This is a genomic window from Neorhizobium sp. T25_27, from assembly GCF_002968565.1.
Taxonomy (GTDB): domain Bacteria; phylum Pseudomonadota; class Alphaproteobacteria; order Rhizobiales; family Rhizobiaceae; genus Neorhizobium; species Neorhizobium tomejilense.
Genome location: NZ_PVBJ01000001.1, coordinates 442777 through 499985, shown reverse-complemented (window position 1 = coordinate 499985; position 57209 = coordinate 442777). Strand labels below are relative to the sequence as shown.

Below are 57209 nucleotides of genomic sequence, written 5' to 3'. Positions count from 1 at the left end.
GATCCGAAGCAGAACGAGATCGTCAAGGGCGTCAGCTTCAACCTCGACGCCGGCGAGACGCTGGCGATCGTCGGCGAAAGCGGCTCCGGCAAATCGGTCACGGCGCTCTCTATCAACCGGTTGGTCGATTTCGGCGGCGGCCGGATCATCGGCGGTTCGATCACGCTGAGACGGGCCGATGGCAGCGTGCTCGACATCACCAAGGCTGAAGAGCCGGTGCTCGAAAAAATCCGCGGTTCCGAGATCGGCATGATCTTCCAGGAACCGATGACTTCGCTGAACCCTGTGCTGACGATCGGCCGCCAGATCGAGGAATCGTTTCGCCTGCATCGCGGGTTGACCGGACGTCAGGCGACGGCCGCGGCCAAGGACGCGCTCGACCGGGTGCGCATCCCGGACGCCGCGCGGCGCCTTAAATACACGCCGAACCAGCTTTCCGGCGGCATGCTCCAGCGCGTCATGATCGCCATGGCGCTCGCCTGCAATCCGCGCCTGCTGATCGCCGACGAGCCGACGACGGCGCTCGACGTGACGGTGCAGGCGCAGATCATGGCGCTGCTCGGCGAATTGAAACGCGAGACCGACATGGGGATGATCTTCATCACCCACGACATCGGCCTCGTCGCCGGCATTGCCGACAAGGTCATGGTCATGCAGGCCGGCGAAGCGGTCGAGCAGGGCCCGCTCGGCGACGTCCTCGACCAGCCGAAACATCCCTATACCCAACACCTGCTCAGCGCCGTGCCGCATTTCGAATCCGGCGGCGCCGCCCGTTCCGATTTCAGCCGCACGCAGTCCGAGGTGATCGCGCCCGCGCTGACGGTCGATGGCCTGACGGTGCGCTTCAAGGTGGCAGGCAGCATTCTCAGCCGTTCGCCGGGCTCTGTCCATGCCGTCGAGAATGTCGGCTTCGACCTGATGCCGGGCGAAACGCTGGCGATCGTCGGCGAAAGCGGCTCCGGCAAGTCGACGACCGCCCGCGCCATCCTGGGGCTCGTGAAGCCGACGCGCGGCAGCTTCTCCGCCAACAACGGAACGATCGTCGACGGCAGCGACCCCTCCGTGCAGATGGTCTTCCAGAACCCCTACGCCTCGCTCAATCCGCGCCTGCGGATCGACAGCATCCTTGCCGAACCGGTGATCGCCGCCGGTGGCCGGATCGATACCGGAACGCAGGAAAAGATGGTGGCGCTGCTGAAGCGCGTCGGCCTGCCCGAAAACAGTCTGCTGCGCTACCCGCACGAGTTCTCCGGTGGCCAGCGCCAGCGCCTCTGCATCGCCCGCGCGCTGATGCTCAATCCGTCGATCGTCGTGCTCGACGAGGCGGTTTCGGCGCTGGACGTCTCCGTCCAGGCCAAGGTGCTGGAACTGCTGGTCGACCTGCAGCACGAATATGGCCTCGCTTATCTTTTCGTATCGCACGACATGGCGGTCGTCGAACGTATCGCCCACCGCATCGCCGTGCTTTATGCTGGCCAGATCGTCGAGATCGGCAATGCCGCGTCGGTCCTGTCCAGCCCGCAGCATTCCTATACCAAGCGGCTGATCTCCGCCGTACCGAGCATCGAGCGCCGCAACCAGCATTTCGAACTCGATACCCGCCTGGTCCCGTCTCTGGTTCGGCCACCGGGTTTTGAGCCGCCGCCCGCCGAGTGGCAGGCCTATGGACCGGATCACCGGGCGCGGGCGGAAGCCTGAGGATGTAACGATATGAAAGACAAAGCTTCCGCCAGTCCCGAACTTGCCGCCGTCTTCGAGCGCGCCTTCGCCCCGCTCGAACAATCCGTCGCCGCCAGGCGCATTCCGGGCGGAGTGCTCGGCATCGTCGACCTGAAACATGGGCGCATGACCCGAGCCGTCGGCTCGGCGCAGGTTATTCCGGTTGAACGTCCGATGACCGTGGATACCTGGTTCGATCTCGCCTCGCTCACCAAGGTGATCTTCACCACGACGCGTATCCTGAAGCTCGCCGACGACGGCACGATCGATCTCGACGCGCCGCTCACCACCCTGCTGCCGGACCTGCGCCAATACAATGCAGAGGCCTGGGAGCGGAAGATCACCTTCCGCCAGTGCCTCGGCCATCAGACGCCGTTCCCGGGTGTCGAGCCGATCTACACCTACGGCCGCGATCCGGACCTGCTCCGCGCCTTTATCCTGCAGCGGGAATGGAAGGCCGGTCCGCCGGTCTATTCCGACATCAACTTCATCCTGCTCGGTTTCGCGCTCGAACGGCTGGCGAAGAAGCCGATCCGCGACCTCGATCCCGGCCGGGGCTTCGCCTGGTCTGCCGATCCGGAAAATTCCGCCGCCACCGAAGACTGCGCCTGGCGGCAGCGGATCCTGTCGGGCGAAGCGCACGACGAAAATTGCGCGGCGCTGCAGGGTTCCGGCCACGCGGGCCTGTTCGGCACGGTGATGTCGGTTCTGGATTTCGCCGAAAGCCTGCTCGACGGCACCGGGGCATCCAGGAATGCGATCGCGCTGATGCGCGCACCACTTTCGAACCGGCGGACCCATGGCTGGGAGCAGCCCTATGTCGACTGGTGGGGTGGCAATCTATGCAGTCCCGGAACGATCGGCCATACGGGCTTTACCGGCACAAGCCTGCTGATCGATTTCGACAGGGACCGTGCCGTGATCCTTCTCACCAACCGCATCCACCCAACCCGCCATTTCGACAGCGGAATCCTGCCGCTCAGGCAGGCGGTCTGCAATCTCGTGAACCAAACCTGAGGAGCTGATCATGGAGCCAATCTGGGCTGTCGGCCTGATGACCGGAACCGTTCTCGACGGCAATATCGACGTGGCGCTCCTGAAGACGGACGGCGAGACGATCGACACGTTTGGCGCCTATACGCTCGCCCCCTACCCGCCGGAAATCCGCACCCTCCTGGAGGAGACGCTCGCTCAGGCCCGCGTCTGGAATTTCGAAGGACCGGATCCGGCGATATTCCGTGAAGCCGAACAGGCGCTCACAAAGGCGCAGTCCTACGCCGTCAGGGAGCTGGTCGAAAGCACGGGGCTGACCATGGCCGATATCGGCATCGTCGGTTTCCATGGCCAGAGCGTGCTGCACCGAGCACCCACCAAAGACAGGCTCGGCGACACCCGCCAGCTCGGCGATGGCGAGCTGATGGCCTCAATCCTCGGCACCAAAGTCGCCTACGACTTTCGCTCGGCGGATGTACGCGCTGGCGGACAGGGCGCACCGCTTGCCGCCGCCTATCATTCGGCTCTGCTGCGCGGCGTCGATACCAGCGGCGATACGGCGGTGCTCAATCTCGGCGGTGTCGCCAACGTCACCTGGTGGGACGGCAAGGATCTGATGATCGCCTTCGACACCGGCCCGGCCAATGCACCGCTCAACGATTTTATCAAGGCACGGGGCCTCGGCGAGATGGACCGCAACGGCGCGCTCGGCGCCTCCGGCAAGGTCGACGAGGACCGCCTCGCAAAGCTCCTCGAGCATCCCTATCTCACGGCGCCCTATCCGAAATCGCTCGATCGTTTCGATTTCACCGCCGCCATGGCGGACGGTCTCGACGATGCCACCGGCGCAGCAACCCTTTCGGCCTTCACGGCGTCCGCGGTCGGTAAGGCACTTGATCTTTTGCCCCACCGGCCGAAACGCTTGATTGTCAGCGGCGGCGGCCGCCACAACCCGACGATCATGTCGATGCTCGAAAGCCGTGCCGGCGTGAAGGCCGTTTCCGCGGATACGCTCGGCTGGCGCGGCGATGCTGTCGAGGCCGAATGTTTCGCGTTCCTCGCGGTGCGCGTATTGCGCGGCCTGCCGATCAGTTTTCGCACAACCACCGGTGCACCAAAGCCCTTGCAAGGTGGTCGGCTCGCCGGGTAAGTCCCGGCTTTCGAAATTGCAGGATCAGAGTCGGGGGGACTCTAAAGCATCATGGACAAAAGAGCCTCTTCCGCTTTCGGCAGCAACGCCGTGCTGGCCGGCGTCCTGCTGTTTCTGCTCGGCGCCTTCATGTTTTCGCTCAACGACGCCATGGGCAAATGGCTGGTCGCCAGCTTCTCGGTCGGCCAGATCCTGGTGATCCGCTCGTTCGGCGCCTTCTTCATCCTTGGTCCGATGATCGCCCGCCAGCCGGTATCGGCCCTGTACAAAGTCGAGCGGATGCCGCTCCAAGTGCTGCGCGTGCTGTTCGCCACCGGAGATCTGGCCCTCTTCTACGCCGCCGTCGCCTATCTGCCACTCGCCGACGTGATGACCTTCTACATGGCAGGGCCGATCTATGTGGCGGCCCTTTCGCATTTCCTGCTCGGCGAGCGGATCGGCTGGCGACGCTGGCTTGCCGTCCTCATTGGGTTCGTCGGGGTGGTGATTGCGCTGCGGCCTTCTTCCGAAATGCTGGCATGGCCCTCTGTCTTTGGCCTTATTGGCAGCCTGTCCTTCGCGCTCACCCTCGTCCTGAACCGCTGGCTGCGCGCCACGACCGATGCGACGCTCGTCACCTGGCAGACGATTGCGGGCCTGATCGCCGGGATATTTCTCAGCATCGGCCACTGGAGCCCGTTCAATACCGGCGAGTTGCTGGCGCTGTTGCTGCTCGGCGTGGTCGCCTGCATCGCCCATCTCCTGATCACCCGCTCATTGAAACTCGCCCCGGCCTCGGTACTGGCGCCGCTCCAATATACGCTGCTGGTCTGGGCGGTCATTCTCGGCTGGTTGTTCTTCGGTGACCTGCCGGATGCGCAGACCTGGATCGGCGCCGGCATCATCGTCATCGCCGGCCTGTTCATCTTCCATCGCGGCAACCTGAAACAGGATGTCGAACCGGTCGTGCCGACCGATTCCAGCCACGGCTAGGCCGCACCCGTCCGGCGGGCGATCATGGCCTCGATCGCCGAGAGCCCATCATAGATCAGCACGGCCAGCGCGCCGACGATCAGTCCGCCCTGCAGCACGAAGGCGAGGTTGTTGGATTGCAGTCCGGCGATGATCACTTCGCCGAGAGTCTTTGCCGCAACCGTCGAACCGATCGTCGCCGTGGCGAGACTGATCACCACCGAAAGCCGGATGCCGGCGACGACCACCGGCAAGGACAGCGGCAACTCGACCTGAATGAGCCGCTGGAGAGGTGTCATGCCGGAACCACGCGCCGCCTCCATCACCGATCGCGGCAGATTGGTGAGCGCGGTCAGCGTGTTTTCAAAGATTGGCAGAAGCCCGTAGAGAAACAGCGCGATCAGCGTCGGCTTTTCGCCGAAACCGACAGCCGGCACGGCAAGCGCCAGAACCGCGACAGGCGGAAACGTCTGGCCGATGTTGACGAGGCTGCGGGACAGCGCCAGGAACTCCGCCCCGAACGGCCGGGTAACGAGGATCGCCAGCAGCACGGCGATGATCGTCGCCGCCAATGTCGCGATCAAGACCGTCCGCAGATGCAGTAGCGTCAGGCTGAGCAGGCTACCCTGATTGTAGATCGCCGGCGCGTTCGGCTGCACGAGGGGTTTTAACAGCGGCTCGAAACTGCCCGGTGATACCAGGAAGGTGATCAGCACGAAAAGCAGAAGGCTGCGCAGGATGGTCGGCACCCAAGCCCTCATCGCGGCCTCGCGGCGCGCCTGAGGATCGCATCGAGCGTCACCCGCCCCATCGGAGCGCCGCTCCTGGAGATGACCGGAAGCGCATCCCGGCCGCTCCAGATGAGATCGGCAAGCGCTTCCTGCTGGCTCCTGTCCTCCCTGATCGGCTCGCCCTCCGCCTCGCCCGGCTCTGCCGCAGCGCCGGTCTTTGCGATCGAAAGCAGCCGGAACGGCCGTTCCGCATCGCCGATCAGCGTCTCGACGAAGGGTGTGGCCGGTGCACGGACGAGTTCGGCCGGCGGCCCGTATTGCACCACCCTGCCCTTGTCCATCACGGCAATCTTATCAGCGAGATGGAAAGCCTCGTTCATGTCATGGGTGACGAGCACGATCGTCGTGCCGAAATGTTTCTGGATCGCCAGCAGATCTTCCTGTGCCTTGGACCGGATGATCGGATCGAGCGCCCCGAAGGGCTCGTCCATCAACAGCACGTTCGGTTCGGCGGCTAGCGCCCGCGCCACCCCGACGCGCTGCTGCTGGCCGCCGGAGAGTTCGTGCGGATAACGCGGCCCGAACGTCTTCGGCTCGAGCTGGAAGAGCGTCAGCAATTCCTCGACCTTGGCCTCGGTGCGGGCCTTCGTCCAGCCGAGCAGGCCGGGCACCGTCGCAATGTTCTGCGCCACCGTCCGGTGCGGGAAAAGCCCATGGCCCTGGATTGCGTAGCCGATCCGGCGCCGCAACTCGTAGCCCGGGATGGACCGGTTGTCCTCCCCGTCGAGCCGGATGGCTCCTTCGGTCGCCTCCACCAGCCGGTTGATCATCCGGACCAGTGTCGTCTTGCCGGAGCCGGATGTGCCGACGACGACCGTGACGGTGCGCGGCTCGATCACCATCGAGACATTGTCGACGACGGTGCTGCCGTCATAGCGCTTGGTGATGGCGTCGATCTCGATCATGCGGATCTGGCTCCGTTGGGAACGCGGGAGTTCATTTCGATCAGCGCGTCGAGGACGACGGCCGAAGCAAAGGCGAGCGCCACCGTCGGCACGGCACCGAGTAGCACCAGGTCCATCGCTGTCTGGCCGATGCCCTGGAAGACGAAGACGCCGAAACCGCCGCCGCCGATCAGCGCAGCAATTGTCGCCATGCCGATATTCTGGACGAGCACGATGCGGATCGCGGTCAGGATCACCGGCAGCGCCAACGGGAACTCGATCTTGAACAGCCGCTGCCGGCCGGTCATGCCGATGCCACGGGCAGCGTCGTTTGCCGCGCGCGGCACGCCCGCAAGCCCGACGACGGTGTTGGCGACGACAGGCAGCAGCGAATAGAGAAACAGCGCGACAAAGGCAGGCGCTCCCCCGATGCCGCGGATGCCGATCGCCGCAGCCCCCGGCACATTGGCGGCGATCCAGCCGAGCGGCGCGATCAACAGGCCGAAAAGCGCGATCGAGGGGATGGTCTGGACGAGGTTCAGCGTGTTGAGCACGCCGTCCCTCAGCGGTGCCACCCGATGACAGAGGATGCCGAGCGGCAGCCCGACCAGGACTGCGGCAAACAGCGAGCCAAGCGCCAATTCGACATGCTTGCCCGCTTCGACCCAGAAGACATCGGCGCGGCCGGAATATTCCTTCATGATCGACAGCCCGTTCCAGCTTCCCGACATCAGCAGCCCGCCGATCGCAGCCGCTGCCAGGACCAGAAACAGGACCCGCATCCCCGGCGGAGGATCAAGTCGCGTGATCGCATCGGCAGCCAGAAGCGCAAAGGCGAACAGAAGGATCCAGAAGCCCGAGGCGGGGGAGACGCGGGCATAGGTATTGCCGGCCGGCGTCAGGAATGTCGCGGCGTAACCGATCGAAAGCGTCAGCGCCGCAAGTGCTGCGACGGCGGCGACCAGCTTTATCCAGGGTGACGTGCGAAAAAGTGCTGCTGCGGTCGCAAGAACTAGCACGCCGATCAGGCCCCAGCCCGCCCAAGCCGGCAGCGACTGAAGCATCGCCTCCGCCTGGCCCTGTACGATCCGATTGGGCTTGAGCGTCGCAAACGACGCCCAGAGCGAGCCGTAAGCGGCTAGAAGGGCGATGACGATGCCGAGCTTATCGAACTGAACTCTCAAACCGTCCCTGCCTATAAGCAACCTGCGACCGATGAAAAAGCCGGACGCTGGAGCGCCCGGCCCATGTTGACACGAAACCGGTCCGAAAAGGAATTACTTCAGGAAGCCGTTCTTCTTGAGAAAATCCTCGGCAACCGCCTTAGCCGGTTCGCCACCCACCTGCACGCGACCATTGAGGTCCTGCAGCGTGACGAGATCGAGCTTGGCGAAGACAGGCTTCAGCACCGCCTCGATGTTCGGGTTCTTCTTGAGCACCTCTTCGCGGATGATCGGGGTCGGCTGGTAGACCGGCTGGACGCCCTTGTCGTCTTCGAGAACAACGAGCCCGGAAGGCGCGATTCCGCCGTCAGTACCGTAAACCATGGCGGCATTGGCATTGTTGGTCTTATTGGCGGCGGCACCGATAGTTGCAGCCGTATCGCCGCCCGAGAGCGTGATCAGCTGGTCGGGCTTCAGCTTGAAGCCGTAGGTGGTCTGGAATGCCGGCAAGGCTGCGGCCGAATTGACGAATTCGGAGGAGGCCGCCAGCACGATCTTGCCGCCGCCGGTCACATATTTGCCGAAGTCGGTCAGCGTCTTCAGCTTGTTGGCGTCGGCAACATCCTTGCGCACCGCGATCGCCCAGGTGTTGTTGGCCGAAGACGGCGCCAGCCAGACGATCTTGTTGGCGTCGTAATCGAGCTTCTTGACCGCCTCATAGGCCTTTTGCGGGTTCTTCCAGGCCGGATCGTCGCCCTTCTCGAAGAAGAAGGCGCCATTGCCGGTATATTCCGGATAGATGTCGATCTCGCCAGCGGTGATCGCCTTGCGCACGACCGGCGTCGCACCCAGTTGGATGCGGTCGGTGGCCTGGATGTTGTTCGCCTTCAGCATGGCAAGGATGATATTGCCCAGCACGCCGCCTTCCGTATCGATCTTGGACGAGACGACGACCTGGGCATTCGCCATGGTGGCCGAAACGCCAAGCGCGAAAGCAATGCCTAAAAGCTTCTTTTTCAAAGACATGACGGAATTTCCCTCCGGATCGCCAGTCACCACCTCGTTTGACTTGGCCTGGAACACATAAAAGCCAACCTTATGTAGGGCGACTTATGGAATGTGCGAGCTCTGGAAGGGCGCGCCGGGCAATATTTTGTGCGGTGCATTTTTACACGCCGATCGACCTAGCTCATAAGATTGGCCGCCGCTGACTTCACGCTTGAGACACGCGGATCAGATGTTTCTCGCCCGAGCGAATGACGTGATCTCGCATCAGGCGCTCGGCGAGATCGGGATCGCGGTCGGCGATCGCATTGGCAATGGCCTCATGCTCCTCCACCGCCAGAAAGCGCTCCCGCTCCTCCGACAGCACGCTCAGACGGGCGGTATGGGTGTAGATGCTCTGGCCGCCCTGCAGGCGACGCAGATAGCCGCAGCCGGATGCTTCATGGATGACGTTGTGGAAGCGCTCGTTGAGGGCGATGAGCTGCAGCACGTCCACCGTCTTGAGGCCGGCCCGCATCTCGACGATGAGCTCGCGCATCAGGGCCACGTCCTCATCCTTCACCCGCTTGGCGGCCTGGCGAGCAATCATGCTCTCGAGTGCTGCACGCGCCAGCATCATCTCTTCCGCTTGGCCGGCATTGAAGGTGACATAAATCCCGCGGCGAGGCTCCGACCGTACCAGCCCTTCGGCCTCAAGCACGCGCAAAGCCTCCTTCAGCGGTGTCGTGCTTATGCCGAGTTGGCCGGCCAGATGGCGCTCGTTCAGCTTCTCGCCGCTCTTCAGCCGCCCGGAAAGTATGGCATCGCGTACCAGCCCGTAAACGTGGTCGCGCAGGCTTTTCAGAAAAACCGGCGCCACTGGCAGAAGCGCGTTGTCGCTTCCCATCCGCGTCCTCCACCTTAATTCCTTTCGCCGATCTAGCAGCTGAAATTTGATATATCAATTTAAAACGAGCGTGTTTAAGTTGGCGTCGGGCGGGAGGAGCTCCGTCCCTGGGATCGCAACAGAATCGATCCCGGAACGATGGCAGGATTTCTGGAAGAGCAAGCATGACTAAGGAAGCAGCCGATCTCCGTAGCGCCCGTTGGTTCGCGCCGGATGATCTCCGTTCGTCGGGACACCGCTCCCGCATGATGCAGATGGGTTATGACGAGAAGGATTGGGGCAAGAAGCCGATCATCGCCATCCTCAATACCTGGTCCGACCTCAACGCCTGCCACGCCCATTTCAGGGATCGCGTCGAACACGTGAAGCGCGGCGTGCTACAGGCGGGCGGCTTCCCGGTCGAACTGCCGGTCCAGTCGCTGTCCGAAAGCGCGCTGAAGCCGACATCGATGCTCTATCGCAACTTCCTCGCCATGGAGGCCGAGGAACTTTTGCGCGCCCATCCAGTCGACGGGGCAGTGCTGATGGGCGGCTGCGACAAGACCACGCCAGCGCTGGTCATGGGCGCCATCAGCGCCGGTTTCCCGATGATCTTCCTGCCCGCCGGCCCGATGCTGCGCGGCAACTACAAGGGCGAATGGCTGGGCTCCGGCTCGGATGCCTGGAAATACTGGGATGAACGCCGCGCCGGCACGATTTCCGAAGAACAATGGACCGGCGTCGAAGAGGGCATTGCCCGCTCCTACGGCCATTGCATGACCTTCGGCACCGCAAGCACCATGACCGCCATCGCCGAAACGCTCGGCCTTACCCTCCCCGGTGCCAGTTCCATTCCTGCGGCCGACGTCAACCACATAAGGATGAGCACCCGCTGCGGCCGCAGGATCGTCGAAATGGTCTGGGACGAGTTGACGCCTGACAAGATCATCACGGCGGATGCAGTCCACAATGCGACGACGGTCGCCATGGCGACAGGCTGTTCCACCAACGCGGTCGTGCATCTGCTGTCGATGGCCCGCCGCGCCGGTGTGCCGCTGACGCTGGACGACCTCGACAAGGCGGGACGCACGACGCCTGTTGTCGCCAACATCCGTCCATCCGGCGACAAATATCTGATGGAAGACTTCTATTACGCCGGAGGCCTGCGCGCCCTGATGTCGGAGATCAAGGATCTCCTGAAACTCGACGCCATGACCGTCAGCGGTTTCCCGCTCGGCGAGACGCTGAAAGGTGCCGAAGTCTACAACAGCGACGTCATCCGCCCCTTGTCGAATCCCATCTATCATGAAGGTTCGCTGGCGGTCCTCAAGGGCAACCTCGCGCCGGACGGCTGCGTCATGAAGCCTTCCGCCTGCGAACCGCGGCTGCGGGTCCACGAAGGCCCCGCCCTCGTCTTCGACAGTTATCCGGAAATGAAGGCGATGATCGACCGCGAGGACCTCGACGTCACCGCCGATCACGTGCTGATTCTGCGCAACGCCGGACCCAAAGGCGGTCCCGGCATGCCGGAATGGGGCATGCTGCCGATCCCGAAGAAGATCCTGAAACAGGGTTTTCGCGACATGCTGCGCATTTCCGATGCCCGCATGTCCGGCACGAGCTACGGCGCCTGTATCCTGCACGTGGCGCCTGAAGCCCATATCGGCGGTCCGCTATCGCTGGTGCGCACCGGTGACATCATCCGCGTCGACCTGCCGAACCGCTCGATCGATATGCTGGTGGACGAAGCCACGCTCGCCAGGCGCCGCGCCGAATGGGTGGCGCCTGCCGACAAATACGGACGCGGCTACGGCTGGATGTTTACCAAGCACATCAAGCAGGCCAACGAAGGCTGCGACTTCGACTTCCTCGAACGGGAATTCGGCGCCACCGCCGGCGAGCCCGAGATCTTCTGACCCGACATTTCTTTGAGTGGAACCCCATGACCGATTACATTCTTTCCGACGCCACACGCCAGAAATACGAGGGCGTCAGCTGCGCGACGATCTGCACCGCGCTCTTCAAGCGCGGCCTGCGCAACCAGTTCATCCAGGATGTCCGGCCGCTTTCCCAGAAACCTAAGAACATGGTCGGCCAGGCCTTCACGCTGCGCTACATCCCGGCACGCGAAGACCTGAACCCGCTCTCGGCGTTTCAGAACCCGGAGCATCCGCAGCGCGCCGCCGTCGAGCGGTGCCCACCCGGCCATGTCATGGTCATGGACAGCCGCAAGGATCCCCGCGCGGCCTCCGCCGGCTCTATCCTCGTATCGCGCCTGATGATGCGCGGTGTCGCCGGCGTCGTCACCGACGGCGGTTTTCGCGATAGCCCCGAGATCGCCGAACTCGGCATCCGTGCCTACCACAACCGCCCCTCCGCCCCGACCAACCTCACCCTGCACCAGGCACTCGACATCAACGTGCCCATCGGCTGCGGCGACGTCGCGGTCTGGCCGGGCGACGTGGTGGTCGGCGACAACGAGGGAGTGGTCATCATCCCGGCGCAGATCGCCGACGAAATTGCCGATGAGGTGATCGAAATGACTGCGTTTGAGGATTTCGTGACCGAGGAAGTCCTGAACGGCCGCTCGATCATCGGCCTCTACCCGGCGACGAAGGAAGAGAGCAAAGCCGACTTCGCCCGCTGGCGTCAGGCCAAGGGCCGCTGAGGCGACGACTGGCCGATATCCAACCGCTATGAACCTGCCGCCGTTTCGCGCAGGTCCTTGAAAAGCACGTTCTGGTCGGAGAGGTACTTGGCAAAGATCGGCAGGCTGGCCCCGCCGATCGCCCGCGCCTGAGAGCCGACCATTCCCTCGATGATATCGGGGATGATGACGCCCTGAAGGTCGAGCCGCGTCACGGCTTCGATAGTCGAGGCGACAATCCGTTGCCTGACCCAGGCCGGAAAACCGCCGTCGATCACGGCCGCGCCGAAATCGATGATCGAGGCTGCCGCGACGATCGCCTGGGCAAGCGCATCCGCGGTTTGCCGAATCCACAGATCGAGCGGCTCTCCGAAATCGATCCAGTCGTCGGCGGAATACCAGAGCGGCTGCGGATCGACGTTCCGCTCCTTCAGGAGATTCTCGAGAACGAAGATCGAGGCAATGTCGAGCAACTGGCGTGTCTCGCCATCACCGCTTCGCACGGGAAGTGGCCCGACAGCGCCCGCGGTCCCGGTCCGTCCGGAGAAGATCGCCGAATTCAGAACGATCCCGCCGCCGATGAACGATCCGATGAAGAAATACACGAAATCCGGATAGGAGGGGCCAACGCCGAACACCAGTTCAGCACCGCAGGCGCTTGTCGCGTCGTTCTGCAGGTAGACCGCGTGCTGGACCTTGGCTGCGATTTCCGCCTGTAGATCGAACCCGCGCCAGACCTCCATCGCTCCTTGCGGCGCACCCACCTCCTCGGCCCAGTTCCAGAGCTCGAATGGCGCGGCGATGCCGATCCCGGCGATGCGGCCGCGCTGCACCTCGGTCAGCTGGCCTTCGAGCCGCGCAATGCCGGACGTGATGATCTCGATGATCTTTCCGGGTAGCGGATAGGCGTAGGATTCGTGATATTGCAGCCGGATGCGCCCGACAAAATCCATCAGGACCAGGTCGGCGCTACGCCGGCCGATCTTCACGCCGAACGAATAGACCGCATCTGGATTGAGGCGCATCGGCACCGAAGGCTGCCCAACCCGGCCACGCACCGGTTCACCGCGCAACAGAAGGCCGTCCTTTTCGAGCGCCCGCATGATGACCGAAACGGTCTGGGCCGAAAGCCCGCTGCGCCGGGTGATGTCCGCCTTCGACATGGAGCCGTTTAGCCGCACCAGCGAAAGCACGAGCCTCTCGTTATAAGCCCTCACCCGCACCTGATTTGAACCGCCGGTGAAATTGCCCAGCAGCGCATGGCCTTGCGCCACGCTATCTGAAACTGACATGGCTCTTCCTCCCAGAAGCGTGGAATCGACGGAAGCACCTCATTCGGGAATGAAGGGTATCCCTCTGATATCCCGAGTTAAACCCCAAGGCACACCGCACACAGATCGCCAGATTCTGAACCTCCACTTCGGCAAACTATGGCATGAGAAATAAATAATTCAATCGGAATTAATTATTGACAGGCTATTTCAACTCGTTCTTAATTAGGGTGTAAGGGCACAGGACGGCTTGGAGGAGACGCCTGTCGAACTCGGTGGCACCGGTGTCCGAACGTTGGTCCGCATGGCGGACAAGTCTTAACTCTGGGAGGAGACCATGAAGAAATCCGTATTGTCCGCCGCATTCGGCGCCCTTGTCTTGGGCGTTGCGTTTTCCGCTCCCGCGGAGGCCGCAGGCGTATCCGCCTGCCTGATCACCAAGACCGACACCAACCCCTTCTTCGTCAAGATGAAGGAAGGTGCAACGGCCAAGGCCAAGGAACTCGGCGTGACGCTGAAATCCTATGCGGGCAAGATCGACGGTGACAGCGAAAGCCAGGTTGCAGCCATCGAAAGCTGCGTCGCCGACGGCGCCAAGGGCATTCTGATCACCGCATCCGACACCAAGGGCATCGTGCCGACCGTCAAGAAGGCCCGCGACGCCGGCGTTCTGGTCATCGCGCTCGACACCCCGCTCGATCCGATCAGTGCCGCCGACGCCACGTTCGCGACCGACAACCTTCTCGCCGGCAAGCTGATCGGCCAGTGGGCAAAGGAAACCATGGGCGACAAGGCCAAGGATGCCAAGGTCGGCTTCCTTGACCTGACCCCGGATCAGCCGACGGTCGACGTGCTGCGCGACCAGGGCTTCATGATCGGCTTTGGCATCGATCCCAAGAACCCGGACAAGATCGGTGACGAAACCGACAAGCGCATCGTCGGCCACGACGTGACCAACGGCAACGAGGAAGGCGGCCGCAAGGCCATGGAAAACCTTCTCCAGAAGAATTCCGGCATCAACGTCATCCACACGATCAACGAGCCCTCCGCCGTCGGCGCCTACCAGGCCCTGAAGGCCGTCGGCATGGAAAAGAACGTGTTGATCGTCTCGGTGGACGGCGGTTGCCCGGGCGTCAAGTCGGTCAAGGAAGGCGTGATCGGCGCCACCTCGCAGCAATATCCGCTGCTGATGGCATCGCTCGGCATCGAGGCGATCAAGAAGTTCGCCGACACCAAGGAAAAGCCGAAGCCGACCGAAGGCAAGTCCTTCTTCGACACCGGCGTTGCGCTCGTCACCGACAAGCCGGTCCCCGGCGTCAAGTCGATCGACGTCAAGGAAGGTACGGCCAAGTGCTGGGGTTGATCCTCACCATTTAGCCCATCCCGGCCGGGGCGAAATCCCCGGCCATTTTCGACCAGTGATACGCCGCTGGGAAGCAACCGGCGAAGACCGGTCATACTCAACGGACGGTTCCTGCGCATCGGCGCGCGGAGGAGGAAACATGAGCGAAACCCAGGAATTCGAGCGTGTTCTCGACGGCAGCGACAAGAGCGTTGCCTCGTTCGAGAGCCAGGACGTCTCTCTCTTAAAACGCGCGCAGCATTTTCTGCACTCGACACCCGCTGCCGTGCCGCTGATCGTGCTGATCCTGTCCATCATCATCTTCGGCGTCGCCATCGGCGGGCGGTTCTTCTCGTCCTACACGCTGACGCTGATCCTCCAGCAGATCGCGGTGGTCGGCATTCTCGGCGCTGCCCAGACGCTGATCATCCTCACCGCCGGCATCGATCTCTCGATCGGGGTGGTGATGGTGATATCGGCCGTCATCATGGGCAATTTCGCCGTGACCTATGGCATGCCCACCGGCATCGCGATCCTCGTCGGCCTGATCACCGGCGGCGCCTGCGGCTTTTTCAACGGGTTCCTCGTCGCGGTCATGCGGTTGCCGCCGTTCATCGTGACGCTCGGCTCCTGGAACATCATCATGGCGACGAATTTCATCTATTCCGCCAACGAGACGATCCGCGACACCGACGTGGACGAAAAGGCCCCGCTCCTCCATCTCTTCGCGCTCAATTTCAGGATCGGCAGCGCCATCCTGACGCTTGGCGTCATCGCCATGGTCCTGCTCGTGGCGGTGCTCTGGTACATCCTCAACCATACGGCCTGGGGAAGGCATGTCTACGCCGTCGGTGACGACCCGGAAGCTGCAAAACTCTCCGGCATCCAGACCCGCAAGGTTCTGCTCAGCGTCTACACGATCGCGGGGGTCATCGCCGCCTTCGCCGCCTGGGTGTCGATCGGCCGCAACGGCTCGATCTCGCCTTCCTCGGCAGTGACCGACTTCAACCTCCAAGCGATCACCGCGACGGTGATCGGCGGCATCTCGCTCTTCGGCGGCCGCGGTTCCATCCTCGGCACGCTGTTCGGCGCCATGCTCGTCGGCGTCATGTCGATGGGGCTCAACATGCTCGGCGCCGATCCCCAATGGAAAGTCATGCTGACCGGCTGGCTCATCATCGCCGCCGTCGCAATCGATCAGTGGATCAGAAAGGTCTCGGTGTAATCATGAGCGTCGAACCCATTCTCACAGCCCGCGGCCTGGTCAAGCGTTACGGACGCGTCACTGCTCTCGACAACGCCGACTTCGATCTCTACCCCGGCGAGATCCTCGCCGTCATCGGCGACAACGGCGCCGGCAAGTCCTCGCTGATCAAGGCGATCTCCGGCGCGGTACGGCCCGACGAGGGCGAGATCACGCTCGAAGGCCGGCCGGTGCATTTCAAGTCACCGCTGGAAGCCCGCGACGCCGGCATCGAAACCGTCTACCAGAACCTCGCGCTCTCCCCCGCCCTCTCGATCGCCGACAACATGTTTCTCGGTCGCGAAATCCGCAAGCGGGGCGTGCTCGGACAGTGGTTCCGCATGCTCGACCGGCCGACGATGGAAAAGCAGGCGCGAGACAAGCTCACAGAACTCGGGCTGATGACGATCCAGAACATCAACCAGGCCGTCGAGACCCTTTCGGGCGGCCAGCGCCAGGGCGTCGCCGTGGCACGTGCCGCAGCGTTCGGCTCCAAGGTTATCATTCTCGACGAACCAACCGCCGCACTCGGCGTCAAGGAAAGCCGGAAGGTTCTGGAGCTCATCCTCGACGTGCGCTCGCGCGGCATCCCGATCGTGCTCATTTCGCACAACATGCCGCATGTGTTCGAGGTGGCCGACCGAATTCATATTCATCGGCTTGGACGACGGCTGACCGTGATCGATCCGAAGGAATACACGATGTCCGACGCGGTCGCCTTCATGACCGGCGCCAAGGCCCCCGCCCAGCCCGTCGCGGCGTAACGGTCGCCCTGATCAAGCTCCTGTCGGAGCCGTCCTCCGATCGCCTGTTCCAAGAGATACAGGCGATCGGGTAACTCACGATAATAATCCCGTCGCCCTCTCCCACCGCGGCCCGCTCGCGGGAGAGGACGGCGGCATTGTGCTGCGGACCTTGAGGAGCAGCCGTTCCCCCGGCCGGCTAGACTGCACTGGTCCGGGCACGGCTATAGGCATTCTCAACCACGACATCTGCCACGAACACCAGGCGACCTTCCTGCCGGTAATATCCGCGCAGCGCGCGTCCTCAACACAATCAACCTCCTGCCATTCTTGAATGCATCGAAGGATGACGCCGATCACTCGGACGATATCGGTCTTCCCGCCGATCGTTCGATCGGCGGTACTTGTGACCAAAATGGTTACGATAGAAAATTCCTATCAGGAAAAACATAAAGAATTTTATATTCCATTCCGCTGCGCGACATTGCTGCCGCCGGATAACCGGCCCACCCGCAAATCAGGCGTATTTCTAAGGCCTTATCGCCTGTAACTCATTACATCCCGCACCAATCCCCATAGTAGATCCGCCATCGAAATGAAGCGAAGGCGGCACCAGCCTGTTGAAAACATTCGATACGAATAAAAAATTCCATACTTAATTGACAGGACGGAATTATCTAATAGGTTGTTAACACTTAAGGGGTGGGGAGTGGTGCTGGAACCGGCTCATGAAGAAACGCGAAAAACTCTTCATTTTTGATATTGGCGGAGTATTCGTGAAGCTCGATCCGGCTTCCCGCGACCGCGCGGTATCGAAACCCGGCGGTGCAGGCCCGTCCATGCGGTACGGCGACGTTCCGGAAGCGATCTTCCGCGATTTCCGCCTTGGGCGGTCCACGGAAGTCGACTACGTGCAGGCGCTGACCAGGGTATTCGATGTGCCGCACGAAAGAATCTACGAAGCCGAGCATGCCTATGTTGCCGAAGGTTTTCATGAGTTCATCGCGTTTGTTCGCAGGCTCCGGGAAAACCATCGCGTCGTTTGCCTCAGCAACAATCAGGCGATCCATTGGCGCCATATCAGCGAGAACCTTCTGGGCGCCGGTTATTTCGATCGCGAATACCTTTCCCATGAAATGGGCCTTGAGAAACCGGACCCCGTGATTTTCCAGGCAGTATCGCAGGCGGAGGGATGTTCGGAAAAGGACGTCTTCTTCATCGACGACATCGAGGAAAATGTTCTGTCGGCTCGCGAAGTCGGATGGCAGCATTGCATCGTCCATCGCGATTCGGTTGAAACGGCTAAATTGCTCGCGGCGCTTGCCGTCGAGCAGACTTTGAATTGACGAGTACGGAGTTTCGGCATGGCTCGAATGACCCTCAGCGGCATCAAGAAAAGCTTCAAATCCGTCGACGTGCTGCACGGGATCGACCTCGAGATTTCCGACAGGGAGTTCGTCGTTTTCGTCGGCCCGTCGGGATGCGGAAAATCCACGCTGCTGCGATTGATCGCCGGCCTCGACACGATTAGCTCGGGTGAGTTTCACGTCGACGACCGTCGGATGAACGATGTCGCCCCGTCGCGCCGCGGCATCGCTATGGTCTTCCAGTCCTATGCGCTCTATCCGCATATGGATGTCTACGAGAACATGGCCTTTGGCGCACGGCTGATGGGCCTCGAAAAGGGCGAGGTCGAAAAGCGCATCGACGAAGCCTCCAAGATGCTGCGGCTGGACCCGCTGTTAAAGCGCAAGCCGCGAGAGCTCTCCGGCGGCCAGCGCCAGCGCGTCGCGATCGGCCGCGCGCTGGTCAGGAAGCCTAAAGTCCTGCTCCTCGACGAGCCGCTTTCCAACTTGGATGCGGCGCTTCGCTCCGACGTGCGCCTGGAAATCGCAAGGCTTCACCGGGAAATCGGCGGCACCACCATCTACGTTACCCATGACCAGGTCGAAGCCATGACGCTTGCCGACCGGATCGTCGTCATGAACAATGGCAACGTGGAGCAGTTCGGCAGCCCCCGAGAACTCTACGAGAGGCCGGCGAACACATTCGTCGCAACCTTTATCGGCTCGCCACGCATGTCGCTTCTCGATGTCGAGCGAAACGGCAACCATCTGGCGCTTGCCGGATCAGGCGCGGTCAGCGCCTCCCGCCTCCCTCATTCCGACGAACGGGATCTGGTCATCGGGGTCCGGCCGGATGCGATGACGATCTCCACGGACGAGAGCACCGAGGGCTTCAAGGGCAGCGTCGTCTACACGGAATATCTGGGCGAGAACACGTATGTATATGTGCGCCTCGGCGACGGTACGCTGGTCGGCATCCGGTCCTCGGCCTCGGTCGACCTGCCTCCGGACACGCCGGTCGTCATCACGGTCGCTTCCGAGCAAATCCACTATTTCAGCCGCGCAACGAGGGAGAGGTTGGCGGCCTGAGAGCACTTTTCGTCTCCTATAAATACCAAGAGGATGGAACCAGATGAAAAAGCTAGTTAGCAGCACGATAATAGCGCTCGGAGCCCTGGCGACGGCTTTGCCGGCAATGGCGCAGGAATTGACCTTCTGGAGCTGGCGCCAGGAAGATAAGGCCCAGTACCAGAAATTTATCTCCGCTTTCGAGACGAAGAACCCGGGCATCACCGTCAAGTTCGAGACGTTCGAAGCGACGAACTACAACACCATCCTGTCGACCGCCCTTGCCGGCGGTTCGGGACCGGATCTGATGTTTGCCCGTGCCTATGGCGGCCTGGAAAACGTCGCGAACGCCGGCTATCTGCTGCCGCTCGACAAGACCAACGTTCCCGCGCTTGAGAAATTCGCACCGGCCGCCGTCGCCGCTGAAACCGCCCGCTCGAGCAAGATCACCTACGCGGTGCCCTTCGCCAGCCAGACGATGCTGGTCATCTATAACAAGGACATCTTCGACAAGAACGGTCTGAAGGAGCCGGAAACCTTTGACGAACTCGTCAAGGCTTCCGAAAAGCTGAAGGCGGCCGGCATTATGCCGTTCGGCAACGGCACGGCGACGGCCTGGCAGAACGAGGTCATGGTCGGCGGCATCGCCTCCACCGTGATGGGCCGGGGCTTCTATGATGATCTGATGGCCGGCAAAGCCGATTTCACAGACAAGCGTTACATCGAGGCGCTCACCAAGCTCAAGGAAATCACCAAATATTTCCCTGACGGCTTTATCGGTCTCGACTACGCTTCATCGCAGCAGCTCTTCGCATCCGGCATGGCCGGCATGTTCGTCGGTGGTTCCTACGAGCTTTCGAACTTCAAGAAGCAGAACCCCGCGATCAAAATGGGCATCTTTGCGATGCCGGGCCTGAAGGCCGGTGACGAAAAGCTGGTCGCCCAATATTTCGATGGTGGTTATGCGGTCAACGCCAAGACCACCAAGAAGGAAGCGGCGCTGAAGTTCGTCAACTTCCTCGCCAGCCAGGAATTCGGCCAGATGTTCGCCGACGACCTGAACAATATCTCAGCTGTGCCGGGCGTAAACTTCAAGGAACCGCTGCTGGGTGAAGTCGCCGAACTCAACAAGCACTCCATCCCCTACATCATGCTGGTGCATTTCCGGTACGGTGAACCGTCCGGTTCCGTCCTGCTGCAGGGCGAAATCCAGAAGCTGTTCGGCGGCAGGGCAACCCCGGAAGAGGTCGGCAAGAACCTGACGACCGGCCTCGCCGCCTGGTACGCACCGTTCAAGAAATAATCGAAAGGGGAGCGGCCGGACAGCGGCCGTTCCCCATATTTTCCAACCAAAGAGAATTGTGATGCCCGGATCGCCTCTCGTGGCGCGACGTCTATGGATCACGGCGCTGATCGTGCCGCCGCTCGCCTTCGTCGCCCTGTTCGTCGTCTATCCCATCATCTCCGCATTTGCTTATGCCTTCTTCCAATGGCACGGGTTGGCGCGGGGCGAGTTCGTCGGCTTCGCAAATTTCTACAGGGTCCTGTTCACCCAGCCCTATGCGGACTGGACGTTGAATGCATTCACGCACAACGTGCTGGTTTTCTTCGCGCTGATGGTGTTGCAGAACGGCGTCGGTTTCGTGCTCGCCTACTGCCTGTGGCGCGAACTCCCGGGCGCCGCCTTCCATCGGATCGCAGTTTTCCTTCCGGTCGTACTGTCGACCATCATCGTCGGCTTCCTCTGGAAACTCTTTCTGCACCCGCTTTTCGGGGTCGTGAACATCTCGCTGCGCGGCACTGGCCTCGGTGGACTTGCCCAGCCCTGGCTCGGCCAGGGTGCGACGGCGCTCTGGGCACTGATCATCGCCAATGCCTGGCACATGGTCGGCTTCCCGACCCTAGTTTTCCTCGCCGGGATGCAGCGAATCCCGAGCGAAATCCTGGATGCAGTGCGCATGGAGACCGAAAGCGAATGGGTGAAGATCCGCAAGGTCGTCTGGCCGCTGGTGGCGCCCAGCGCAACCGTCGTCTTCACGCTGCTTTTCGTCGGCTCGTTCAACTGGTTCGAACTGCCTTATATCATGGTCGGTGTCGACGGCTCGCCACATAAGGCGACGGACGTCCTCGGCCTCTATTTCTATCGCACCGCCTTCGGTGACCAATCCGGCTCGGGCCAGGATTTCGGCGCCGGCAGCGCGCTTGCCGTACTGATCTTCGTCTTCATCGCCCTTGTCGCCGGCGTCATCACCTTCAAGCTGCGGGCCAGGGAAATTCAGTTATGAGCACCGCTTCGCAAAGCTATTACGATCGGCGCGGCATGCTCGCCACGCTCGGCAAGGATGGGCTGATCCAGATCATCCTGATCCTGAACACGGTGGTGATGCTCGCTCCCATCGTCATCATGCTGTTTGCCGCGTTCAAGACGAATGCGCAGATCTTCCAGTCGCCGTTCTCAATCCCGGATTTTTCCAACTTCGCCAACATCACCAAGATCTGGAGCCAGACCAACTTCCTGCGCTATCTCCTGAATTCGGTGATCGTCACCGGTGCGTCGATGGTCGTAATCCTGACGCTCGGGACGATGGCGGCCTATGCCGTCGGTCGCTACAAGTTCCGGGGCTCGAGCTTCGTGCTGATGTTCTTCCTGGCCGGGCTGACGCTTCCCCTGAAGCTCGCGATCATCCCGCTCTTCATCCTGATGCGCGATCTCGGCATCCTCAACACCCAGCTGTCGCTGATCGTCATCTATGTGGCGATGGGCCTGCCGACCACCGTCTTTATCATGACCGGCTTCATCGCCACGCTCCCGAACGAACTCGAGGACGCGGCCCGCATGGACGGTGCCAGCGAACCCCGGATCATGTGGTCTATCATGCTGCCGCTGGTCAGGCCCGCCATGGTGATCGCCGGCATCCAGAACGTCGTGCCGATCTGGAACGATTTCTTCTTCCCGCTGATCTTCATCCAGAAGGACAACCTGAAGACCCTGCCGCAGGGCCTGACGACCTTCATGGGCGAATACACGACCGACTGGGGCGTGCTGTTTGCGGGACTTCTGCTCTCCTCAGCTCCGATCATCATCGTCTACATCATCCTGTCGCGCCAGTTCATCAACGGCATGACGGCGGGCGCGGTGAAGTAGGCCGGAAAGGAGACCGCGCCGGAATGGCCTGTGAACGAGGGGATTGCCGAGAGTATGGTAAGTTGATGCGGATCGACGTGCTGTTATGCCCGTCTCGGACGCTGATCGCACCCGCAACACCACAAAACAATCGCAACCCCATAGCGGTTCAAGACGTTCAGCGGTAAAAGCAGATCCATGAACGACAACATCATCAAATTCCGACGGCCGGAACCGCCGCCGCGAGAGCCGAACCCGCTGCTGCGCAAGTTGGCGGTCGTTGCAGCCGTGATCGTGTGCCTTGTTCTTGCCTGGGCGTATTTCCAATTCCTTGGAAACCCGACGTAATACCGGTTTCCTGGCTGAACCGGCGCCTGCATCCTGGACACCCTGTTTGCGGTATTGCTTTCGGCGCGCCACCTTCAACCGGAAGAGGGAAAACAGGAACGCGATTCGACCATGGCGATAAAAGCCGCTTTGACGAAGCTCGCGATAGCTGTATCCTACTGGTCCAACAGTCTCAAGAAATGCATGTACATATAGTTCCCTTAACGATACACATTTCTGACAACAACTCGTAGTTCCGAACAACAACATAATGCTCGAAAATACGACGCTCAAAATCCGGTTGCTCGGTCGCCCCTCGCTTGAGTTGGACGGCGCGAGCATCGCGTTGCCGGAAAAAGCGTATTTTCTCTTTGCCGTCGTTGCGATGGCACCCAGATTGACGGTCGACCGCGAAACGATACGGCGGCTTCTCTGGCCTTCCCACGACGCGGAGAAGCGTGCAAACAGCCTGCGTCAGCTTTTGGCACGCATCGCCAAGGCTCTCGGTCCTGATGCCCCGGCCATTCTTGTCACCGACGAAGAAGTGCTGAGGCTTGATTGCGATCGGTCCAACATCGATCTCCTCGCCTTGATGGAGCCCAGGCCCCTAAGGGAAGAGGACTGGGACCTTGTTAGAGCCGAACTGCTCGAAGCCGTGGAGGCTCCGACCGGCGGCGCGGAAGACTGGTTGTTGGACGCACGGCGCAAGGTCGGTGACTGGCGATCGAGCCACATCGAAAGCCTGCTGGCGATATCGTCCCATCAGCAGTCCCCGTCATTGCCCCTGCTTGCCAACCGCCTGATCGAACTGGATGCCTCCCATGAGGGCGCCGCGCGAGCGTTGATGAAGTATCATGTCGGCCATGGTGACTTCGCCGCCGCACGCCAGGCCTATAGCCGATGCCGGGACCAGCTCAGGGCCGATTACGGTACGCCCCCCACACCCGAGACGGTTGGACTTGCCCACGAGCTTGGCATCCTCAGCCGGCCCGGCTCGGACCGCACGCCCGAACCGGAGGAACGCCCAAAGGGTGTCATGCCGGCACAGCCGCGCGTGGTGATCCTTCCGCCCGAGACGATCGTCCAGGATGCGCTGGTCCAGCGCCTCGGCAGGGCTCTTTTGGAAGACGTCACGATCGGCCTCAGCCACCAGCGTGTCTTCAAGATCATCGCCGCCCATACGAGCTTTGAACTGCTCAATCGATCCGCCAATCCAAATCAGGGCCAATCGGTCCTCAGTGATCTTCAGTTCGACTATTCCGTGTTCGTGACGATCCAGGGCGAAGGCGACGAGATTTTTGCGACCTGCAGGCTGACGAGGGTCGGCACCGGCGAGGTGCTCTGGGCCATCAACCTGCCGCTCGACGTCCAGCAGATGAGAGCGTCTTTCAGCCAGCTGGCGCGGCGTATTTCGATGTCGCTGACCGATGTCATCGAACGGCATGAAATCGCCAGGTCGCTCGATGACGTCGATCCCTCCGCCTACCGCCTCTATCTCGAAGGAAAGCGCTATCTGTCCGGCACGGACCTGCAGCATCTGCGCCAGGCGCGCAAATGGTTCAAATCGGCGGTCAAGCGGTGTGACAGTTTTTCGCCGGCGCATGCCGGAATTTCACGGTCGCTCGGCATGGAATGGCTGGTTCGCGGCATGAAGGACAATGAACTGCTGGATGTGGCCAATCAATCCGCGCGCGCATCCCGCGATCTCGATCCAGGCAGCGGCCGCGCCTTCCGCGAGCTGGGCTTCATCTCGCTTTATCGTCGGCGTTTCGATGAAAGCCTGGATCTTTTTCAGGAGGCTCAGAACCTCAATCCGAGCGATGCTGACGTATTGGTCGATTATTCGGACGCGCTGTCGCATGCGGGCGACCTGGACAAGGCTCTCGATCTCGGGCTCGCGGCCTTCAAGCTGAACCCACTACCGCCGGATCATTACTACTGGATCCTCGGCTCCACCTATTACGTGCGCCAGGAATATTCGAAAGCGATCGATACTATCGACCCGGTCCGCACCAAGCACGCCACCGCGCGGTTGCTTGCCGCCAGTCACGCGATGGCTGGCGACATGCCCGCCGCGCGTAAATATGCCGCGATCGTCAGGGAAAATTTTCCGGACTTCCGCAGCGAGGACATCCGTTACTTCGTGCCGGACCGCAACCCGGCCCATGCCGAGCTTCTCATTCATGGCCTCCGGCTCGCCGGGCTGCCGTAAACAGGCGTGAAAATGCCTGTCACGCTGGAATAACACCCGATGTGGTCCTTTCTCGATGCACGCAGCACACGCTGCCTATTAGCGGAGAGAAAGCATGGAAACGAAGTTCAAGAACTCCAAGCCGGTTGAAACCACTGCCTCTGCCCCGACGCTGCGGTTTTCCGCCGCTGCCGAAGCCGTACTTGGCGGCCGGACCGAAATTGCGCCGAACGCGCTCTCTCAGGTCACGCATGCCATGAGATATCAGTAATGAGCCTGGAAGCCCAAGGGGCCGACGGCTGCCTTGGGCTTGACCACCAGCCGGCAAGCAAAAGATCGTTCAAGTAGCCACACAAGCCCCCTAAACAAGCCTGTCACGCCCAAGTCACGGTGCCTTTGGTTTCTTCTGCACTAGAGACCCTTGGAGAGGACGATTCGACGGCATGAGTTCGGCACCGCAACCGCTTTTGCAGACCTGGCAGTCGCCCGCCCAATCTCGTTCGAGGTCAGGGTCCTTCGAAATTCGGCCGCCGGAAATGATGATGCAGATCCAGTCATCGACGCAGACGATCCAGACATTCGCAGCCTCCCTGACGCAGCGGGAGCAGGGTTTCAGCACGTATCATGACCGGCGCGTTTCGCCGGCGGAAACCTTCGACGCGATCAGCCCGTTTTTCCGGGATCTCGGCATCACCCGGGTCGGCTTCCTGACCGGCCTCGACCGGGTCGGCATTCCCGTCGCCTTTGCGACGCGGCCGAACAGCCACACTCTTTCCGTCTTCCAGGGCAAAGGCGTCGATGCCGATGCGGCGCGCACCTCGGCCGCCATGGAGGCCTTGGAGACGCGGGTCGCGGAAATCGAACCGGCATCGCTCACCTGGGCGACCGTCAACGACGTTGCGGGCTCCGCAAGCGGGATGATCGATCTTCATTCGACCGCACGATGCGTGCCCTCCGAAATCGGCGATGGCCAGATACCCTGGGTCACCGGTCTCGACATCCTCTCCGGCAATCAGGTCATGGTGCCCTGGTGGCTTGCCGGGATGGACCACCGGGGCGAGCGGCCGGCCGGGTTCGAGCAGTCCAGCGATGGCCTTGCTTCCGGAAACACCCATGCCGAGGCGCTCCTGCACGGGCTGTGCGAACTCGTCGAGCGAGACGCCTGGACCCTTGTCCAGCTCAAATCCGAACAGGAATTGAATGCCTGCCTCGTCGATCCGGCCAGCGTCGAGGATGCCGTGCTCGACCTCATGGTCAGCCGCCTTCGCCATGCGGGCATACAGCTCCTCCTCCTCGACATGACGACGGATCTCCAGGTTCCGGCATTCCTGGCCGTGCTGATCCCGGATGCCACGGCCAAGCGGTCAGACCCGCGCTGGAGCCAGATTTGCGGCGGCTGCGGCTGCCATCCCGATCCGGTACGCGCAATGCTGCGTGCCATCACCGAGGCCGCGCAGAGCCGCCTGACTGCGATTGCCGGCAGCCGCGACGACTTTTCGCCACGGATCTATCAGCATATGCGGGGGGACAACGCTCTCAGCCGACTGGTCGCCCTGTCGTCGCTGGACAGGCGCCCGGTCCAGTATCGCGAGCTTGATGCAACCCGCCACTCCATCAACGGCACGATCGATCACATACTCGCCCGCCTCAGGCTGGCGGGCATCAGGCAGGTCGTTGCGGTTCCCATGCAGGATGCCGGGCTCCCCGTTTCGGTCGTGCGCGTCGTCGTTCCCGGCTTGGAAGTTGAACTTTCAGGCCAATATTTGCAGCTCGGTATCCGCGCTGCGAACGCCATAAGGAGGTCACGGCATTGAAAGTCGTTTTTGTCGGACCAAGCCTCGGGTCTTCGACCCGCCAGATGAAGCAACGATTTCCCTCCCTGACCTTCCGCGGGCCTGCGGCGCGCGGCGACATTCTGAAGGCGGTCGAGGACGGCGCCAAGGCGATCGCGCTGATCGACGGCTATTTCGGCGAGTCCGCCTCCGTATGGCACAAGGAGATTCTTTATGCGCTGAGCTGCGATGTCTCCGTCGGCGGCGGCGCGAGCATGGGAGCATTGCGCGCTGCCGAATGCGAGGCATTCGGAATGGTCGGCATCGGCAGGGTATATTCCGATTATGCCGCCGGCCGGTTGATCGATGACGAAGCCGTCGCACTGATCCACGGCCCCGAGGAGCTCGGCTGGATGCCTCTCTCGGTGCCGCGTGTCGACTACGAGGCGACGATCCGCAAGCTTGGGCGGATGGGGCTCATCTCGGCCGCCGAGCGGGAGAGATTTTTCCTCGCCGCCAATTTCATGCACTACACCGAGCGGACCTATCAGGCCATTCTAGAACGATGCGATTTCAGCGATCCCCAGCGTAGTGCAGTGATCCTTCACGATATCAAACGCCACCAGGTGGAATTGAAGCGTGAGGATGCGAGAGCCGTCCTCGTCTGGCTAAACGGCATCAGCAGTACCAACAAACACTCCAAATGGACGTTCGCACAGACCGCCCATTGGGAAAAACTGCGCGACGAGGTCGACTCGGCGCAAGGATCCATGAAATGATTGATCTCGCAAATGACGTCGCCAGCGACGAATACGCCCGCCTGTTCCGCATGCTTTCTGCGGTCAACAAGGAAGCGGAATCCCTTCAGCTCTCCACGGTCGTCCACCTGACGAACATGGCACTCCTTCAACTCTCGCTCGATTGGGAGGGCGTCAGTCCCGAAAACGAGCGGAGCGTGAAACTGAATGCGATATTCCGCCACAAGACCAAGCTGGCCCTCGACGACGATGGTCCCAGGCCTTAAACCGTCAGGGACGGATCACTGGGCCGGTTGTCTTTCGATCTCGGCGAAAAGCGCTTCCGCCTCGAATTCCTTTGCGGCAACCGCCTGAACCAGTTCCAGGATGCGTTTGCGCAGAACCGGCTTCGTAATGCTCATGAATGCCGTGCTCATCAGCAGCGCTTCATGCGTGAAATCGAATTGCGGGTCTTCGAGCTGATTGTCGTTCGACGGCTCGACTGTCGGGATGCGGTCGAAGAACGCCACCATCTCGACCTTCAGCGCAGTTGCGATCTCCACCAGCTTGCCAACTGCGATCCGGTTGATGCCGTTTTCATATTTCTGAAGCTGCTGAGACGTGATGCCCACGTGGTGGGCGAGTTGCGGCTGGGTAAGCTTTTTCTCTCGCCTGTAGAGGCGGATCCGCTTTCCAACCTCTCTGTCGGCGGCATTCGGTGCTTTGCTCACTGCAGGACCATCTCTCCGGCGCTAGGATACATAGGTGTTATTTGTATCCTATCATCGATAGGTTGCCGAGTACCTTTCAAGAATTTTCTATCTTGAGTGGATAATTAAGTAAACGTCCGCCAGGAATCAGGCCTTCGCGAAGTCTTCGGCCCTATATCAAGGCTTCGGCTCGGGCGATATGCTTGACGATTGCCAATTCCATGGAATCGCCGCGAATCTGGCGTTGCCTTTTCGGCAACCAAATATGCGAATTATTGTTCTTTATTAGAACGCGACATTGCGCCATCCTCTCCTCAATCCGGCAGCTGAGACCGGCGAAGTCAAGCGAAAATGTATCAGGCCAAAAGGCCAACAGGGGAACGCTATGTCTCATTTCACACTGAATCGCCGCCGCTTTATCTCCAATGCCGCGGCCTTGGGCGGCCTTGCCGCCACCTCCAGCTTCCTCGGCATCCGGGCCGGCAACGCCAAGGACGTGGCGAAAGTGCGCATGCAGCTCGGCTGGCTCGCCTCGAACGGCGTGCTCGGCGAAGTCGCCGCCATGAAGAAGGGTTTTTTCCAGGAACAGGGCATAGAGCTTGAGATCGTCCCCGGCGGACCGAGCGTCGATGGCGTCGCGGGCGTGGCATCGGGCCAGTCTGCAACCGGCCAGATTTCCTCCAGCCCATCGGTGATGCTGGCGCGTTCTGCAGGCCTGCCGGTCAAGGCCTTCCTGTCCGGCTACCAGAAGCATCCGTTCACCTATTTCTCGCTGAAGAACAAGGCGATCAAGACCCCGAAGGACATGATCGGCAAGACGATCGCCACCCAGCCGACCGCCTTCATCCTGCTGCGCGCGCTTCTCGCCCAGAACGGCATCGCCGAGGACCAGGTGAAGATGGTCAACATGGGTTCGGACATGAACCAGTTGATCACCGGCCAGGCCGATGCGGTCACCGGGTGGCTCACCAATGTCAACGCTCTCGATGTGCTCGGCGACAACCGCGTCGACATGATGCTCTGGGACAGCGGCCTGCAGCTTTATGCCAACGTCTACTACACGACCGACGACCAGATCGCCAAACATTCCGATGTTCTCGAACGTTTCACCCGCGCCGCCGCCAAGGGCTGGGGTTATGTTCGCAACAACCAGAAGGAAGCGGTCGAGATGCTCTGCGAGGCCTATCCCATCCTCGACAAGGCAAGCGAAATGAAGGCCGTGGTCCCGTGCGTCGACTTCTCCTTCGGCGCCACCACCAAGGCATCGGGCTGGGGTACCATGTCGCGTGAAAATTGGGCGGCGCAGATCAAGGCCTATGCCGATCTCAAGCAGTTCAAGGGCACCGTTCCGACGGTCGACGACGTCGCGAACTTCTCCATCCTCGAAGCCACCAGCGACATCCGCAAACAGGTGGGGTGATAGTCATGTTAGGAACGGCGAAGTTGATGCCGAACGTTCCCCAGACCGAACCGGCAGCCACGGCGGTTTCGATCCGAAACCTCTCCGTCCGGTTCGGCGACAGGAACAACGAATTCACGGCCCTTTCCGATGTTTCCGTGGACATACCGGAAGGTGCCTTCGTCACCATGCTTGGGCCCTCGGGCTGCGGAAAATCGACCCTGCTCAGATGTGTGGCGGATCTCGTCCACATCAGCGACGGTTCGATTTCCGTTTTCGGCCGCAGCCCTCAGGAAGCTCGTCAGAGCCGCGACTTCGCCTTCGTCTTCCAGGATGCGACGCTGCTTCCCTGGCGGAACGTAATCGACAATGTCCGCCTGCCGCTGGAAGTCGGAAAACACGCCCAAACCGGCGACCATGCGGACCCGCATGAGCTGCTGGCCATGGTTGGACTGAAGGGGCGCGAAAATTCACTCCCTCACGAGCTCTCGGGCGGCATGCGCCAGCGCGTGGCAATCGCTCGGGCGCTGATCACGCGGCCGCGCATCCTTCTGATGGACGAGCCATTTGGGGCACTCGACGAGATCACCCGCGACCGGCTGAACGAGGAACTGCTGCGCGTCTGGCAGGAAACGGGAACGACGATCCTGTTCGTTACCCATTCGATCCCGGAAGCAGCCTTCCTCGGCCAGAACGTGCTGATGCTTCAGGCCCATCCGGGCCGCGTCAAGGAGTTCATGAAGGTCGACCTGCCCTTCCCGCGTTCGCTTGCCGTGCGTGACACCGTCGAGTTCATCGGCGTCACCGCGCATCTGCGCCGCCTTCTGGAGGAATGCCTGTGAGCCACGTCGTTTCCTCCACCACCAAGACGGCCGCCGCCCCCGATCGCAAGATCGCGCTTCTCGATGCGACAGCCGGCGTGCTCGTCAAACATATGCCGGCGATCGCAGCCGCCGTCGGGCTCGTGGTCCTCTGGCAGTTCGTCGTCTGGTTCTTCAAGATACCGACCTTCATGGCCCCGAGCCCGGTCGACGTCGCCTATGCCTTCCGCGACAACGCCGGGATCCTCTGGACCAACATGCTGCCGACGATCCTCGAAGCCTTCCTCGGCTTCGTCTTCGGCAATCTCGTCGCCATCCTTCTGGCGATCTGGTTCGTCCACAGCGCGACGGCGGAAAAGGCCTTCTATCCGATCGCGGTGTTCATCAAGGCGATCCCGATCATTGCGCTCGCTCCGATCCTCGTGCTGATCTTTGGCAACGGGCTCGCGCCAAAAATCATCATCGCCGGGCTGATCTGCTTCTTTCCGACTTTGGTCAACATGGTCCAGGGCCTGAAATCCGCGAGCCCCGCCATGCTCGACCTGATGCGGGTGCTGTCTGCCAGCAACACGGAAATCCTCTGGAAGGTGCGGCTGCCGAGTTCGATGCCGTTCCTGTTTGCAGCACTGAAGATTGCCGCGACCAGCAGCGTCATGGGCGCCATCGTCGCCGAATGGATCGGCTCGAGCTTCGGCCTCGGCGCTCTGATTATCGAGGCGACCTACAATTTCCGCTCGCCCCTGCTCTACGCAACCGTCGTGATCGCCGCGGTGCTTGCCGTCGTCCTCTTCTTCATCGTTTCGGTGATCGAAGCCCGGATGATCCGCTGGAGGCCGGCCGGATCGCACTGAGCCCAACACACTGAGCCAACTGTCCTCGGGCCCAACTCTTTGGGAGTTTGAACCAATGCAACAGACAATTCTTCAGGCGGCGCGCAACGTCGCAGTGGTCGACCGTTCCGATGTGGTCGTCGTCGGCGGGGGGCCGGCGGGCATTTCCGCCGCCGTGTCCGCGGCCCGCAACGGCGCCAAGGTGACGCTTCTCGAACGTTACCCCTATGTCGGCGGGCTTGCCGCCGGTGGCATGGTGCTGGTGCTGGACGACATGATCAACAACCTCGAAATCACCGTCCAGGGCATCTGCATGGAGATGATCGAGCGCATGAAGAAGTGGGACCTCTGCGTCACGCCCACCGGCCGCGACCGCGAACTCGACATCCGCGAGACGCCGGACGCCTGGCGGCGCTGGGCGCGATGGGGCCTGTTCGATTTCCACACCCAGTCCATGCCGCACCCGATCTGCTTTTCCGCCGCTTTCGATCCGGACGGCTTCAAGCGCGCCTCCTACGACGTGCTGACCGAAGCCGGCGTGAAGCTCAGGACCCATAGCTGGTTCTCCTCCGCGATCATGGAAGGCAAGACCATCAAGGGCGTCATCTGCCAGACCAAGTCCGGCATGGAAGCGATCCTCGGCGATATCGTCATCGACACCACCGGCGACCTTGATGTCGCGGCCTCCGCCGGCGCCTCGCATGTGGAATCCAATTTCATCCTGACCACCGTCTCCCGCTGGGGCGGCGTCGATACGGATGCGGCCGAGCGCTTCGAATTCGAGGAGCCGGAAGCCTTCAAGAAGATCGACCATGAGGCAAAACGCCTGATCGGCGGTTGCTGGTCCTTCTGGTGGCTGAAGACCCCGCTGCCGGGCGTCGTCTGGCTCAACTGCCCGCATATGCCGAACCTTTCCGGTCTCAAGACCGAGGATCTGACTAAGGCAGAACTCGAAGGCCGCAACCGTATCGCCCGCCTGCTCGATTTCACCCGTGAAAAGATGCCGGGCTTCGAAAAGGCCTATGTGGTCGATTTCGCGCCCCAGACCGGTGTGCGCCAGACGCGACTTCTCGAAGGCGAATACGTGGTCACCAAGGACGATGTGATGAACCGTATCCACTTCTCCGACACCGTCTGCCGCGGCCGCGACTATTACACGCCCTACCGCTCGATGCTGCCGCGTGAAGTCGACCAGCTGATCGTCGCCGGACGTCACTACTCGGCGACACCGCAGGCGCAGAAGTCGAGCCGCGAAATCCCGCCCTGCATGGCGATGGGCGAGGCTGCGGGCGTTGCCGCCGTCGTGGCGCTCAACGCCGGAACCACCGTCCGGAAAGCCGATATTCGGGCTATCCAGAAACAGATGCGGGCCCAGGGTGCCGATCCCGGCGACGTGCCCTCCGACAATGCAACATTCCTGGAGGCTGCGGAATGAATTCTCTACCCCTCGATGGCGTCCGCGTGATCGATTTTACGCAGGTCATGCTCGGCCCCTGCTGCACCCAGACGCTCGCCGACTACGGTGCCGAAGTCATCAAGATCGAGAAGGCCAAGATCGGCGACCTGTCGCGCTGGTCGCTCGGCTCCGATCCGGACGGCCTCAACAATCCGGTCTTCTGCTCGCTCAACCGCAACAAGAAGAGCCTGGCGCTCGACCTGAAGCTCACCGAAGCCCGGGACGCGGTGCTGGCGCTGATCGCCGGCGCCGACGTGGTGGTCAACAACTTCCGCCCCGGCGTGATGGAACGCATGGGCTTCGGTTACGAGGACCTGAAGAAGATCAACAAGCGGCTGATCTACGCCGTCGGCACCGGCTTCGGCCTCACCGGCCCCTACCAGCACAAGGGGGGGCAGGATATTCTCGCCCAGGCGCTTTCCGGCGTCATGCGCCGCAAGTCCGACAGCGCCCATCCGACCTCGATCTACGCCACTCCGCTTGCCGACTATTCCGCCGGCATGCACCTCGTCCAGGGCATCCTGCTGGCGCTCCTGCATCGGGAAAAGACCGGCGAAGGCCAGCAGGTCGCCGTCAGCCTCTACAATTCCATGCTCGCCATGCAGATGCAGGAAGGTGCCGCGCACATGATGCGCGAGAAGGATTTGAACTGGGGCGCCTTCCCACTGACCGGTGTTTTCGACACGACCGACGGCGCGATCGTCATGGTCGGCGCCTTCAAGCAGAACCCGCTGCAGGACATCTGCAACGCGCTCGACATCGAGGACCTTTCGGCACAACCGCGCTACAAGGATTTCGATTCCCAGATGGCTCACCGGCCGGAACTGCAGGAAATCTTCCGCGCGAACTTTGCCAGGAACAGCAATGCCCATTGGCTGAAGCGCCTGGAGGAGGTCGATATCCTCTGCGCGCCGGTGCGCAACCTCGCCGAAGCGCTTCAGGATCCGCAGACGGTCATCAACAAGATGATCCTCGAAGCAGGTGAAACGGCCGCCGGTCCGATCCGCCTCATCGGGTCTCCCATCGACATGTCGGCAGCCCCGGTGTCGGTGCGCATCTCCCCGCCGCGTCTCGGCCAGCATAATGAGGAGATCCTCGCCTCCTTAGAGGCCCAGTCTTTGCAAGCGGCACGCGGAGACGCGGCATGACCGTCGGATTTTCCGTCGAGAACCGCGTCGCACGGGTCACGCTCGACCGCCCGGACCGCATGAACGCCGTCGATGCCGCGACCGAAAAGGAACTGGAGGCGATCTGGAGCGAGATCGAGGCCCGCGACGACATTTCCTGCGTGGTCCTGACCGGCAGCGGCCAAAAGGCCTTCTGCACCGGTGCCGACCTCAAGGGCGGCGCCACCAAGTCAGGCCTCGAATACTGGGCGGAAAGCCGCACCAACGGGTTCGGTGGCCTCGCCTTCCGCAAATCGCTGGACGTGCCGGTGATCGCCCGCGTCAACGGTTACGCGCTCGGCGGCGGCTTCGAGATGGTGCTCGGCTGCGACATCGTGATCGCCGCCGACACCGCGAAATTCGGCCTGCCGGAAGCCCGCGTCGGCCGCATGCCGCTCGACGGCGGCATGGTGCTCCTCCAGCGCAAAATCCCGCACAACCTTGCCATGGCCGTGATGCTGACCGGCCGGCAGTTCACCGCCGCCGAAATGCAGGGCTTCGGCATCGTCAACGAGACCGTGCCCTTTGACGCGCTGGATGCCGCCGTCGACAGATGGGTGAGCGACATCGTCGCCTGCGCCCCGCTGTCGCTGAAGGCGATCAAGCAGACGGTCAACCGCACCGGCCATCTCAGCCCCGCGGAAGCCCAAGGATTGCGCACCCCCGCGCTCATCCGTGCACTGCAGAGCGAAGACGCCGTCGAAGGTGTGACAGCCTTCCGCGAAAAGCGCGCTCCGGTTTGGCAGGGCCGGTAGGTATGCTATGAATTTCAGGATCTTGGGGGGTGAATATGCACGCCAGTATCCTGAAATATTTCGTCGAAGTCGCGCGCGCCGGCTCGATCCGTAAGGCGTCCGAAGAGCTGCATGTGGCGACCTCCGCCGTCAGCCGCCAAATCCGCAAACTTGAGGACGAGCTCGGCACGCCGCTGTTCGAACGGTTCTCCGACGGCCTGCGCCTCACCTCCGCCGGCAAGGTGGTGCTGAAGCACGCCAAGGAGACTATTCATCACTACGAGATCATGAAATCGGATCTCGGCGACCTACAGGGCAAGCGCACCGGCCGCGTCCACATCGCCTGCCTCGACAGTCTCGCGGTCCAGTTCATGCCGGAATTCGTGATGGGATTTCACCACAAGAACCCGGCCGTCGACTTCCGCATCCGCGCCGACAATTTTAACAACATCTTCCATTTCGTCGCCGATGGCGATTGCGATATCGGCATTACCTTCGACCTCGCCCGGCCGCACGACATCAAGCTGGTCCACGGCGTGCGCATGCCGCTGATGGTGATGGTCGCCAAACACCATCCGCTGGCCCGCCAGAAAAGCGCCACCCTGCAGGAATGCGCCCAGTTCAAGCTGCTGCTGCAGCTCGACAACGAGGTGATGAGTTCGATGATTGCGGTCGAACTCGCCTCGCTCGATCGCGTGGGCCGCACGCTTGTTGCCACCAACAACCAGATGATGCTGAAGCCGCTGATCCTGTCCGGCGAAGGTGTCGCCTTCTTCACTCCGCTCGGTCTCCTGAAGGAGCTGAAGGCCGGCGACGTGGTTGCCCTGCCGATCGCCGGCTCCCGCCTGCAGAACATGGAGGTCGGCATCGTCGCGCCCCACAACCGTCAGCTCACCCACGCCACGGAAGCCGTGATCGAGGCGCTCAGCGTCGATCTCGAAAAGTTCAGCAACCAGATCGCGGAGGTCATCAAGCGGTGACATCGAACGAAGACAAGCGCTTCCTGCAGCACCCCGGCCATCAAAAGGCCGTGCGCGGCGAGGCGATGCAGACCGCCCTTCCCATTCTGGCCTCCGCCATCCCGCTTGTCCCCGGCGATCTTCTCATGCCAATGCCGGTCAATGCCCATGACCATGGCTACGGCATCCGAACGCTGGATTTCGGCAGCCTCGACGATGCGCTGGAAACCTGGATTCCAACCATGCGACTGCGCCCTCGTACCGATGCCTATCTCGAAGCCCTCGTCGCCTTCGGCCGCCTCGCAAAGACGGGCGTCGCCGCGACCATCCATTGCCACAATTCTTTGAATGCGGCTCGCATGGTCGACGAGGCCCTGGAGGTGATCCGCGCCGCGGGGGACGTCGGTATCCGACTCGGCCTCTCCTGCCCGCTGCTCGACCACGACGCCTGGGCCTATGACGGCGGCCCTGAGCGCTTGAAGCCCTTCCTCAGCCCAGCGGACTGGGAGGCTCTTTCCCCGCTTGCGCCTCGATATACCCCGTTCCGCGATCAACTCGCCGCAGCCGATGCGGTGGCAGCCGAGAATACCAATCCGCTGGTCGATGTCCAATACGGTCCGATCGGCCCGCAATGGTGCTCGAATGCCCTGCTCGAAGCGATAGTCGAGGCGTCGGCCACCAATAACCGCCGCATCCACATGCATCTGCTCGAAAGCCCGCGGCAACGGGCATGGCTGGACCGTCGCTTCCCGCAGGGCATCGTCCGCTATCTCGACGACATCGGCTTCCTGTCGCCACGCCTTGCCGTCGCCCATGGCGTTCAGCTCCGGCCGGACGAATACGAATTGCTGGCCGAACGCGGCGTCCAGCTCGTCTCCAATCCCTCTGCCAACCTGCGCCTGCGTTCCGGCATCGCGCCGCTGGCGGAAGCCGTCAAACGCGGCCTGCGCTTCGGCATAGGTCTCGACGGCAGCGCCTTCGACGACGACCAGGATCTCTGGCGCGAAATGCGGCTTCTCTATTTCCTGCATGGCGGGCGAGAGCTCGAACGAAGCTTTGCGGCTACCGATATATTCGACGCGGCAATCAAAACCGGTGCGACCGTCGTCAACGCCCCGCTCGGAGAGGATTTTACGGTCGTCGACTACGAAGCCCTGATCGCCGACAGCGTCTTCGACGATCTCGACGAGGCAGAGGTGCTCCTCAACCGAATGTCAGCCGCGCATGCCAAGGCAGTCTATGTCGCCGGCCGGCCGATCATGCGGGACGGCAGGCTTGTGAACGTCAATTTCGATGCGGCCCGAAAGGAACTGCTGGCCCAGGCCAAGGCCGACCTGCCGCGCCTGACCATCGAGCGGGAAAGATGCGGCAAGCTGATTGCGGCCACCCGCGCCTATTACGGAAGCTGGACCAACGCTTAGTGAGCCGCCTCGCGCACAGCCGCCAATGTCACCACCGGGTGATCGATGTTCCGCGTCCGGCTTTTGTCCCAGCCGCCGGGTGATCCCAGCCCGGTGACCTCGGCTCCGAAATAATCCCGGTTGACCGGAATGAACGCCATCTGCGCCTCGGTCGCCTCCTCGTCGTAGGCGATGGCATCGACCGGACAGATGGAGAGACAGAGGCCGCAATTGATGCATTCGTCGGGATGGATATAGAACATCCGCCCGCCCTCGTAGATGCAGTCGACGGGACAGGCTGCGGTGCATGCACCGTCCTTCACGTCGATACAGGGTTCGGTGATGATATAGGCCATCGGATCGTTTGCCTCTCATTGCATCGGACCACTATCCCAAACCTTGGCGTTGCTGAAAAGCAGCATATTTCGCCGCGACGGTTCGAATTTCAGCAACGCTTCAATGCATTCCTCCCGATTGGCGCTTCCTTGCCATGCCGGCTTTCCCTACAATCTCACCTGCCCCTCCCAAGTCCTGCAAATGAGGTTTTCATGCCCGCCCTCACTCGCTTCTCCGTCCAGCCCCTGTCGACCATGACCCGCCGTCTCGCGGATGTCGCCTCCGCCCGCCGCGATCCCGATCTGGTCATCCAAGGTGCCCGCGTGCTGTCCACCTATTCGGAACGCATTCTCGACGGCCGCGAGATCTGGATCTCGGGCGGTCGCATCGCAGCAGTAAAACCGGCCGGCAGTTACCGGAACGGGTCGGCAAAGCTCTACGACGCCAAAGGCGGCATCATCGCCCCGGGCCTCGTCGATCCGCATATCCACATCGAATCCTCGATGGTGACCGCCTGCGCCTATGCCGAGGCAGCGCTTCTCAACGGCACCACGACGATCTTCTGCGACAGCCACGAGATCGGCAATGTCATGGACGTCGCGGGCGTCGAGGCAATGCTCGAAGACGCGCGCCTGGCACCACTATCGATCTTCCTGACCGTCCCGAGCACCGTGCCTGCGACGTCTCCGGAACTCGAAACCGCCGGCGGTGACCTGACACCGGCAAAAATCGCCGCACTGTTCGACAAATGGCCGGAGGCGGTGGCGCTCGGCGAAAAGATGGATTTCGTCCCCGTCGTTATGGGCGACGAGCGCAGCCATGCGATCCTCGCCGCAGCGCTCCAGCGCGGCCGGCCGGTCTCGGGCCATGTCTACGGCCGGGGATTCGTCGCCGCCTATGCCGCCTCCGGCGTCACCGATACCCACGAGGCGATCGACCGCGACATCGCCGACGACCTGCTCGAAGCCGGCGTCTGGCTCTTCCTGCGCGGCGGCCCGCCGACGACGCCGTGGCATTCGCTGCCGCATGCGATCAAGACGATCACCGAACTCGGCGCCTCCCACAAGCGCGTCGCTGTCTGCACCGACGATCGCGACGCCGAGGACCTTCTCGCCTTCGGGCTCGACTGGGTGACGCGCGAAGCGGTCAAGGCCGGCATGACGCCCGAACAGGCCTGGGCGATGGGCTCGCTGCACGGCGCGACCCGTTTCGGCATGGAAGGCGAGATCGGCGGGCTTGGCGGCGGACGAAGGGCGGACCTCGTGCTTCTGACCGACGACCTGAAACCGGTCAGCACCTGGTACGGCGGCGAACTGGTGGTCGACAACCGCAAGGTCACGCCAATCCTGGATGAAGCGCTTTCAAAACCCTATCGTTATCCGGAAGCCGCCTACAACACAGTCAAGCTGCCGAAGAACCTGAAACTGGCACCCGACCTTCCCGCCGACACGGTCATCGCCCATACGATCCGCACGGAGCTTCCGGGCATCACGCTCGGCCATGTGACTGTGACGCTCGAACCCGCCGATGATTGGCAGGCGCATTTCGACCGCCACGACCTCTGCTTCGTCACCGTCGTCGAACGGCACGGCAAATCGTCCGGCAATGTAGCGCACGGGTTGCTCAACGGTTTCGGCCTGAAAAAGGGCGCCGTCGCCTCTTCCGTCGGTCATGACAGCCACAACATCATCGTCGCCGGCACGAATGAATTCGACATGCAGTTGGCGCTGGATGCGATCGAGGAAAAACAGGGCGGCGTCTGCGTTGTCATGGACGGCAAGGTCACGGCGATGGTGCCGCTGCCGATCGCCGGCCTGCTCTCCGACAAACGCGTCCACGAGGTCGCCGACGAGGTGAAGGCCCTCAAGCTCGAATGGGAAAAGGCCGGCTGCACCATCGCCTATATGGGCTTCAACCTCATCCCGCTATCCGTCATCCCCGAGATCCGCATCACCGACAAGGGACTTGTCCTGGTGCCGGAAATGATGATCTCGCCGCTCTTCGAGAAAGCCTGACCGGCGGCAGGATCAGTCGGCGAGCTCGGCGAGGATGCGCACCCACGAGCGGATGCCCTTGTGGAAGCTCGACAGGTCGTATTTCTCGTTCGGGCTGTGAACGCGGTTGTCGAAGCGGGCGAAGCCGACGAGCAACGCGTCGCAGCCGAGCCGGCGCTTGAACTCGCCGATGATCGGGATCGAGCCGCCGGTTCCGGCAAGCGCGGCCTCGCATTCCCATTCGGTCGAAAGCGCTGCGAGCGTCTTCGTCAGGAACGGGCTTTCGATCGGCATGACGGTCGCCGGCGCCAGGCCAAAATCCTTGAACGTTACCGAGCAGTCGAGCGGAATGCGCGCCGCGACATGCGCCTTGAAGGCGTCGCGGATCTTTTCCGGAACTTGTCCGTCGACCAGCCGGAACGAGATCTTCGCCATCGCCTTGGCGGGGATCACGGTCTTGAAGCCCTCGCCCGTATAACCGCCGCTGATGCCATTAATCTCGCAGCTCGGCCGCGCCCAGACCTGTTCCAGGATGGACCGGCCCGCCTCGCCCGCCGGGATCGCGAGCCCGATATCGGCGAGAAAACCCTTCTCGTCGAACGGCAGCCGCTGCCACTGCGCCTCGATGGCTTCCGGCAGTTCCGTGACGCCATCGTAAAAGCCTTCGACCGCCACGCCGCCATCCGGCGTCCTGAGGCTCGCGACCACGTCCGCGAGAACCTGGAGCGCGTTGCGGGCGGCATTGCCGAACATGCCGGAATGCAGATCCCGGTCGGCGCAGGTAATCTCGACCTCGGTGCTGTAGAGCCCGCGCAGCATGGTGGTGACGGCCGGCGTCTCCCGGTCCCACATGTCGGTATCGCAGACATAGACCATGTCGGCCTTCAGCTCTTCCGCGGTCGCATCGAGGAACGGCGCAAGGCTCGGGCTGCCTGCCTCCTCCTCGCCCTCGAAAAGGATGCTGACCTGCACCGGCAGCTTGCCGGTCACCGCCTTCCAGGCGCGACAGGCTTCGACGAAGGTCATCATCTGCCCCTTGTCGTCTGAGGCACCGCGCGCGACGATCGCGGTATCGCCGTTCAGCAACGGCTCCAGCCGCGGCTCGAACGGATCGCTCGTCCAGAGCGCCAGCGGATCGACGGGCTGGACGTCGTAATGCCCGTAGAACAGCAGATGCGGCCCGGCCGCATCCTTCTCGTGGGCAACGACCATTGGATGGCCCGTGGTCGGCCGGACGGAGGCGTCGAAGCCGATCGATCCGAGATCGCGGCTCAGCCACTCGGCCGCCGCCTTGCACTGGTCGCGATAGCCGGGGTCGGTCGAGATGCTCGGAATACGGATCAGATCGAAGAGGCGCGCGAGGCTCTCGTCGATTTCGGCATCGACAAGAGCCAGCACGGCGTCAATCTGGTCTTCGGGTATTTTCGGCATCTTGCGCTCCTTGCCCGTTCGGTGTTCCGGATCAAGGATGTACCATTGTTTTCAACGGCACCGGAAGCCTCTGGCACCGCCCATCCTAACTTGCAGAGCGAAAATCGAGCCCGATATCCAGCGTCGGCGCGCTGTGCGTGATCCAGCCGACGGAGAGCAGGTCGACGCCCGATGCGGCCACGGCGGCGGCCGTCGCCGGCGTGATCCCGCCTGACGCTTCGGTGATCGCCCGGCCGGCGACGATGTCGACCGCCTCGCGAAGCTGCTCCGGCGTCATGTTGTCGAGCAGCACCGCATCGACACCAACCTGCATGGCTTCGTGAAGCTGGTCGAGCGTGTCGACCTCCACCTCGATCTTCACCATATGGCCGACGCCCGCCTTGGCGCGGCGGATGGATTCGGCGATCCCGCCGGCAATCGCCACGTGATTGTCCTTGATCAGCACCGCATCATGGAGAGCAAAGCGATGGTTCATGCCGCCGCCGGCGCGTACCGCGTATTTCTCCAGCGCCCGAAGCCCCGGTGTCGTCTTGCGGGTGCAGACGACCGAAGCCTTGGTGCCTTCGATCGCCGCGACGATGCCGGCCGTGACGCTGGCGATGCCGGAAAGATGGCCGAGGAAATTGAGTGCCGTTCGCTCGCCGGTCAGAAGCCCGCGGGACGGGCCTTCGATCGTGGCGATCACATCGCCGGGCTTCACCGCCCCGCCATCTTCGACGTGGCGCGTCATGACGATCTTCGGATCGACGAGCTGGAAGGCGAGCTCGGCCGCATCCAGCCCAGCGATGACCCCGGCTTTACGAGCTGCCATGACAACGGTCGAGCGATGGCCGGCGGGGATGACCGCCGTCGACGTGACGTCGCCGGCAAGGCCGAGGTCTTCCAGAAGTGCGGCGCGCACCGGCGGTTCGACGAGAAGTCGCGGAAGGGCGGCAAGGATCATGTCAGGCACTCCGGGCAAGGGTATGGGAAGCGGTCGCGCGGGCGATCTCCAGCGCATCGGCAAGACGCATCTGCCGCCGCTCCGCATAGCCAAGCTTCAGCGGGAAATCGGTGCGCGCATGCGCCCCGCGGGATTCTTTTCGGAGCGACGCGAAGACGGCGATCAGCAGCGCGACGATCGCCGGATCGGCGGCCGGTCCTTCGCTTTCGACGAGCGGCAGCAGGCTCGCGATAGCGCCATGAATGGCACCGGCATTCCGGAGGACGCCGAGATGCCGCGACACGATCGGCCGCACGGTGGAGATATCCGCCGGCACCGGCAGCTCGACATCGGTGACCTGATGAAGCGTTCCGGAGGACGTTGCCGAGAGGTCCCGCGCGGCCCGCATGCCCATCACAGCCGCTTCCAGAAGCGAGTTGCTCGCCAGCCGGTTGGCGCCGTGGAGACCGGTCGAAGCCGCCTCGCCGACCACCCAGAGGCCGGGCAATGAGCTGCGGCCATTCGCGTCCGTCGCTACCCCGCCCATGTGGTAATGAACGGCGGGACGAACCGGGATGAGGTCGGAATTGGGATCGACACTCGCCTCCCGGCAGAGCGCGTCGATCGCCGGAAACCGCCTGGAGAACCCTCTTCCAAGCGCCGGCCGGGCATCGAGGAAGACACGTCCGCCCCGGGCAATCTCGGCGCTGATGGCGCGGGCCACGATATCCCGCGGTGCAAGTTCGGCCCCCGGTTCGCGGGCGAGAAACCGCTCGCCCTTTTCGTTGACCAGCACCGCACCCTCGCCGCGCACGGCCTCGCTGACCAGCGCCAGCGGCCGGCGCTGGGAATCGAGCGCCGTCGGGTGGAACTGCACGAATTCCATATCCGCAAGCAGCGCGCCCGCCCGTGCCGCAAGCATTACACCCTGGCCGAAATTGCCGGTCGGATTGGTGGTCGCGTCATAAAGCCCACCGAGACCGCCGGTCGCCAGAACCACCCGCGCGGTCGGCAAGATAACCGCGCCGGCGGCCGCCGCGCAGAGCAGGCCGGACACTGCGTCGCCATTCGTCAAAAGCCGACGAACCTCGACACCATCAAGCACCGTGATCGACGGTGTTGCGGAGACAGCCTCGACCAGAGCCCGGACGATCGCCGCACCCGATCCGTCGCCCGCCGCATGCACGATACGGCGGCGCGAATGGGCAGCCTCCAGGCCGAGCGAAAGCGAACCGTCAGCAGCCCGGTCGAAACGCACGCCAAATTTTTCCAGGATGGCGATAGCGTTCGGAGCTTCCTTCAAGATTGAAGCGGCGACTGCCGGATCACAAAGTCCGTCGCCGGCGGCGAGCGTATCCGCCAGATGCAGGTCCGCGCTGTCGTCAGTGCCGAGGCTCGCTGCAATGCCGCCCTGCGCCCAGGCGCTCGACGTTTCCGCACCCAAGGCGGCGCGGGTGATCAGCACGACGGGCTGAGGCGCCAAGGTTAGCGCCGTCACCAGCCCCGCCAGACCGCTGCCGACGATCGCGATGCGGCCGGCGAGATGGTCGAGGATTTCGGTCATATGGCGAGCATCCTCTCGACCGCGCGGCGGGCCGCAACCGCGATCGATGGATCGACAGTCACCTCGTGCCGGTTTTCCTCCAGCGCCTTGCGGATGTTGGCGAGCGTGATGCGCTTCATGTGCGGGCAGAGGTTGCAGGGCCGCACGAATTCCACATCCGGATGATGCACGGCGACATTGTCGCTCATCGAGCACTCGGTCAGAAGCACGACACGGGCCGGCTTCTTTTGGCCGACATAATCCGACATGACGGCCGTCGAGCCCGCAAAGTCGGCCTCGGCCACCACTTCCGGCGGGCATTCCGGATGCGCCAGCACCACCACGCCGGGGTGCGCCTCGCGCAGATCGCGGACATCCTGCGCATTAAACAGCTCGTGCACTTCGCAATGGCCATGCCAGGCGATGATTTCGACATCCGTTTCCCGCGCCACGTTCTGCGCCAGGTATTCGTCCGGGATCATCAGCACTTTCGGAACGCCGAGCGATTCCACCACCTGCTTTGCGTTGCCGGAGGTGCAGCAGATATCGGATGCCGCCTTCACCGCCGCTGAGGTGTTCACATAGGTGATGATCGGCACACCCGGATGCGCCTGCCGCAGCAGTGCGATGTCTTCCGGCGTGATCGAATCCGCCAGCGAACAGCCCGCTTCCATGTCCGGGATCAGCACGGTCTTTCCGGGGTTCAAGAGCTTTGCCGTTTCGGCCATGAAGTGGACGCCGGCAAGCACGATGACATCCGCATCCACCTCGATCGCCTTGCGGGCGAGCGCTAAACTGTCACCGACGATATCCGCGACGCCATGGAAGATTTCCGGCGTCTGGTAATTGTGGGCGAGGATGACGGCGTTGCGGGTGCGCTTCAACTCAAGGATCGCTGCGACATCCGCCTCGTAGCTCATCCACTCGGCCTTGGGGATGACACGGCTGACGCGATCGTAAAGCTGGGAAACCGAAAGCGGAGAATTCATCAGCAGCTCCTTTTATACTCGAAGTGAGTATATCCGGCGCAGAGACATATTCTCGATTCGAGTTTATGTCAATTACGTGAAAGCGGAAGTTTCGAACCGGATAGCGCCCGCTCTTCGAGGACCGCATGACGGTAGCGGAAGAGCTTGGCGGGGCGGCCGCCGGTTTCGCTGGTCGCCTCCCCGGTTTCCTCGATCAGCTCCTGCTGGTCGATCAGCCGGCGGAAATTCGGCTTGTGCAGCGTCAAGCCAGCCAGCGCCTCGACAGTGCGCTGCAATTGCGACAGCGTAAAACTCTCCGGCATCAGTTCGAAGACCACCGGGCGGTATTTGATCTTGGCGCGCAGCCGCGCGATCCCGGTCGCCAGGATACGGCGGTGATCGGCAAACATCGAGCGACCGAAACTTTTGGCCGGCGGACAACCTGCCTCGGTCACCAGTCCGGCCTCGTACATCAACTCGTAACGCTGCAGGCCGAGATCCTCGTTCCATGCGGCGCCGTCGAGGCCGAAGGCAAAATCGACGCGGCGCCGGCGGTGTTCGCGCCTGGCAGTTTCCGCCGCAACCCAATCCTGCAGGCGGCCGGTGATGGCGGCCAGGATTTCCGGCCTCCCCCCGCGATGATCTTCCCAGGGGAAATATTCGTACCAGCCGTGCCAGCCGGGTTTTCCGGCACCGGGTGCGGCCTGCTCGCGGACCAGGCCGAGATAGCTGATCGAGATCGTCCGCCCCTCGGCATCCTCATGGGTCCGGTCGCGATCGGCGAAGGTATAGAGCTGTTCGAGATAACCGAGCGGATGGCCGGTCTGGTCCCCCACCCATTCGCGAAGCCCGGCCTGCAGGCTCCTGTGCCCAAGCTCGAAGGGCCCGGATGGCAGCGCATCGCCGGAGCGAACCGTCATCACGCGCGGCTCGTCGCCGGTGACGGCGGACAGAACCGCGATCAGTTCCGCATGGGCAAGTCCGATGGTCAAGCAAACTCCGAGGGTACGTAACGTGCGATGCCTATCTGGCATGGAAATCACGTTACGCGAACCCCGGCGTTCAAATCAAACAATATCAGCAGCTTGGCCTACTTGATTTCGACTGCGAGGTCCCCGATCGGCGGCACGGTCTTGATCAGTCCCATTTCCTGCATGAAGGTGGCGAAGCGCTGGTAGCGGCCTTGGTCGAGTGCGGCCGGACGCTTGGCAAAGCGCGGCAGCGTGTCGAAGAACGCGGTGCGGTTCAGTTCGTCGTCGAGGTTGGGATAGGCCTTGACGAAAAGCTGCCAGGCTTCCTGCGGATGGTTGGTGATGAAGATCGAGGCCTGTTCGACGGCGTGCAGGAAACGCGGCAGCCGGTTGTCGGCGGCAGAATCGCGGCGGGTGACGAAGATCAGCTCGTCATAGGTCGGAACACCGTGCTCCTCGGGGAAAAACGCGCGCCCCGCATGGCCTTCCAGCTTCATCTGGGTCAGCTCGAAATTGCGGAAACCGCCGAGCGTCGCATCCACCTTGCCGCCGATCAGCGACGGTGAGAGCGAAAAATTGACGTTGATCAGTTCCACGTCAGCGTTCGAAAGCCCTTCGGAGGCTAGCATGCGCTTCAGCATCGCATCCTCGAAACCGGTGACGGAAAAGCCGACCTTCTTGCCCTTCAGATCCTTGAGGCTCTTGATCGGACCGTCCGCCAGCACAGTGACGGTGTTCAAGGGCGTCTCGACCAGCGTGCCGAAACGCACGAGCGGCAGGCCTGCCTCATGGTCGAGATAGAGATTGGGCTGGTAGTGGATGCCGATATCCGCCTGGCCGGCCGAAACCAGCCGCGGCACTGCGGAGGCGTCTGACGGCGGGATGAGCTCGACATCGAGCTTGGCATCGGCAAACAGCCCGCGCTGCTGGGCGATGACCATCGGCGCATGGTCCGGATTGACGAACCATTCGAGCAGCACGCTGAGCTTGTCGGCGGCCTGCGCAGAAATCGGGGTGGCAAGGCTGGCCAGCGCGATGAAGGACGCGGTGAGGATACGGATCATGATCGGACGGAACTCCCTGATGCGGATGAAGATGAAGGGTCAGCTTCGCTGGCCCACGGGGCGAGTCCGGCGGTCAGCCGGTCGATGAGAAGCCTTAGAATGAGGGTAAGGATTGCCAGTATGGTCATCGCCGCGAACACGGTGTCGGTCTGCATGCGGGCATTGGCCTGGACCATCACGAAGCCGAGCCCGCCGGACGCCCCGACCCACTCCCCGACCACGGCCCCGAGTGGCGCCAGCGGTGCCGCGACCCTGAGGCCCGAGACGAGGCTCGGGATCGCCAGCGGCACACGCATCGACACCAGCGTCTGCCAGTGACCTGCCCCCTCCAGCGAAACGGCGTCGAGGATTTCCTGATCGGTGCGGCGAAGACCGTCGGCAAAGGCCGACGCGACCGGAAAGAAGATGATGATCGTCGTCATCGCCACTTTCGAGGCGAGGCCGAAACCGAGCCACAAAACCAGGATCGGCGCCAGGACGAAGACGGGAAAGGACTGTAGAATCAGTACCATCGGCCAGACGAGACGGCCAAGCCGCGGCAACGCGGCGACCCCGAATGCCGTGGCGATGCCGAGGCCTGCGCCGATCGCGAGGCCCAGCGCGATTTCCGTCAGCGTGACGAGGCCGTTCTGCAGCAGGAAACCCGGCTGCCGCCCGAAGGCGGAAGCGACGGCAATCGGAGACGGCAGGATGTAGCGGGGCGGAGCAAACAGCCAGACGCCCGCTTGCCAGAGGGCGACAAGCAGGACGAGGCCGATGACCGCATGGGACGCACGCATGATGCTACGCGCCGAACCTGCACGCCAGGACCGGATATCCTTGCGGAACCACGGGAAGAATGGATATCATCGGTCGATCTCCAGATCAGTCAATTACGGAGATCCAGGTGAAGCGGAGAAGAGAAAGTATCGTCGAATGACGCCTATTTCCGTTCCTACGCCGGCATGACCCGGATCAGGTTCAAGGGTCCGGCTCACCGCCATCTCAGCATCGTCAAGATGCCCCCCTCGGAAGAACACGATAACTGTCGGTTTTCGCTATGTCTGTCAAGCGGACCGGACGGTCCGCCCGCTATCGTTTCCAACTCACCGTGCGTAGAGTCGGTCTAGGCGAACCACCCTGCCCAGCAGGGCCAGCGCGATGACGGTGAAGAGGATCAGGACGGCCGAGATGGCATGCGCGGTCGGCTCCAGGCTGAAGGTCGATTCCGCGTAGATGCGGACCGGCAGCGTCGTCAGCCGGGCGGTGGTGAGGAAGCTCGTCACCGTCACCTCGCCGAAGCTCAGCAGGAAGCCGACGATGCCGGCCGCAAACAGCCCCGGCGCCAGGCCCGGCATGATGATCAGAAAAAACCGCCGCACCGGGCTTGCCCCGAGGCTCGCCGCCGCCTCCTCCTGCGCCCGGTCGAGCCCCATCACCGAGGTGGTCAGAAGCGTGATCGCAAACGGCAGGATGACGATCACATGGATCGCCACGAGGCCGAGGAAGGGCGGAATGATCAGGTAGATCTGCAAGAGCCGCAGCATTCCGACCCCGATCGCCACGTGGGGCAGCGACATCGGCAGCAGCCAGAAAGCCAGGAGCGCGGAGCGACCCTTGAACGGATAACGGGCGAGCGCGAAGGCCGCCGGCAGCGAAAGCGAAAGCGCCACCAGCATCGAGGTGACGGCAAGCTGCACCGACACCCAGAAGGCATCCGCATACGTTCCGGCGAAAAACACCGCCTCGTACCATTTCAGCGTGAAGCCGCGGAAGCCGGAGGCGGTCGCCTGCGGCACGTCGTTGAAACTCTGGATGCAGACCAGCACCAGCGGCAGCAGCAGGAGCAGCAGCGAGATGGCGAGCAGCAGTTTCGAGACGATCGGCCCGAGGATGTTGATGATCGGCACCAGCCAGCGCGGTATGCTCCAGGGATTGCTGGGCTTGCCCTTCAGCCACGGCATCAGGCGGTTGAGCGAATAGGCGCAGAGCGCCGCAAACGCGAGACCGGTGACGGTCATGATGATCGCAAGCGCCGCGGCAAGCGGCGCATTGAGGTTCTTGATCGCTTCCTGCAGCACCAGCATGCCGGTGGTCCAGACCTTCTTTCCGCCGAGCAGGGAGGCGGAAACGTAAGCCGTGGTCGCCATCAGGAAAACGATCACAGTGCCGGAGCGCAGGCCGGGCAGCGAAAGCGGCAGGTCGACGGTGAGGAACCGGACCGCCGGAGAGGCGCCGAGGCTCTGGGCCGCTTCATGCACCCGCGGCGAAGTGCCCTGCAGGTTGTCGTAGAGCGCCAGCACCATGAACGGCAAAAAGACCTGCGCCAGCGCCACCGCGACAGCACCATGGGTGAACAGCATGTATCTGGCCGGCGGAATGCCGATCAGCCCGGTGACCGAATTGATCAGCCCTTCGGGTGCCAGCAGGAGGATGATGCCGAGCGAGCGCACCACGACATTGGTCAGCAGCGGAATGAGGATGACCGCAAACGCGGCTGCGCGGTATTTTACCGGCATGCGCGCCAGCCAGTGAGCGAGCGGATAACCGAGAAGCGCGGTGATGACGGTCACGCCGAGGCCGAGCAGGATGGTTTCGGAGACGACGCCGAAATAGAAGCCGTCCGAGACGATATCCCGGAACTGCGCGATCGACGGCGTTATGAACAGCGGGCCGAAAGGATCGGGATACTCGTGCAGGGAGAGCACGAGTACCACGAACATCGGCGCCGCGAAGGACAGAAGCAGCCAAAGGGTGACCGGCGCTGCAAGCGCCGGCCCGATCCAACGGTTCATCCCGCGATCTCCCGATCGTATTTCGCCTGCCATTTGGCGCGGCTGGCATTGATCACGTCCCAATCGAAATCGACGAGCTTTGCGACATCGGCATCGCCGAGCACGAGCTTCGACTTGATGTCGTCCGGGACCGTAATGTTGCTGACGGTCGGTGAATAGTAGATCTGGCGCGCATAGGCGAGCATGCAGGGTTCGGAGAGGTGCAGGTTGATCCATTCCTCGGCGAGCTTCTGGTTCTTCGTGCCTTCGGTGATGCAGGCAACGTTCATCGAAAGCGCCTGCCCCTCGACCGGCTTGGCGATCGCTATATTGGGATTGCGCGTTTCGACATAAGACTGGGTGAAGCTGCCGAACTCGACCGAAAGATCGGCGAGTTTCTGGTCGAACATTTCGAAGAGCTGGGCCTGGCTGCCCTGGATCGCTGCGAACGGCTTCAGTTCCTTGACCTTTTCGAAGCCGATGTCGGCGTTCTTCTCGTCTCCGCCCCAGACGCGGGCGGCCATCATCAGCGCGGAAATGCCTTCGGCACCCAGACCATCCGGCCAGGCGATGCGGCCCTTCCATTCCGGGTTCCACATGTCCTTCCAGGAGGTGATCGGCTTCGACGCCTTGGTCTTGTCGTAGACGATCGTGCAGGGGTTGAAGGCGACGCCGTAACCGCCCTTTCGCGCACTCGGATAGAGCGCCTCGAAGTTCTTGACGGCCGGCGTCGGCGCCTGGGTCACGCCGTCCTTCACGGCCTGGCGGCTTTCGAAGATGTTCAGGTAGAGGACGTCGAAGCTCGGGCGACCGCGCTCGGCATAGGCGCGGGCACGGCGGTCGCCGGTGCCGCCAAGAACGTAGCTGACCTTGCAGCCGTATTTCTCGACGAGCGGCTTCTCGACATGTTCCCTGACGATCTTTTCCTGCGCGCCGCCCCAGATGCCGACGACCAGTTCGTCGCCCTTCTTGGGCTCCTGGGCGGAGGCGGAACGGATGATGTGGAACGGTGCGGCGAGACCGGCACCGGCGATGAGCTTGTTGAATGTACGACGCGAGACGTTCATGTCTTGGTTCCCCTTTTTCGGTCAGATGAATGTGGCGCCACCCGGCTGGGTCTGGATGCTGCACGGTGTCCCGAGGGGCGGAGGCGGCATATCCGAAGGCACGATCAGGCGGATCATGCCGCATGCGGATTGGATATCGGCTTCGTAGGTGTCGCCGAGGAAGGCTGCATTGACGAGCGTGCCGGCGACATTGAGCGGCCCCGGCCCGTCCGAGAGCCTGAGCCGCGACGCACGCAGAACGAGGCGGGTAGCGCCGGAAGGTGCGCCCTCGCAGGTGAGCCCCAGCGCCGTGAACAGGCCGTTCTCGGTCCTCCCCTCGATCACCGTGCGGGCGCCGAGGAAGGAGGCGGTGAACGGCGAATGCGGCCGGTCGCAGAGCCCGACCGGCGTGCCGATTTCGGCGAGCAACCCCTTGTTCATCACCGCGACGCGATCCGACATGGCGAGCGCTTCCTGCTGGTCGTGGGTGACGAACACCGTGGTGATGCCGAGCCGCTGCTGCAGCGTGCGGATTTCGGTGCGCATGTCGGCGCGCAGATGGGCATCGAGATTGGAAAGCGGCTCGTCAAGGAGCAACACGTCCGGCTCGATCACCAGCGCGCGGGCAAGCGCTACGCGCTGCTGCTGGCCGCCGGAAAGCTGGCCAGGATACCGGTCGTAATAGGCGCCGAGCCCGACCGTATCGAGGGCGGCAGCGGCCCGGGCGCGGCATTCCGCCTTGCCGACATGGCGCATGCGCAGGCCGAATCCGACATTGTCGAGCGCCGTCAGGTGCGGGAACAGCGCGTAGGACTGGAAGACGACGCCGATGTTGCGGGTATGGACGGGCCGCTTGCTGATGTCCTCGCCGTTGAGGATGACGCGCCCTTCCGACGGCTGCACGAAACCGGCGATCATCCGGAGCGTCGTTGTCTTGCCGCAGCCGGAGGGCCCGAGCAGCGACAGGAGCTCGCCCTTGGCGACCTCGATCGTGAGGCCGCTGACAGCGACGGAATCGCCGTAGGTGGCCGTGATGTTGTCGAGCGTCAGGTAGTGCTTATGCGACATGGTCGAGAGCCTCGGGCATGATCAGGCGGGAACGCGTCGTCCCGCCATGGCAGATGGAAATGGCGATCGGTCGCCGCGCCATTTCGGGCACGGACGCGAAAGGCCCGTCGCCGGGATGAACTTCGAAGACCGGCGCGCCGGCGCCCTGCAGCGAAAGCCGTAACGCGAAACCTTCCAGGACGGTGATGCAGATCGGGCGAAGGCTGATGCGTGCCAAAACACGCCGGCCGCTGTTGAGGCGAGCATAAGCGGTACTGAGCACCCTCGCCTCCCCAGATGGAGCAACGAGCGACAATGTCGCGCAGAGATCGAAACCTTCGGACTGCGTCTCGACCTCGATCTCGGCACAGGCTTCGCCGATATAGGACCTCGCCGCATCGAAGGGCGCGCTTGTGTAGACGGCAACGTCGGCGCGGTTGTCGTGGCCGCTGCGGTCGGCAAAACCGGCCGGCGTCCCGAGATGACCGCCGACAAGCGCTGTCGGGCGCGTGGGATCGTGGACGAATGTATCGCGGGCCTCAGCACCGCTCCCCCTCGACAGCCTGCCATCGCTGACCATGGCCGCGCCAAGGCCTGAGGATGAGAGGAAAAATTCGGCTTCGGAGCTGACGGGACGATCTGCGAAATCGCCCCAACGGCGCCGCCCCATGTCGAAGAGCCTAACCGGCTGCGGTCGTTCGCCAAGCCCCTTGAGATAGAAATCGAAGAAGGCCAGTTGGGCGCGATCGACCGAGAATTCCGCCTCCTGCCCCATGTCGGTGGCACCGCATGACCGGTTCCACGGCGCATGCGCCCAAGGGCCGATCACCAGATGTGAACTCTCCGGATGTTTCCGCCGAAAGGCTGCATCGGCGGCCCAGGTTCCCTGAAGCAGGAAATCGGCCCAGCCCCCTGTATGAAGAACCGGTATGTCCAGCGGATCGTCAGCCAGCAGCACGCCGGGCGAGACCGCGTCCCAATAGTCACTCTCGTCCGCCATCCATTTGGCGAGATGCGATATGTCGGACCGGGAGGCGAGCAGGTCACGAAGGGTCGCATCGTCTGCCGCTCCGGCGAGGGCAGAAAAGGTTGCGGCATCCTCCCGCCGCGCCGCGGTCAGCCGCGCCATCTGCGCCGCCCAACCGGCATTGAGCCCGAGCCGGAAGGCATTGCCCTCATAGGCCCAGTCATCGCGTGGCATCCAGGAGCCCATGGCAGGCGCAATGGCATCCGGCCGAACGCTCCCCTTGCCGGCAATGGCAAAATATTGTGTCACCGCCTGGTAACTGAAGCCGTAGAGGCCGAGCTTGCCGTTGCTTCCAGGCAATGCGGCCGCCCATTCCAGCGTACGTGCGCCATCGCCCGTTTCGGCGACGAAGGCCTCGAAGATACCACTGGATTCGCCGCAGCCCCGCACATCCTGGATGACGACGATGTAGCCATGCGAGGCGTACCAGGAGGGATGCGCGAGCACCAATGTCGAGGCGATGGCACGTCCATAAGGCTGGCGCATCAGCAGCACCGGGAACCTGCCCTCCCCTTGAGGACAATAGATATCCGACACCAGCACGACGCCGTCATCGAGCAGAAGCTCGCCCCTTTCGGGGCCTGCAACGCCGTATGGTGCGCGTGGGGTCGTCAAGCAATCACCCCTTGTACATGGTTTTGGAGGTGATCCGGTCGAGCGGGAAATCCAGCACTTCCTTGATCAGCTTCAGGAGGTTGGCGGCGCTGCGCTCGACATAGAGACGGCCGCGTTCGGCATCGCCGGCAGCCGCATTGCCGCAGGCGCCGGAGGGCTGCACGTCCTGGGTCTGCCAGCCATAACCGATCCGGCCTTCCGGCATCAGCAACCCGCCAGCCGCTTCGAGCTCGACGGAGACCGGCACGAAATCCTCGGCATATTGCATGTCGATCAGCTCGCGATGCAGATGCAGCATCACGCTGGTCTCCGCTTCGCCGCCGTGGATGCCGTGCTTCATCTCGTGGGCGCTGAACAGGTCGGAGAAATCGGCGCCGGCACTCGCCCAGGCGCTGACGGCGAACATGTCGAGCTTGATGCGCAGCTCGCGGCAGACGATGTCCATCACCTGCGGCTGGCCGCCATGCGAATTGACGAAGATGATCTTGCGGCAGCCGGCGCGATTGACGCTCTCGCCGAGCTCGAACCACATCTTGGCCAGCGTGTCGTAGTTGAAGGTCAGCGTCCCCGGATATGCGGTATGCTCGACCGACTTGCCGACAGGCATCATCGGCAGCACCAGAACCGGCAAGTCGCCTTCCATCAGCTCGACCGTGCGGGCGACGACGCCGGCATTGATCGCGGCATCGACGCGGACCGGAAGGTGTGGCCCATGCTGCTCGACGGCGGCGATCGGCAGGATCGCAACGAATTTCTCCATCTCGAACTCGGAGAAGTCCTTTGCGGTATGATCCCACCACCAATGCGATTTCAGCTTCATCGACATATCCTCGGTTTCATTGTCAGGCCGCAGCGGCGCGTGCCGCCAGCTCCGCCTTGGCGATCTTGCCGGTGGGGGTCATGGGCAGCTCTGCAAGCGAGATCACCGTCATGACGGAGAGGTCGTAGGGAAGCGTCGCTGCAATCTGCGCCTTCGCGGCCTCGCCATCGACCGGCGCGGCGGCCTGCACGAAGGCGACCGGCCGCGTCTTCATGGTCGGATCAGGGACGCCGACGACTGCCGCCTGCTCGATGCCGGCGACCGTCGATAGCGCCTCTTCCACATCGCGCGGATACCAGGTCTTGCCGCCGACCTCGAGAAGTTCGGAGCGACGTCCCATCATGGTGACAAAGCCGTGCCGGTCCATCGTGCCGATATCGCCGGTCCATAGCCAGCCGTCGCGCAGCGTCTCGGCGGTCTTTTCGGGCTTGCCCCAGTAACCCCACATGAAACCGCCACGAAGCGCGATCTCGCCGACCGAACCGCAGGGAAGTTCGGAACCGTCGGAATTGAGAATGCGGACCTCCTTGTCCGGCAGCGGCATGCCAGCGCGACGGGTCTCGATGTCGGCGCTATCGAGCTTCGGGAAACCGAGCGCCACGAAACCGCCCAGCTCCGACTGACCATAGCTCTCAACCAGCGGCAGCTTCAGCTTCTCCTGCCAACCCGCCTTCAGAACCGGCGGAACCGGGCCGCCGCCCGACATGCTCATCCGCAGCTTCGCCGGCGCATGGCCGCGGATGGCGGCCTCGTTGAGGAGATCGGTCAGGATCGGAGGGTTGGCGATCAGCATGGTCGCCCCGCGAGCTTCGAGTGCATCGAAACCGGCCTCCTGCGTCCAACGGCCCATCACGTTGATCGCCGCGCCGCGCGACAGCTGCGGCAGAAGATTTCCGACCAGTTGATAAGAGCTCGACAAGGCGCTTGGGCCGAACGAAACGTCGTCCGCCGTGATCTGCAGCCGCTCGGCGATGCAGCGGGTCGCGCGCACCGTCGGCTCATGCTTGAGGCAGGCGCCCTTCGGTTTGCCGGTGGTCCCGGACGTATAGGAAAGATGGGCAATCGCATCTTCGTTGCCCGGATCGGCAGGCACCGGCAGGGCAGCCGCCATCAACTCCGGCAGAGAGTGAGCGCCCGGTTGCGGCCCGTCCATGCAGATCAACGCCCGGATCGTCGGCACGCAGGCGGCTGCGGCGCTCACCTGTTCATGTTTGTCATGGGTATAAACGACCGCAGTCGGCTGGTGATCGCCGAAATAACAGGCAAGTTCGTCGGCGAACTTGACGTTTACGAGAGCTGAAATCGCCCCGAGCCGCCAGCAGCCCAGCATCGTCGTCAGGTAGTCCATGCCGTTGTGTGCGAAGATCGTCACACGGTCGCCCGGCCTGACCCCGAGACTATGCAATGCGCCCGCAGCGCGCTCCATCGCTTCGACGGCCCCGGCATAGGTCAGGCTCCTGTCGCGATCGACCCAGTGGAAACAGGCATGGTCGGGATCGCGATTGGCGCCATCCACGAGAAGGGTGTGCATCAGCATTCGAAATTCCCCGGCGCTAAATCTGCCTGCTCAATTCTTTGGCAGATGTAAATCCTGCCTGCAGCATGGGCAAATTTTGTCCGCGGGTGAATGCCACGGCCGTCGATAGCGGGTATATCCGTTTGCTTATACTCGGCGACTTCAGGACGCCGCCCGCAGAGGCATTTCGGACGGAACCGGATGAAGCGTCTGGTCGAAGCGCCGCGCGACGGTGCGGATGACATTGCGCAGCCACCGGTTGGCGCCGCTGTTATGGGCCCGTTCGTGCCATAGAAGGTAGAGGTTCATCTGGTCGAATTCCCGCGGGGCCTCGACGAGTTGCAGGTGGTTGGCCGGAGCATTCGCGACGATATATTCGGCATAGGGTCGCGCCGTCGTGAAGATCAGGTCGGTTTCGGCAAGGATTGCCGGAATCAGCGCGTATTCGGGAACCGACATGGCGATGCGGCGGCGCATTCCGAGCTGCGCGAGCCGGCCGTCGATCGGGCTGTAGACCGCATTCGAACCCGGCGTCGGCGAGACGTGGTCAGCATCGAGATAGTCGTCGAGAAGAAGGCGACCGCGCTTCGCCATGGGGCTCGACTTCTGCACCACACAGGCAATCTCGCAATGCAGGAGTGTGCTCGACTTCAGGCTCTGCTGCGGCGCCGGCCAGTTGCCAATCACCATGTCCACCCGGCCAGACCCCAGATCCTCGATGAGATCGCTCTGCTCGGAGGGCGCAAAAAAATCGACCGATATGCCGGGCGCTTCACGCCGGATGCTGGTGGCGATCGGCGGGATGAGGAAGGTGCCGAAACAATTGACCGCGGCGATCCGCATCCGGCTGTGGACCATGCCCGGATCGAACTGGCTGCTGCGGTTCAGCGTGTCCAGCAGGCCTTCGAGCATTGCCGCGATCGAGGTCATCACCTCTTCGCCGCGCTCGGTGAGCACCAGTTTCTGGCCGCTGCGCACCAGAAGCGGATCGGAGAAGATTTCCCGCGCCTTCTTGAGGCAGGCACTGACCGCCGGCTGGCTGTGTCCGAGCAGCACCGCGACTTTGGAGACATTGCGCTCCCTGAGCAGCAGATAGGTGGTGCGCAGCAACCTGACGTCGATGGAGGGATTTATGTTCGCGTACACGGCCGTTTCCTTTTGCAGGGGCAACCGTTTTACGAAGCAAGCGACGTGCCAGGCAGGCCGTCTTCGTCACGCAAGAGAAAACGCGGATAACCGGGTTATCCGCGTTTCGAACCGAGCCTATGACAGCCTATCGCCTCAAGCCGCCTGGCTGACGGCATTCAACGGGATCTCGACGTCGATCTCCAGGATCGTGACGTCCTCGTCGCGATCCATCTTGACCTGCACCTTGTCGCTATCGACCTGCACGTGTTTGGCAATCACGGCAAGGATCTCCTCGCGAAGCAAAGCTACGAGGTCCGAGCCGTTCGACGAGCGTTCGTGGGCGAGAAGCACCTGCAGGCGTTCGCGGGCCGTGGGTGCGGAGCGCTGTTTGCGGAAAAGGTTGAATATAGTCATGCGGCCCTCCGTGCGAAGATCTTGCCGAATATCCCCCGCTTTTCCCCGGGGATCGTGATCGGCAGAACTTCTCCTGCAAGCCGGCGTGCGGCGTCGAAATAAGCCATGGCCGGTGCGCTGCGTGCGTCCGCCAGGGTGACCGGCGCGCCGATGTTCGATGCGCGCAGGACATCCATGCTTTCCGGGATGATGCCGATGAGCGGGATGGAGAGGATCTCCAGCACGTCCTCGACCTTCAGCATGTCGCCCCGCTCCGCGCGATTGGCGTCGTAGCGCGTCAGAAGCAGGTGCTTTTCCATGCGCTCGCCGCGCTCGGCCTTCATCGTCTTCGAGTCCAGCAAGCCGATGATGCGGTCCGAGTCGCGAACCGACGAGACTTCCGGATTGGTGACCACCACCGCCATGTCGGCGTGGCGCATAGCGAGCGTGGCGCCGCTTTCGATCCCGGCCGGGCTGTCGCAGATGACCCAGTCGAAGACCCGCTTCAGCTCGGTAATCACTCGCTCCACACCCTCGGGTGTCAGGTTGTCCTTGTCGCGCGTCTGCGAGGCCGGCAGCAGGAACAATGTCTCCAGCCGCTTGTCGCGGATCAGTGCCTGCGAAAGCTTGGCTTCGCCCTGAATGACGTTGATCAGGTCGTAAACGACCCGGCGCTCGGCGCCCATCACCAGGTCGAGGTTGCGCAGCCCGACGTCAAAATCGACGACGACAACCCGTTCGTTTCGCTGCGCCAGAGCCGCTCCCAATGCGGCAGTCGAGGTCGTCTTGCCAACCCCGCCCTTGCCTGAAGTGACTACGATGACTTTC

53 protein-coding genes and 1 riboswitch (2 of these 54 only partly in view) are annotated in these 57209 nt (G+C 62.6%); of the genes, 29 read left to right on the top strand and 24 right to left on the bottom strand.

The window, feature by feature from the left end:
- The 4 genes in view from C5J24_RS02605 to C5J24_RS02590 are tightly spaced (at most 51 nt apart) and all read left to right on the top strand, a layout consistent with a single transcriptional unit that may run on beyond the window.
- Nucleotides 1–1698, top strand: partial view of an ABC transporter ATP-binding protein gene (locus C5J24_RS02605; protein ID WP_105415366.1) — the 3' portion only. It extends 48 nt beyond the left edge of the window; the window shows 1698 of its 1746 coding nt (coding positions 49–1746); its start codon lies off the left edge, out of view; its stop codon occupies nucleotides 1696–1698.
- 12 nt (nucleotides 1699–1710) lie between these two features.
- Nucleotides 1711–2736 carry a serine hydrolase gene (locus C5J24_RS02600; protein ID WP_105415364.1) on the top strand — a complete coding sequence of 342 codons (1026 nt, stop codon included), beginning with the start codon at nucleotides 1711–1713 and terminating at the stop codon, nucleotides 2734–2736.
- 10 nt (nucleotides 2737–2746) lie between these two features.
- Entirely contained in the window at nucleotides 2747–3862 is a 1116-nt protein-coding gene (locus C5J24_RS02595) for an anhydro-N-acetylmuramic acid kinase (RefSeq protein ID WP_105415362.1), read from the top strand.
- 51 nt (nucleotides 3863–3913) lie between these two features.
- Entirely contained in the window at nucleotides 3914–4834 is a 921-nt protein-coding gene (locus C5J24_RS02590; RefSeq protein ID WP_105415360.1) for a DMT family transporter, read from the top strand.
- On the opposite strand, the gene C5J24_RS02585 is transcribed toward C5J24_RS02590, so the two are convergent.
- The 5 genes from C5J24_RS02585 to C5J24_RS02565 form a co-directional block, all read right to left on the bottom strand.
- Complete coding sequence (locus tag C5J24_RS02585) at nucleotides 4831–5574, bottom strand: ABC transporter permease (RefSeq protein WP_105415358.1); 744 nt, start codon at nucleotides 5572–5574, stop codon at nucleotides 4831–4833. The genes C5J24_RS02590 and C5J24_RS02585 overlap by 4 nt on opposite strands.
- Nucleotides 5571–6509: an ABC transporter ATP-binding protein gene (locus C5J24_RS02580; RefSeq protein ID WP_105415356.1), complete on the bottom strand. Its 939-nt coding sequence runs from the start codon at nucleotides 6507–6509 to the stop codon at nucleotides 5571–5573. The genes C5J24_RS02585 and C5J24_RS02580 overlap by 4 nt, the downstream gene beginning before the upstream one ends.
- Nucleotides 6506–7672: an ABC transporter permease gene (locus C5J24_RS02575; protein WP_105415354.1), complete on the bottom strand. Its 1167-nt coding sequence runs from the start codon at nucleotides 7670–7672 to the stop codon at nucleotides 6506–6508. The genes C5J24_RS02580 and C5J24_RS02575 overlap by 4 nt, the downstream gene beginning before the upstream one ends.
- A gap of 93 nt (nucleotides 7673–7765) precedes the next feature.
- Nucleotides 7766–8677 (bottom strand): ABC transporter substrate-binding protein, encoded by a 912-nt coding sequence (locus C5J24_RS02570; protein WP_105400619.1) that lies wholly within the window; start codon nucleotides 8675–8677, stop codon nucleotides 7766–7768.
- Between the two features lie 187 nt (nucleotides 8678–8864).
- On the bottom strand, nucleotides 8865–9542 hold the full coding sequence (locus C5J24_RS02565; RefSeq protein WP_105415352.1) for a GntR family transcriptional regulator: 678 nt from the start codon (nucleotides 9540–9542) through the stop codon (nucleotides 8865–8867).
- A gap of 164 nt (nucleotides 9543–9706) precedes the next feature.
- Here C5J24_RS02565 and araD point away from each other — a divergent pair, with 164 nt between their 5' ends.
- Nucleotides 9707–11437, top strand: coding sequence for an L-arabinonate dehydratase (gene araD, locus C5J24_RS02560; protein ID WP_105415350.1), 1731 nt, complete (start codon nucleotides 9707–9709; stop codon nucleotides 11435–11437).
- Between the two features lie 26 nt (nucleotides 11438–11463).
- Complete coding sequence (locus tag C5J24_RS02555; protein WP_105415348.1) at nucleotides 11464–12189, top strand: ribonuclease activity regulator RraA; 726 nt, start codon at nucleotides 11464–11466, stop codon at nucleotides 12187–12189.
- Nucleotides 12190–12215: 26 nt separating this feature from the next.
- Here C5J24_RS02555 and C5J24_RS02550 read toward each other — a convergent pair whose 3' ends face one another.
- Nucleotides 12216–13460, bottom strand: coding sequence for an ROK family transcriptional regulator (locus tag C5J24_RS02550; RefSeq protein WP_105415346.1), 1245 nt, complete (start codon nucleotides 13458–13460; stop codon nucleotides 12216–12218).
- Between the two features lie 316 nt (nucleotides 13461–13776).
- On the opposite strand from C5J24_RS02550, the gene C5J24_RS02545 reads away from it, so the two are divergent.
- The 14 genes from C5J24_RS02545 to C5J24_RS02490 all read left to right on the top strand — a co-directional run bounded on the left by C5J24_RS02545 (nucleotide 13777) and on the right by C5J24_RS02490 (nucleotide 27619).
- Complete coding sequence (locus C5J24_RS02545; RefSeq protein ID WP_046603982.1) at nucleotides 13777–14802, top strand: sugar ABC transporter substrate-binding protein; 1026 nt, start codon at nucleotides 13777–13779, stop codon at nucleotides 14800–14802.
- Nucleotides 14803–14941: 139 nt separating this feature from the next.
- On the top strand, nucleotides 14942–16006 hold the full coding sequence (locus C5J24_RS02540) for an ABC transporter permease (RefSeq protein ID WP_046668591.1): 1065 nt from the start codon (nucleotides 14942–14944) through the stop codon (nucleotides 16004–16006).
- A gap of 2 nt (nucleotides 16007–16008) precedes the next feature.
- Nucleotides 16009–16788: an ATP-binding cassette domain-containing protein gene (locus tag C5J24_RS02535; protein ID WP_046633225.1), complete on the top strand. Its 780-nt coding sequence runs from the start codon at nucleotides 16009–16011 to the stop codon at nucleotides 16786–16788.
- A 707-nt stretch (nucleotides 16789–17495) separates the two neighbouring features.
- Nucleotides 17496–18113, top strand: a complete 618-nt coding sequence (locus C5J24_RS02530; protein ID WP_105415344.1) for an HAD-IA family hydrolase — start codon at nucleotides 17496–17498, stop codon at nucleotides 18111–18113.
- A gap of 18 nt (nucleotides 18114–18131) precedes the next feature.
- Complete coding sequence (locus tag C5J24_RS02525; RefSeq protein ID WP_105415342.1) at nucleotides 18132–19202, top strand: ABC transporter ATP-binding protein; 1071 nt, start codon at nucleotides 18132–18134, stop codon at nucleotides 19200–19202.
- A 43-nt stretch (nucleotides 19203–19245) separates the two neighbouring features.
- A complete protein-coding gene (locus C5J24_RS02520; RefSeq protein WP_105415340.1) occupies nucleotides 19246–20484 on the top strand; it encodes an extracellular solute-binding protein in 1239 nt (412 codons plus the stop codon).
- A 61-nt stretch (nucleotides 20485–20545) separates the two neighbouring features.
- Complete coding sequence (locus C5J24_RS02515; protein WP_105415338.1) at nucleotides 20546–21466, top strand: carbohydrate ABC transporter permease; 921 nt, start codon at nucleotides 20546–20548, stop codon at nucleotides 21464–21466.
- Entirely contained in the window at nucleotides 21463–22326 is an 864-nt protein-coding gene (locus tag C5J24_RS02510) for a carbohydrate ABC transporter permease (protein WP_105415336.1), read from the top strand. Before C5J24_RS02515 ends, C5J24_RS02510 begins: the two co-directional genes overlap by 4 nt.
- Nucleotides 22327–22503: 177 nt before the next feature.
- A complete protein-coding gene (locus C5J24_RS31720) occupies nucleotides 22504–22653 on the top strand; it encodes a hypothetical protein (protein ID WP_172723826.1) in 150 nt (49 codons plus the stop codon).
- A gap of 250 nt (nucleotides 22654–22903) precedes the next feature.
- On the top strand, nucleotides 22904–24844 hold the full coding sequence (locus C5J24_RS02505) for a BTAD domain-containing putative transcriptional regulator (protein ID WP_105415334.1): 1941 nt from the start codon (nucleotides 22904–22906) through the stop codon (nucleotides 24842–24844).
- Nucleotides 24845–24938: 94 nt separating this feature from the next.
- Nucleotides 24939–25094 (top strand): hypothetical protein, encoded by a 156-nt coding sequence (locus C5J24_RS31715; protein ID WP_172723825.1) that lies wholly within the window; start codon nucleotides 24939–24941, stop codon nucleotides 25092–25094.
- Between the two features lie 271 nt (nucleotides 25095–25365).
- On the top strand, nucleotides 25366–26637 hold the full coding sequence (locus C5J24_RS02500) for a YcaO-like family protein (RefSeq protein ID WP_172723824.1): 1272 nt from the start codon (nucleotides 25366–25368) through the stop codon (nucleotides 26635–26637).
- Complete coding sequence (locus C5J24_RS02495; protein ID WP_105415330.1) at nucleotides 26634–27374, top strand: TfuA-like protein; 741 nt, start codon at nucleotides 26634–26636, stop codon at nucleotides 27372–27374. The genes C5J24_RS02500 and C5J24_RS02495 overlap by 4 nt, the downstream gene beginning before the upstream one ends.
- The gene (locus tag C5J24_RS02490; protein WP_046633207.1) at nucleotides 27371–27619 is read left to right on the top strand and encodes a hypothetical protein; all 249 of its coding nucleotides are present in this window, start codon (nucleotides 27371–27373) and stop codon (nucleotides 27617–27619) included. The genes C5J24_RS02495 and C5J24_RS02490 overlap by 4 nt, the downstream gene beginning before the upstream one ends.
- A gap of 15 nt (nucleotides 27620–27634) precedes the next feature.
- Here the strand turns inward: C5J24_RS02490 and C5J24_RS02485 are convergent, their stop codons facing one another.
- Nucleotides 27635–28063, bottom strand: a complete 429-nt coding sequence (locus tag C5J24_RS02485) for a helix-turn-helix domain-containing protein (protein WP_105415328.1) — start codon at nucleotides 28061–28063, stop codon at nucleotides 27635–27637.
- A gap of 364 nt (nucleotides 28064–28427) precedes the next feature.
- Here C5J24_RS02485 and C5J24_RS02475 point away from each other — a divergent pair, with 364 nt between their 5' ends.
- Genes C5J24_RS02475 through C5J24_RS02440 form a run of 8 tightly spaced genes read left to right on the top strand, consistent with a single transcriptional unit; the run spans nucleotide 28428 to nucleotide 36828 of the window.
- Complete coding sequence (locus tag C5J24_RS02475) at nucleotides 28428–29462, top strand: ABC transporter substrate-binding protein (RefSeq protein WP_046603970.1); 1035 nt, start codon at nucleotides 28428–28430, stop codon at nucleotides 29460–29462.
- Nucleotides 29463–29488: 26 nt separating this feature from the next.
- Nucleotides 29489–30283, top strand: coding sequence for an ABC transporter ATP-binding protein (locus C5J24_RS02470; RefSeq protein WP_245289948.1), 795 nt, complete (start codon nucleotides 29489–29491; stop codon nucleotides 30281–30283).
- Nucleotides 30280–31113 (top strand): ABC transporter permease, encoded by an 834-nt coding sequence (locus C5J24_RS02465; protein ID WP_205836912.1) that lies wholly within the window; start codon nucleotides 30280–30282, stop codon nucleotides 31111–31113. Before C5J24_RS02470 ends, C5J24_RS02465 begins: the two co-directional genes overlap by 4 nt.
- 55 nt (nucleotides 31114–31168) lie before the next feature.
- Nucleotides 31169–32527 (top strand): FAD-dependent oxidoreductase, encoded by a 1359-nt coding sequence (locus tag C5J24_RS02460; protein ID WP_046668581.1) that lies wholly within the window; start codon nucleotides 31169–31171, stop codon nucleotides 32525–32527.
- On the top strand, nucleotides 32524–33696 hold the full coding sequence (locus C5J24_RS02455) for a CaiB/BaiF CoA-transferase family protein (protein WP_105415316.1): 1173 nt from the start codon (nucleotides 32524–32526) through the stop codon (nucleotides 33694–33696). Before C5J24_RS02460 ends, C5J24_RS02455 begins: the two co-directional genes overlap by 4 nt.
- A complete protein-coding gene (locus C5J24_RS02450; RefSeq protein ID WP_105415314.1) occupies nucleotides 33693–34469 on the top strand; it encodes an enoyl-CoA hydratase-related protein in 777 nt (258 codons plus the stop codon). The genes C5J24_RS02455 and C5J24_RS02450 overlap by 4 nt, the downstream gene beginning before the upstream one ends.
- A gap of 35 nt (nucleotides 34470–34504) precedes the next feature.
- Nucleotides 34505–35428, top strand: coding sequence for a LysR family transcriptional regulator (locus tag C5J24_RS02445; protein WP_038549375.1), 924 nt, complete (start codon nucleotides 34505–34507; stop codon nucleotides 35426–35428).
- Entirely contained in the window at nucleotides 35425–36828 is a 1404-nt protein-coding gene (locus C5J24_RS02440) for an amidohydrolase family protein (RefSeq protein WP_245446494.1), read from the top strand. Before C5J24_RS02445 ends, C5J24_RS02440 begins: the two co-directional genes overlap by 4 nt.
- On the opposite strand, the gene fdxA is transcribed toward C5J24_RS02440, so the two are convergent.
- Nucleotides 36825–37163: a ferredoxin gene (gene fdxA / locus C5J24_RS02435; protein WP_105415313.1), complete on the bottom strand. Its 339-nt coding sequence runs from the start codon at nucleotides 37161–37163 to the stop codon at nucleotides 36825–36827. The genes C5J24_RS02440 and fdxA overlap by 4 nt on opposite strands.
- 192 nt (nucleotides 37164–37355) lie before the next feature.
- Between fdxA and C5J24_RS02430 the strand changes: the two genes are divergently transcribed.
- Entirely contained in the window at nucleotides 37356–39158 is a 1803-nt protein-coding gene (locus C5J24_RS02430) for an adenine deaminase (protein ID WP_105415311.1), read from the top strand.
- 12 nt (nucleotides 39159–39170) lie between these two features.
- Here C5J24_RS02430 and C5J24_RS02425 read toward each other — a convergent pair whose 3' ends face one another.
- The 16 genes from C5J24_RS02425 to minD all read right to left on the bottom strand — a co-directional run.
- Nucleotides 39171–40568 (bottom strand): M20/M25/M40 family metallo-hydrolase, encoded by a 1398-nt coding sequence (locus tag C5J24_RS02425; RefSeq protein ID WP_105415309.1) that lies wholly within the window; start codon nucleotides 40566–40568, stop codon nucleotides 39171–39173.
- Between the two features lie 85 nt (nucleotides 40569–40653).
- Nucleotides 40654–41511: a carboxylating nicotinate-nucleotide diphosphorylase gene (nadC, locus tag C5J24_RS02420; RefSeq protein ID WP_105415307.1), complete on the bottom strand. Its 858-nt coding sequence runs from the start codon at nucleotides 41509–41511 to the stop codon at nucleotides 40654–40656.
- 1 nt (nucleotide 41512) lies between these two features.
- On the bottom strand, nucleotides 41513–43054 hold the full coding sequence (locus C5J24_RS02415; protein ID WP_105415305.1) for an L-aspartate oxidase: 1542 nt from the start codon (nucleotides 43052–43054) through the stop codon (nucleotides 41513–41515).
- Nucleotides 43051–44022: a quinolinate synthase NadA gene (gene nadA, locus C5J24_RS02410; protein WP_046633178.1), complete on the bottom strand. Its 972-nt coding sequence runs from the start codon at nucleotides 44020–44022 to the stop codon at nucleotides 43051–43053. Before nadA ends, C5J24_RS02415 begins: the two co-directional genes overlap by 4 nt.
- A 68-nt stretch (nucleotides 44023–44090) precedes the next feature.
- A complete protein-coding gene (locus tag C5J24_RS02405) occupies nucleotides 44091–45035 on the bottom strand; it encodes a hypothetical protein (protein WP_371673571.1) in 945 nt (314 codons plus the stop codon).
- 56 nt (nucleotides 45036–45091) lie between these two features.
- Entirely contained in the window at nucleotides 45092–46036 is a 945-nt protein-coding gene (locus C5J24_RS02400) for an ABC transporter substrate-binding protein (protein WP_172723823.1), read from the bottom strand.
- On the bottom strand, nucleotides 46033–46815 hold the full coding sequence (locus C5J24_RS02395; RefSeq protein ID WP_105415301.1) for an ABC transporter permease: 783 nt from the start codon (nucleotides 46813–46815) through the stop codon (nucleotides 46033–46035). Before C5J24_RS02395 ends, C5J24_RS02400 begins: the two co-directional genes overlap by 4 nt.
- Before the next feature lie 135 nt (nucleotides 46816–46950).
- A riboswitch (TPP riboswitch) is annotated at nucleotides 46951–47054 on the bottom strand.
- Nucleotides 47055–47121: 67 nt separating this feature from the next.
- Nucleotides 47122–48810, bottom strand: a complete 1689-nt coding sequence (locus C5J24_RS02390) for an ABC transporter permease subunit (protein ID WP_105415299.1) — start codon at nucleotides 48808–48810, stop codon at nucleotides 47122–47124.
- On the bottom strand, nucleotides 48807–49856 hold the full coding sequence (locus C5J24_RS02385) for a PotD/PotF family extracellular solute-binding protein (protein ID WP_105415297.1): 1050 nt from the start codon (nucleotides 49854–49856) through the stop codon (nucleotides 48807–48809). Before C5J24_RS02385 ends, C5J24_RS02390 begins: the two co-directional genes overlap by 4 nt.
- A 21-nt stretch (nucleotides 49857–49877) precedes the next feature.
- A complete protein-coding gene (locus C5J24_RS02380) occupies nucleotides 49878–50903 on the bottom strand; it encodes an ABC transporter ATP-binding protein (protein WP_105415295.1) in 1026 nt (341 codons plus the stop codon).
- A complete protein-coding gene (locus tag C5J24_RS02375; RefSeq protein WP_105415293.1) occupies nucleotides 50893–52524 on the bottom strand; it encodes a CocE/NonD family hydrolase in 1632 nt (543 codons plus the stop codon). Before C5J24_RS02375 ends, C5J24_RS02380 begins: the two co-directional genes overlap by 11 nt.
- A gap of 4 nt (nucleotides 52525–52528) precedes the next feature.
- Nucleotides 52529–53344 carry a creatininase family protein gene (locus tag C5J24_RS02370; protein ID WP_105416576.1) on the bottom strand — a complete coding sequence of 272 codons (816 nt, stop codon included), beginning with the start codon at nucleotides 53342–53344 and terminating at the stop codon, nucleotides 52529–52531.
- Between the two features lie 22 nt (nucleotides 53345–53366).
- Nucleotides 53367–54881, bottom strand: a complete 1515-nt coding sequence (locus C5J24_RS02365) for a class I adenylate-forming enzyme family protein (RefSeq protein WP_105415291.1) — start codon at nucleotides 54879–54881, stop codon at nucleotides 53367–53369.
- A 141-nt stretch (nucleotides 54882–55022) separates the two neighbouring features.
- Nucleotides 55023–56006, bottom strand: a complete 984-nt coding sequence (locus C5J24_RS02360; protein ID WP_105424136.1) for a LysR family transcriptional regulator — start codon at nucleotides 56004–56006, stop codon at nucleotides 55023–55025.
- A gap of 135 nt (nucleotides 56007–56141) precedes the next feature.
- Nucleotides 56142–56402: a cell division topological specificity factor MinE gene (minE, locus tag C5J24_RS02355; RefSeq protein WP_105415287.1), complete on the bottom strand. Its 261-nt coding sequence runs from the start codon at nucleotides 56400–56402 to the stop codon at nucleotides 56142–56144.
- A protein-coding gene (minD, locus tag C5J24_RS02350; RefSeq protein WP_038543948.1) for a septum site-determining protein MinD crosses the window boundary here: on the bottom strand, nucleotides 56399–57209 show its 3' portion. The gene runs 5 nt beyond the window's last position; the window shows 811 of its 816 coding nt (coding positions 6–816); its start codon lies off the right edge, out of view — the gene reads right to left on this strand; its stop codon occupies nucleotides 56399–56401. Before minD ends, minE begins: the two co-directional genes overlap by 4 nt.

What these genes read in the sequence shown, in the direction of transcription:
- C5J24_RS02600 (WP_105415364.1), top strand. Translation starts at nt 1,711, where the DNA reads ATGAAAGACAAAGCTTCCGCCAGTCCCGAACTTGCCGCCGTCTTCGAG.
- C5J24_RS02595 (WP_105415362.1), top strand. Translation starts at nt 2,747, where the DNA reads ATGGAGCCAATCTGGGCTGTCGGCCTGATGACCGGAACCGTTCTCGAC.
- C5J24_RS02590 (WP_105415360.1), top strand. Translation starts at nt 3,914, where the DNA reads ATGGACAAAAGAGCCTCTTCCGCTTTCGGCAGCAACGCCGTGCTGGCC.
- C5J24_RS02585 (WP_105415358.1), bottom strand. Translation starts at nt 5,574, where the DNA reads ATGAGGGCTTGGGTGCCGACCATCCTGCGCAGCCTTCTGCTTTTCGTG.
- C5J24_RS02580 (WP_105415356.1), bottom strand. Translation starts at nt 6,509, where the DNA reads ATGATCGAGATCGACGCCATCACCAAGCGCTATGACGGCAGCACCGTC.
- C5J24_RS02570 (WP_105400619.1), bottom strand. Translation starts at nt 8,677, where the DNA reads ATGTCTTTGAAAAAGAAGCTTTTAGGCATTGCTTTCGCGCTTGGCGTT.
- C5J24_RS02565 (WP_105415352.1), bottom strand. Translation starts at nt 9,542, where the DNA reads ATGGGAAGCGACAACGCGCTTCTGCCAGTGGCGCCGGTTTTTCTGAAA.
- araD (WP_105415350.1), top strand. Translation starts at nt 9,707, where the DNA reads ATGACTAAGGAAGCAGCCGATCTCCGTAGCGCCCGTTGGTTCGCGCCG.
- C5J24_RS02555 (WP_105415348.1), top strand. Translation starts at nt 11,464, where the DNA reads ATGACCGATTACATTCTTTCCGACGCCACACGCCAGAAATACGAGGGC.
- C5J24_RS02550 (WP_105415346.1), bottom strand. Translation starts at nt 13,460, where the DNA reads ATGTCAGTTTCAGATAGCGTGGCGCAAGGCCATGCGCTGCTGGGCAAT.
- C5J24_RS02545 (WP_046603982.1), top strand. Translation starts at nt 13,777, where the DNA reads ATGAAGAAATCCGTATTGTCCGCCGCATTCGGCGCCCTTGTCTTGGGC.
- C5J24_RS02540 (WP_046668591.1), top strand. Translation starts at nt 14,942, where the DNA reads ATGAGCGAAACCCAGGAATTCGAGCGTGTTCTCGACGGCAGCGACAAG.
- C5J24_RS02535 (WP_046633225.1), top strand. Translation starts at nt 16,009, where the DNA reads ATGAGCGTCGAACCCATTCTCACAGCCCGCGGCCTGGTCAAGCGTTAC.
- C5J24_RS02530 (WP_105415344.1), top strand. Translation starts at nt 17,496, where the DNA reads ATGAAGAAACGCGAAAAACTCTTCATTTTTGATATTGGCGGAGTATTC.
- C5J24_RS02525 (WP_105415342.1), top strand. Translation starts at nt 18,132, where the DNA reads ATGGCTCGAATGACCCTCAGCGGCATCAAGAAAAGCTTCAAATCCGTC.
- C5J24_RS02520 (WP_105415340.1), top strand. Translation starts at nt 19,246, where the DNA reads ATGAAAAAGCTAGTTAGCAGCACGATAATAGCGCTCGGAGCCCTGGCG.
- C5J24_RS02515 (WP_105415338.1), top strand. Translation starts at nt 20,546, where the DNA reads ATGCCCGGATCGCCTCTCGTGGCGCGACGTCTATGGATCACGGCGCTG.
- C5J24_RS02510 (WP_105415336.1), top strand. Translation starts at nt 21,463, where the DNA reads ATGAGCACCGCTTCGCAAAGCTATTACGATCGGCGCGGCATGCTCGCC.
- C5J24_RS31720 (WP_172723826.1), top strand. Translation starts at nt 22,504, where the DNA reads ATGAACGACAACATCATCAAATTCCGACGGCCGGAACCGCCGCCGCGA.
- C5J24_RS02505 (WP_105415334.1), top strand. Translation starts at nt 22,904, where the DNA reads ATGCTCGAAAATACGACGCTCAAAATCCGGTTGCTCGGTCGCCCCTCG.
- C5J24_RS31715 (WP_172723825.1), top strand. Translation starts at nt 24,939, where the DNA reads ATGGAAACGAAGTTCAAGAACTCCAAGCCGGTTGAAACCACTGCCTCT.
- C5J24_RS02500 (WP_172723824.1), top strand. Translation starts at nt 25,366, where the DNA reads ATGCAGATCCAGTCATCGACGCAGACGATCCAGACATTCGCAGCCTCC.
- C5J24_RS02490 (WP_046633207.1), top strand. Translation starts at nt 27,371, where the DNA reads ATGATTGATCTCGCAAATGACGTCGCCAGCGACGAATACGCCCGCCTG.
- C5J24_RS02475 (WP_046603970.1), top strand. Translation starts at nt 28,428, where the DNA reads ATGTCTCATTTCACACTGAATCGCCGCCGCTTTATCTCCAATGCCGCG.
- C5J24_RS02470 (WP_245289948.1), top strand. Translation starts at nt 29,489, where the DNA reads ATGCCGAACGTTCCCCAGACCGAACCGGCAGCCACGGCGGTTTCGATC.
- C5J24_RS02460 (WP_046668581.1), top strand. Translation starts at nt 31,169, where the DNA reads ATGCAACAGACAATTCTTCAGGCGGCGCGCAACGTCGCAGTGGTCGAC.
- C5J24_RS02455 (WP_105415316.1), top strand. Translation starts at nt 32,524, where the DNA reads ATGAATTCTCTACCCCTCGATGGCGTCCGCGTGATCGATTTTACGCAG.
- C5J24_RS02450 (WP_105415314.1), top strand. Translation starts at nt 33,693, where the DNA reads ATGACCGTCGGATTTTCCGTCGAGAACCGCGTCGCACGGGTCACGCTC.
- C5J24_RS02445 (WP_038549375.1), top strand. Translation starts at nt 34,505, where the DNA reads ATGCACGCCAGTATCCTGAAATATTTCGTCGAAGTCGCGCGCGCCGGC.
- fdxA (WP_105415313.1), bottom strand. Translation starts at nt 37,163, where the DNA reads ATGGCCTATATCATCACCGAACCCTGTATCGACGTGAAGGACGGTGCA.
- C5J24_RS02430 (WP_105415311.1), top strand. Translation starts at nt 37,356, where the DNA reads ATGCCCGCCCTCACTCGCTTCTCCGTCCAGCCCCTGTCGACCATGACC.
- C5J24_RS02425 (WP_105415309.1), bottom strand. Translation starts at nt 40,568, where the DNA reads ATGCCGAAAATACCCGAAGACCAGATTGACGCCGTGCTGGCTCTTGTC.
- nadC (WP_105415307.1), bottom strand. Translation starts at nt 41,511, where the DNA reads ATGATCCTTGCCGCCCTTCCGCGACTTCTCGTCGAACCGCCGGTGCGC.
- C5J24_RS02415 (WP_105415305.1), bottom strand. Translation starts at nt 43,054, where the DNA reads ATGACCGAAATCCTCGACCATCTCGCCGGCCGCATCGCGATCGTCGGC.
- nadA (WP_046633178.1), bottom strand. Translation starts at nt 44,022, where the DNA reads ATGAATTCTCCGCTTTCGGTTTCCCAGCTTTACGATCGCGTCAGCCGT.
- C5J24_RS02405 (WP_371673571.1), bottom strand. Translation starts at nt 45,035, where the DNA reads ATGCCAGATAGGCATCGCACGTTACGTACCCTCGGAGTTTGCTTGACC.
- C5J24_RS02400 (WP_172723823.1), bottom strand. Translation starts at nt 46,036, where the DNA reads ATGATCCGTATCCTCACCGCGTCCTTCATCGCGCTGGCCAGCCTTGCC.
- C5J24_RS02395 (WP_105415301.1), bottom strand. Translation starts at nt 46,815, where the DNA reads ATGCGTGCGTCCCATGCGGTCATCGGCCTCGTCCTGCTTGTCGCCCTC.
- C5J24_RS02390 (WP_105415299.1), bottom strand. Translation starts at nt 48,810, where the DNA reads ATGAACCGTTGGATCGGGCCGGCGCTTGCAGCGCCGGTCACCCTTTGG.
- C5J24_RS02385 (WP_105415297.1), bottom strand. Translation starts at nt 49,856, where the DNA reads ATGAACGTCTCGCGTCGTACATTCAACAAGCTCATCGCCGGTGCCGGT.
- C5J24_RS02380 (WP_105415295.1), bottom strand. Translation starts at nt 50,903, where the DNA reads ATGTCGCATAAGCACTACCTGACGCTCGACAACATCACGGCCACCTAC.
- C5J24_RS02370 (WP_105416576.1), bottom strand. Translation starts at nt 53,344, where the DNA reads ATGAAGCTGAAATCGCATTGGTGGTGGGATCATACCGCAAAGGACTTC.
- C5J24_RS02365 (WP_105415291.1), bottom strand. Translation starts at nt 54,881, where the DNA reads ATGCTGATGCACACCCTTCTCGTGGATGGCGCCAATCGCGATCCCGAC.
- minE (WP_105415287.1), bottom strand. Translation starts at nt 56,402, where the DNA reads ATGACTATATTCAACCTTTTCCGCAAACAGCGCTCCGCACCCACGGCC.